Origin of the sequence: Massilia genomosp. 1 (assembly GCF_011682185.1) — a bacterium.
GTDB lineage: Bacteria > Pseudomonadota > Gammaproteobacteria > Burkholderiales > Burkholderiaceae_D > Telluria_A > Telluria_A rubra.
In genome coordinates, this window is record NZ_WHJF01000032.1 from 1 (window position 1) to 54,443 (window position 54,443).

Annotated in this window: 63 protein-coding genes (1 of these 63 running past the window's edge); 23 read left to right on the forward strand and 40 right to left on the reverse strand. The window is 63.4% G+C overall.

Features of this window, described 5'->3' with window-relative positions; translation table 11 throughout:
- The first annotated feature begins 129 nt into the window (after positions 1-129).
- Positions 130-408, forward strand: a complete 279-nt coding sequence (locus F1735_RS14170; RefSeq protein WP_167237537.1) for a DUF6624 domain-containing protein — start codon at positions 130-132, stop codon at positions 406-408.
- Positions 409-428: 20 nt separating this feature from the next.
- Here F1735_RS14170 and F1735_RS14175 read toward each other — a convergent pair whose 3' ends face one another.
- Positions 429-1,538: an ankyrin repeat domain-containing protein gene (locus tag F1735_RS14175; RefSeq protein ID WP_167237538.1), complete on the reverse strand. Its 1,110-nt coding sequence runs from the start codon at positions 1,536-1,538 to the stop codon at positions 429-431.
- A gap of 138 nt (positions 1,539-1,676) precedes the next feature.
- Here F1735_RS14175 and F1735_RS38235 point away from each other — a divergent pair, with 138 nt between their 5' ends.
- Positions 1,677-1,907: an isocitrate lyase/phosphoenolpyruvate mutase family protein gene (locus F1735_RS38235; RefSeq protein WP_167237539.1), complete on the forward strand. Its 231-nt coding sequence runs from the start codon at positions 1,677-1,679 to the stop codon at positions 1,905-1,907.
- Positions 1,861-2,094, forward strand: a complete 234-nt coding sequence (locus F1735_RS14185) for a hypothetical protein (protein WP_167237540.1) — start codon at positions 1,861-1,863, stop codon at positions 2,092-2,094. Before F1735_RS38235 ends, F1735_RS14185 begins: the two co-directional genes overlap by 47 nt.
- Before the next feature lie 27 nt (positions 2,095-2,121).
- Here F1735_RS14185 and F1735_RS14190 read toward each other — a convergent pair whose 3' ends face one another.
- Positions 2,122-2,328: a hypothetical protein gene (locus F1735_RS14190; protein ID WP_167237541.1), complete on the reverse strand. Its 207-nt coding sequence runs from the start codon at positions 2,326-2,328 to the stop codon at positions 2,122-2,124.
- Positions 2,325-2,756 carry an NAD(P)H-binding protein gene (locus F1735_RS14195; RefSeq protein ID WP_167237542.1) on the reverse strand — a complete coding sequence of 144 codons (432 nt, stop codon included), beginning with the start codon at positions 2,754-2,756 and terminating at the stop codon, positions 2,325-2,327. The genes F1735_RS14190 and F1735_RS14195 overlap by 4 nt, the downstream gene beginning before the upstream one ends.
- Before the next feature lie 161 nt (positions 2,757-2,917).
- Here F1735_RS14195 and F1735_RS14200 point away from each other — a divergent pair, with 161 nt between their 5' ends.
- Positions 2,918-3,637, forward strand: a complete 720-nt coding sequence (locus tag F1735_RS14200) for a LysR substrate-binding domain-containing protein (protein ID WP_167237543.1) — start codon at positions 2,918-2,920, stop codon at positions 3,635-3,637.
- Between the two features lie 36 nt (positions 3,638-3,673).
- Here the strand turns inward: F1735_RS14200 and F1735_RS14205 are convergent, their stop codons facing one another.
- The 4 genes from F1735_RS14205 to F1735_RS14220 all read right to left on the reverse strand — a co-directional run bounded on the left by F1735_RS14205 (position 3,674) and on the right by F1735_RS14220 (position 7,909).
- Positions 3,674-4,069, reverse strand: coding sequence for a DOPA 4,5-dioxygenase family protein (locus F1735_RS14205; protein WP_167237544.1), 396 nt, complete (start codon positions 4,067-4,069; stop codon positions 3,674-3,676).
- A gap of 91 nt (positions 4,070-4,160) precedes the next feature.
- Positions 4,161-6,278, reverse strand: a complete 2,118-nt coding sequence (pnp, locus tag F1735_RS14210; protein WP_167237545.1) for a polyribonucleotide nucleotidyltransferase — start codon at positions 6,276-6,278, stop codon at positions 4,161-4,163.
- A 165-nt stretch (positions 6,279-6,443) separates the two neighbouring features.
- Positions 6,444-6,713 carry a 30S ribosomal protein S15 gene (rpsO, locus tag F1735_RS14215; RefSeq protein WP_054263682.1) on the reverse strand — a complete coding sequence of 90 codons (270 nt, stop codon included), beginning with the start codon at positions 6,711-6,713 and terminating at the stop codon, positions 6,444-6,446.
- Between the two features lie 206 nt (positions 6,714-6,919).
- On the reverse strand, positions 6,920-7,909 hold the full coding sequence (locus F1735_RS14220; protein ID WP_167237546.1) for a hypothetical protein: 990 nt from the start codon (positions 7,907-7,909) through the stop codon (positions 6,920-6,922).
- A gap of 158 nt (positions 7,910-8,067) precedes the next feature.
- Here F1735_RS14220 and F1735_RS14225 point away from each other — a divergent pair, with 158 nt between their 5' ends.
- Positions 8,068-8,553, forward strand: a complete 486-nt coding sequence (locus F1735_RS14225; RefSeq protein WP_167237547.1) for an outer membrane protein assembly factor BamE — start codon at positions 8,068-8,070, stop codon at positions 8,551-8,553.
- A gap of 16 nt (positions 8,554-8,569) precedes the next feature.
- On the opposite strand, the gene F1735_RS14230 is transcribed toward F1735_RS14225, so the two are convergent.
- The 4 genes from F1735_RS14230 to F1735_RS14245 form a co-directional block, all read right to left on the reverse strand.
- The gene (locus tag F1735_RS14230; RefSeq protein WP_167237548.1) at positions 8,570-8,932 is read right to left on the reverse strand and encodes a hypothetical protein; all 363 of its coding nucleotides are present in this window, start codon (positions 8,930-8,932) and stop codon (positions 8,570-8,572) included.
- Positions 8,929-9,078 carry a hypothetical protein gene (locus F1735_RS35690; protein WP_222852990.1) on the reverse strand — a complete coding sequence of 50 codons (150 nt, stop codon included), beginning with the start codon at positions 9,076-9,078 and terminating at the stop codon, positions 8,929-8,931. Before F1735_RS35690 ends, F1735_RS14230 begins: the two co-directional genes overlap by 4 nt.
- Before the next feature lie 208 nt (positions 9,079-9,286).
- Positions 9,287-9,910: a hypothetical protein gene (locus F1735_RS14240; RefSeq protein ID WP_187364243.1), complete on the reverse strand. Its 624-nt coding sequence runs from the start codon at positions 9,908-9,910 to the stop codon at positions 9,287-9,289.
- Positions 9,911-9,976: 66 nt separating this feature from the next.
- Entirely contained in the window at positions 9,977-10,765 is a 789-nt protein-coding gene (locus tag F1735_RS14245; RefSeq protein ID WP_167237550.1) for a substrate-binding periplasmic protein, read from the reverse strand.
- 205 nt (positions 10,766-10,970) lie between these two features.
- On the opposite strand from F1735_RS14245, the gene F1735_RS35510 reads away from it, so the two are divergent.
- Positions 10,971-11,684 (forward strand): hypothetical protein, encoded by a 714-nt coding sequence (locus F1735_RS35510; protein WP_187364244.1) that lies wholly within the window; start codon positions 10,971-10,973, stop codon positions 11,682-11,684.
- 79 nt (positions 11,685-11,763) lie between these two features.
- Here the strand turns inward: F1735_RS35510 and F1735_RS14255 are convergent, their stop codons facing one another.
- From F1735_RS14255 to F1735_RS14280, 6 genes are all read right to left on the reverse strand, one after another.
- Positions 11,764-13,308, reverse strand: coding sequence for a 2-isopropylmalate synthase (locus tag F1735_RS14255; RefSeq protein WP_167237551.1), 1,545 nt, complete (start codon positions 13,306-13,308; stop codon positions 11,764-11,766).
- A 60-nt stretch (positions 13,309-13,368) separates the two neighbouring features.
- Positions 13,369-14,235 carry a CDP-diacylglycerol--serine O-phosphatidyltransferase gene (pssA, locus tag F1735_RS14260; RefSeq protein WP_167237552.1) on the reverse strand — a complete coding sequence of 289 codons (867 nt, stop codon included), beginning with the start codon at positions 14,233-14,235 and terminating at the stop codon, positions 13,369-13,371.
- 171 nt (positions 14,236-14,406) lie between these two features.
- Positions 14,407-15,156: an SIMPL domain-containing protein gene (locus F1735_RS14265; protein ID WP_187364245.1), complete on the reverse strand. Its 750-nt coding sequence runs from the start codon at positions 15,154-15,156 to the stop codon at positions 14,407-14,409.
- 303 nt (positions 15,157-15,459) lie between these two features.
- Positions 15,460-16,476 (reverse strand): ketol-acid reductoisomerase, encoded by a 1,017-nt coding sequence (gene ilvC / locus F1735_RS14270; RefSeq protein ID WP_167237553.1) that lies wholly within the window; start codon positions 16,474-16,476, stop codon positions 15,460-15,462.
- A 64-nt stretch (positions 16,477-16,540) separates the two neighbouring features.
- Positions 16,541-17,032, reverse strand: a complete 492-nt coding sequence (ilvN, locus tag F1735_RS14275) for an acetolactate synthase small subunit (protein WP_054263691.1) — start codon at positions 17,030-17,032, stop codon at positions 16,541-16,543.
- On the reverse strand, positions 17,032-18,759 hold the full coding sequence (locus tag F1735_RS14280; RefSeq protein ID WP_167237554.1) for an acetolactate synthase 3 catalytic subunit: 1,728 nt from the start codon (positions 18,757-18,759) through the stop codon (positions 17,032-17,034). Before F1735_RS14280 ends, ilvN begins: the two co-directional genes overlap by 1 nt.
- Before the next feature lie 499 nt (positions 18,760-19,258).
- Here F1735_RS14280 and F1735_RS14285 point away from each other — a divergent pair, with 499 nt between their 5' ends.
- The 6 genes from F1735_RS14285 to F1735_RS14310 all read left to right on the forward strand — a co-directional run bounded on the left by F1735_RS14285 (position 19,259) and on the right by F1735_RS14310 (position 24,597).
- A complete protein-coding gene (locus F1735_RS14285; RefSeq protein WP_167237555.1) occupies positions 19,259-19,828 on the forward strand; it encodes an RNA polymerase sigma factor in 570 nt (189 codons plus the stop codon).
- A complete protein-coding gene (locus tag F1735_RS14290) occupies positions 19,825-20,217 on the forward strand; it encodes a DUF3619 family protein (protein WP_167237556.1) in 393 nt (130 codons plus the stop codon). Before F1735_RS14285 ends, F1735_RS14290 begins: the two co-directional genes overlap by 4 nt.
- 2 nt (positions 20,218-20,219) lie before the next feature.
- Entirely contained in the window at positions 20,220-21,008 is a 789-nt protein-coding gene (locus F1735_RS14295; RefSeq protein WP_229505770.1) for a DUF3106 domain-containing protein, read from the forward strand.
- A complete protein-coding gene (locus tag F1735_RS14300) occupies positions 20,998-21,537 on the forward strand; it encodes an RDD family protein (protein WP_167237557.1) in 540 nt (179 codons plus the stop codon). The genes F1735_RS14295 and F1735_RS14300 overlap by 11 nt, the downstream gene beginning before the upstream one ends.
- 13 nt (positions 21,538-21,550) lie before the next feature.
- The gene (locus F1735_RS14305; protein WP_167237558.1) at positions 21,551-21,847 is read left to right on the forward strand and encodes a hypothetical protein; all 297 of its coding nucleotides are present in this window, start codon (positions 21,551-21,553) and stop codon (positions 21,845-21,847) included.
- Between the two features lie 155 nt (positions 21,848-22,002).
- Positions 22,003-24,597 (forward strand): MXAN_6230/SCO0854 family RING domain-containing protein, encoded by a 2,595-nt coding sequence (locus tag F1735_RS14310; RefSeq protein ID WP_167237559.1) that lies wholly within the window; start codon positions 22,003-22,005, stop codon positions 24,595-24,597.
- A 9-nt stretch (positions 24,598-24,606) separates the two neighbouring features.
- Here F1735_RS14310 and F1735_RS14315 read toward each other — a convergent pair whose 3' ends face one another.
- The 13 genes from F1735_RS14315 to F1735_RS14375 form a co-directional block, all read right to left on the reverse strand.
- A complete protein-coding gene (locus F1735_RS14315; RefSeq protein ID WP_167237560.1) occupies positions 24,607-25,341 on the reverse strand; it encodes an rRNA pseudouridine synthase in 735 nt (244 codons plus the stop codon).
- Positions 25,338-26,375, reverse strand: coding sequence for a low-specificity L-threonine aldolase (gene ltaE / locus F1735_RS14320; RefSeq protein ID WP_167237561.1), 1,038 nt, complete (start codon positions 26,373-26,375; stop codon positions 25,338-25,340). Before ltaE ends, F1735_RS14315 begins: the two co-directional genes overlap by 4 nt.
- A complete protein-coding gene (locus F1735_RS14325; protein ID WP_167237562.1) occupies positions 26,372-27,274 on the reverse strand; it encodes a class I SAM-dependent methyltransferase in 903 nt (300 codons plus the stop codon). Before F1735_RS14325 ends, ltaE begins: the two co-directional genes overlap by 4 nt.
- Positions 27,261-27,455 carry a Fe-S cluster assembly protein IscX gene (iscX, locus tag F1735_RS14330; RefSeq protein ID WP_167226103.1) on the reverse strand — a complete coding sequence of 65 codons (195 nt, stop codon included), beginning with the start codon at positions 27,453-27,455 and terminating at the stop codon, positions 27,261-27,263. The genes F1735_RS14325 and iscX overlap by 14 nt, the downstream gene beginning before the upstream one ends.
- 13 nt (positions 27,456-27,468) lie before the next feature.
- Positions 27,469-27,810 (reverse strand): ISC system 2Fe-2S type ferredoxin, encoded by a 342-nt coding sequence (fdx, locus tag F1735_RS14335; RefSeq protein WP_167237563.1) that lies wholly within the window; start codon positions 27,808-27,810, stop codon positions 27,469-27,471.
- 55 nt (positions 27,811-27,865) lie between these two features.
- Complete coding sequence (hscA, locus tag F1735_RS14340) at positions 27,866-29,755, reverse strand: Fe-S protein assembly chaperone HscA (protein ID WP_167237564.1); 1,890 nt, start codon at positions 29,753-29,755, stop codon at positions 27,866-27,868.
- 158 nt (positions 29,756-29,913) lie between these two features.
- Entirely contained in the window at positions 29,914-30,429 is a 516-nt protein-coding gene (hscB, locus tag F1735_RS14345) for a Fe-S protein assembly co-chaperone HscB (protein ID WP_167237565.1), read from the reverse strand.
- A 22-nt stretch (positions 30,430-30,451) separates the two neighbouring features.
- Complete coding sequence (gene iscA, locus F1735_RS14350) at positions 30,452-30,775, reverse strand: iron-sulfur cluster assembly protein IscA (protein ID WP_167237566.1); 324 nt, start codon at positions 30,773-30,775, stop codon at positions 30,452-30,454.
- Between the two features lie 24 nt (positions 30,776-30,799).
- Positions 30,800-31,189: a Fe-S cluster assembly scaffold IscU gene (gene iscU / locus F1735_RS14355; protein ID WP_099876445.1), complete on the reverse strand. Its 390-nt coding sequence runs from the start codon at positions 31,187-31,189 to the stop codon at positions 30,800-30,802.
- 28 nt (positions 31,190-31,217) lie between these two features.
- The gene (locus tag F1735_RS14360; RefSeq protein ID WP_166886401.1) at positions 31,218-32,474 is read right to left on the reverse strand and encodes an IscS subfamily cysteine desulfurase; all 1,257 of its coding nucleotides are present in this window, start codon (positions 32,472-32,474) and stop codon (positions 31,218-31,220) included.
- 19 nt (positions 32,475-32,493) lie between these two features.
- Complete coding sequence (gene iscR / locus F1735_RS14365) at positions 32,494-32,976, reverse strand: Fe-S cluster assembly transcriptional regulator IscR (RefSeq protein ID WP_166876672.1); 483 nt, start codon at positions 32,974-32,976, stop codon at positions 32,494-32,496.
- 185 nt (positions 32,977-33,161) lie between these two features.
- Entirely contained in the window at positions 33,162-33,791 is a 630-nt protein-coding gene (locus F1735_RS14370) for a hypothetical protein (protein WP_167237567.1), read from the reverse strand.
- Between the two features lie 43 nt (positions 33,792-33,834).
- Positions 33,835-34,617, reverse strand: coding sequence for a uracil-DNA glycosylase family protein (locus tag F1735_RS14375; protein WP_167237568.1), 783 nt, complete (start codon positions 34,615-34,617; stop codon positions 33,835-33,837).
- 164 nt (positions 34,618-34,781) lie between these two features.
- Between F1735_RS14375 and F1735_RS14380 the strand changes: the two genes are divergently transcribed.
- Both F1735_RS14380 and F1735_RS14385 read left to right on the forward strand, forming a co-directional pair.
- Complete coding sequence (locus F1735_RS14380) at positions 34,782-35,210, forward strand: CBS domain-containing protein (RefSeq protein ID WP_167237569.1); 429 nt, start codon at positions 34,782-34,784, stop codon at positions 35,208-35,210.
- Between the two features lie 384 nt (positions 35,211-35,594).
- Positions 35,595-35,807, forward strand: a complete 213-nt coding sequence (locus F1735_RS14385; protein ID WP_167237570.1) for a DUF2970 domain-containing protein — start codon at positions 35,595-35,597, stop codon at positions 35,805-35,807.
- Positions 35,808-35,814: 7 nt separating this feature from the next.
- On the opposite strand, the gene maiA is transcribed toward F1735_RS14385, so the two are convergent.
- The 3 genes from maiA to F1735_RS14400 are packed head-to-tail and all read right to left on the reverse strand — an operon-like array spanning position 35,815 to position 38,032.
- On the reverse strand, positions 35,815-36,459 hold the full coding sequence (gene maiA, locus F1735_RS14390; RefSeq protein WP_167237571.1) for a maleylacetoacetate isomerase: 645 nt from the start codon (positions 36,457-36,459) through the stop codon (positions 35,815-35,817).
- On the reverse strand, positions 36,456-37,481 hold the full coding sequence (locus F1735_RS14395) for a fumarylacetoacetate hydrolase family protein (RefSeq protein WP_167237572.1): 1,026 nt from the start codon (positions 37,479-37,481) through the stop codon (positions 36,456-36,458). Before F1735_RS14395 ends, maiA begins: the two co-directional genes overlap by 4 nt.
- Positions 37,482-37,489: 8 nt before the next feature.
- Positions 37,490-38,032, reverse strand: coding sequence for a VOC family protein (locus tag F1735_RS14400; RefSeq protein WP_167237573.1), 543 nt, complete (start codon positions 38,030-38,032; stop codon positions 37,490-37,492).
- A gap of 87 nt (positions 38,033-38,119) precedes the next feature.
- Between F1735_RS14400 and F1735_RS14405 the strand changes: the two genes are divergently transcribed.
- The 4 genes from F1735_RS14405 (at position 38,120) to F1735_RS14420 (ending at position 40,650) form a co-directional block, all read left to right on the forward strand.
- The gene (locus F1735_RS14405) at positions 38,120-39,052 is read left to right on the forward strand and encodes a LysR family transcriptional regulator (RefSeq protein ID WP_167237574.1); all 933 of its coding nucleotides are present in this window, start codon (positions 38,120-38,122) and stop codon (positions 39,050-39,052) included.
- A 117-nt stretch (positions 39,053-39,169) separates the two neighbouring features.
- Positions 39,170-39,736, forward strand: a complete 567-nt coding sequence (locus tag F1735_RS14410; RefSeq protein WP_167237575.1) for a gamma-glutamylcyclotransferase — start codon at positions 39,170-39,172, stop codon at positions 39,734-39,736.
- A gap of 202 nt (positions 39,737-39,938) precedes the next feature.
- Positions 39,939-40,241, forward strand: coding sequence for a class I SAM-dependent methyltransferase (locus F1735_RS14415; RefSeq protein WP_167237576.1), 303 nt, complete (start codon positions 39,939-39,941; stop codon positions 40,239-40,241).
- Position 40,242: 1 nt separating this feature from the next.
- Positions 40,243-40,650, forward strand: a complete 408-nt coding sequence (locus F1735_RS14420) for a PaaI family thioesterase (protein WP_167237577.1) — start codon at positions 40,243-40,245, stop codon at positions 40,648-40,650.
- Positions 40,651-40,730: 80 nt separating this feature from the next.
- On the opposite strand, the gene F1735_RS14425 is transcribed toward F1735_RS14420, so the two are convergent.
- From F1735_RS14425 to F1735_RS14440, 4 genes are all read right to left on the reverse strand, one after another.
- Positions 40,731-40,985, reverse strand: coding sequence for a hypothetical protein (locus F1735_RS14425; RefSeq protein ID WP_167237578.1), 255 nt, complete (start codon positions 40,983-40,985; stop codon positions 40,731-40,733).
- A gap of 35 nt (positions 40,986-41,020) precedes the next feature.
- A complete protein-coding gene (locus tag F1735_RS14430) occupies positions 41,021-42,151 on the reverse strand; it encodes a PA0069 family radical SAM protein (protein WP_167237579.1) in 1,131 nt (376 codons plus the stop codon).
- A 105-nt stretch (positions 42,152-42,256) separates the two neighbouring features.
- The gene (locus tag F1735_RS14435; protein WP_373888524.1) at positions 42,257-43,039 is read right to left on the reverse strand and encodes a tRNA-uridine aminocarboxypropyltransferase; all 783 of its coding nucleotides are present in this window, start codon (positions 43,037-43,039) and stop codon (positions 42,257-42,259) included.
- Positions 43,036-44,616 carry a methyl-accepting chemotaxis protein gene (locus tag F1735_RS14440; protein WP_167237580.1) on the reverse strand — a complete coding sequence of 527 codons (1,581 nt, stop codon included), beginning with the start codon at positions 44,614-44,616 and terminating at the stop codon, positions 43,036-43,038. The genes F1735_RS14435 and F1735_RS14440 overlap by 4 nt, the downstream gene beginning before the upstream one ends.
- A 369-nt stretch (positions 44,617-44,985) precedes the next feature.
- Between F1735_RS14440 and F1735_RS14445 the strand changes: the two genes are divergently transcribed.
- Both F1735_RS14445 and F1735_RS14450 read left to right on the forward strand, forming a co-directional pair.
- A complete protein-coding gene (locus F1735_RS14445) occupies positions 44,986-46,155 on the forward strand; it encodes a dienelactone hydrolase family protein (RefSeq protein ID WP_167237581.1) in 1,170 nt (389 codons plus the stop codon).
- 96 nt (positions 46,156-46,251) lie between these two features.
- On the forward strand, positions 46,252-47,586 hold the full coding sequence (locus tag F1735_RS14450) for an esterase/lipase family protein (RefSeq protein WP_167237582.1): 1,335 nt from the start codon (positions 46,252-46,254) through the stop codon (positions 47,584-47,586).
- Here the strand turns inward: F1735_RS14450 and F1735_RS14455 are convergent.
- Positions 47,581-48,507 (reverse strand): pyridoxal-phosphate dependent enzyme, encoded by a 927-nt coding sequence (locus tag F1735_RS14455; RefSeq protein WP_167237583.1) that lies wholly within the window; start codon positions 48,505-48,507, stop codon positions 47,581-47,583. The two genes, F1735_RS14450 and F1735_RS14455, sit on opposite strands and share 6 nt — an antisense overlap.
- Positions 48,508-48,543: 36 nt before the next feature.
- Entirely contained in the window at positions 48,544-50,085 is a 1,542-nt protein-coding gene (locus F1735_RS14460) for a cryptochrome/photolyase family protein (RefSeq protein ID WP_167237584.1), read from the reverse strand.
- A 171-nt stretch (positions 50,086-50,256) separates the two neighbouring features.
- Here F1735_RS14460 and F1735_RS36510 point away from each other — a divergent pair, with 171 nt between their 5' ends.
- Genes F1735_RS36510 through F1735_RS14470 form a run of 3 tightly spaced genes read left to right on the forward strand, consistent with a single transcriptional unit; the run spans position 50,257 to position 52,973 of the window.
- A complete protein-coding gene (locus F1735_RS36510; RefSeq protein WP_229505771.1) occupies positions 50,257-50,601 on the forward strand; it encodes a hypothetical protein in 345 nt (114 codons plus the stop codon).
- On the forward strand, positions 50,556-52,505 hold the full coding sequence (locus F1735_RS14465) for an ATP-binding protein (RefSeq protein ID WP_373888525.1): 1,950 nt from the start codon (positions 50,556-50,558) through the stop codon (positions 52,503-52,505). Before F1735_RS36510 ends, F1735_RS14465 begins: the two co-directional genes overlap by 46 nt.
- Positions 52,506-52,517: 12 nt before the next feature.
- Positions 52,518-52,973 carry a response regulator gene (locus F1735_RS14470; protein ID WP_167237585.1) on the forward strand — a complete coding sequence of 152 codons (456 nt, stop codon included), beginning with the start codon at positions 52,518-52,520 and terminating at the stop codon, positions 52,971-52,973.
- Between the two features lie 37 nt (positions 52,974-53,010).
- Here the strand turns inward: F1735_RS14470 and F1735_RS14475 are convergent, their stop codons facing one another.
- A protein-coding gene (locus F1735_RS14475; RefSeq protein ID WP_167237586.1) for a response regulator crosses the window boundary here: on the reverse strand, positions 53,011-54,443 show its 3' portion. It continues 187 nt past the right edge of the window; 1,433 of the gene's 1,620 nt are visible here — the last part of the coding sequence; its start codon lies beyond the right edge, outside the window — the gene reads right to left on this strand; its stop codon occupies positions 53,011-53,013.

The window sequence follows — 54,443 nt, forward strand, 5'->3', positions numbered from 1 at the left end:
CCCCGCTCCCGGAAACGATGTCAAAAGTACAGCACAAGAACGAACCCTAAAAACCCCACTACAACGCTCAAGATCACGACATACTTTGTTCAAAAACACACCCGACAAGTAGTCTGACACAGGGGGCTGGTGCAGCATGCTTCGCCGGCCTTGCTCAAGCAAACGCTGCCGGCGATGAAGAAGGCGGCGCGGGATGGTGAACTGCCGTGGTCGACGGTGGCGCTGAGCATCGACCGCGACCTGCTCAACGACTATAAGAAGCAGCTCTACGGCAGCCAGTTATTCATGAATGAAGCGGGCAAGCCGGAACTGAGCCCGGTCGAGGATGAAAGCCGGCTCGACGAGCGCCGCGCCAGTATCGGCCTGGAACCCATCGCCGCTTATCTGCGCCGGTTCGAGGCGCCATAGCGTGTTGCCGGCGCGGCGGGTCAGGCCGTCTCTGGATGCAGCGTCAAGCGCGCCCATCCCGCCGCGCGGTTCTTCTCCAATGAAGGTGGCGTAAAACCGCGCTTGGTGCGCCCGATGGGCGCCAGCGTCCACAGCCCGACTTTTTCGTCCTCCGCGATCTCCTTTTCATGCTCCCGGTCCGATCCCCATTGGTGGTCGCACACTTGAAATCCTGCAATATCCTTGGGCCAGGCCAGTGCGCGATACAAAGGATCGTCCGCCATCACCAGCAAGCCTTCTTCCACCTGCATGCCCTGCGCCACCCGATCCGCCAGGCACAGCAACAGGGCGGACGGGAACTGATTCGCGGCCGATTTGCCGAGCATGTTCCACGCTGGCGGAAGAACAATGAACAGTTCGATCATCGGCGCGTGGACATTGAACAGGCCGATGGTAAACAACATCTTGCTCTTGTTTTTGTTTACCAGCGCCACGCGCTGCACCACGTCCGCGCCAGGCACAATCGCGCTCAAGGCAAGCGGCAAGACGCGGCCGAAGCGGCTATCGATGAATGCGAGGATGGGGCCGCCGTACTCCTTCGACCAGTCGGTCTTTTCCAGCAGCGAAGGCGCGTTCCTTGCGCGCAGCAGGTCTTCGATCTGCGCATGCCCCCAGACCAGCGCCAGATCGAGCGGCGTGCGGTGCAAGCGGGTGTGCAGCCGGGTCAGGTCGGCGCCGGCGTCGACCAGCAGCCTGGCGATGTCGGCATGGCCGGGGATGATCGCATGCATCAAGGGACTCAAAATGCTGCCGGGATCGCCATCCGGCGCGGCGCCGTTGGCGAGCAGCCACGTCACGGTAGCGAGATGGCCGTGGTAAGCGGCCTCGTCCAATGCGGTGTCGGAGCGCCCGCGGCGTTGATTGACATCGATCCCCCGTTGCACGAGCAATTGGCAGACCTGCGTCTGGCCGCAGCGCGCCGCGTAAGCCAGCAGGGTGGCCTTCCCCACAATGTCATAGTCGAGTTCCACGATATGGGGCTGGGCATCCAGGGCAGACCGGAGGCCTTCGATATCGCCGCTCTCGACCAACGCGCATACCCGATCGACGAGGGCGATCGATGCCGTCCAAGACGGGTTTTGCTTTTTCATATTCACCATGCTCCAGACGCAGTCGCGCGACAACGCGGTTCACAAATACCGGTATAGTAACCTGAACTGCACGGCAATCTTTCCGGCGCGCACGCCCGACTTACTGTCCACCAAGGAGAAATCCGGGCGATCCGGGCAGTGGCCGGCGCGCGCGGCGTCAACCTGTTCATCAATGCGCGCACCGATGTTTATCTGCTCGGCGAAGCTGGCGGCTTCGGTGCAGCGGTGCGGGTCGAGGAAACCATCAGGCGCGCCGCGCTGTACGAGGCAGCCGGCGCCAGCGGCCTGTTCGTGCCCGGCATGGCCGCCGAGGATGGCGGCCGTGGTCAAGGCGACCCGCCTGCCGCTGAACCTGATCGCGCTCGATAGCTTGCCGGCACCGGCGCGCCTGGCGCAACTGGGCCTGCGCCGCCTGAGCGCCGGCGCCGCCATTTCCAAGGCGATGTTCGGCTGCATCGATACCCTGGCCCGCCAATTTCTCGACAGCGGCAAGGTCGACGCGGCGGCGTATCCGCAGATCGACTACGCGGCGCTGAACCGGCTGATGGGCAGCTAAGCACGCGCAACCGTCCATCCGGCAGCGCTAGCCTATGCGCGGCGCCAGGCAGGCAGCCAGCGCCGCATCAAGCCCGACCGTGCCGCGCACGGTCTCGCCCGAGCCGTCGAACGCAATATGGCCGCTGTTAAAACCATCGAACATGTCGCAAAAGGCGTCCACCGTCAGCGCTGGAAATCCCTTCTCGGCAAACATGCCGGCCCAGTGCGCGCGCGGGACGCCGACCGCCGTCACTGTCCGCTCAAGCAGCCGGCCCAGCACGGCCGCCGCATCTGCCGGCGATACATCGCACGGGCCATGCAGTTCGACCAGCCGGTGCGTCGCTGCGCACCGACCGAGGACAGCGCCACCATGCGCGGCAGTCCGGCGGCGTTTGCCGCTGCGATCAAATTGGCATGGGTGCGGCGCGCTTGCGCAAACATGTCGCTCGCCAGATAGTGCGGCGGCCCCATCACGTAAGCGCCGTGCGCGCCACCGAAAGCGCGCACCATCGCCTGCTGGTCGTCGAGGTCGGCAATGCAGATGTGCGCCCCCTTCTTGCGCCAGACGTCGGCCTGGGCATCGTCACGGCGGACGATCATGCGCACGGCATGGCCGGCCGCGAGCAGGGTTTCTGATACGACGGAGCCGGTCTGGCCCATGGCGCCTACGATTGCAAACATGTGTTTTTCCTGGAATTGATGAACTGGCGCCAGTGTAGAACCCAGCATGCATTTGCGGAATGCATGGGATAGAATGTCCGGCATGCATGAACTGGATGAACTCACCGATGCCGCGCGCTTCGACCTGAACCTGCTGCCCTTCCTGCGCGCGGTGCTTGAGTGTGCCAGCATCACCCGCGCTGTTCGAGCTGGCGCATTTCGAGCCGTCCAGCGCGACCCATGTAATCCGCATGGCGGCCACCGATTACGGCATGCTGGTCATCCTGACCGATCTGCTGCCGCGCATCGGCACGCTCGCGCCGCACACCGGCCTGCGCATCGATCCCTGGGGCGCGCAGACGCTGGCCCAGCTCGAGCGCGGCGAGCTCGACTGCGCGCTGTATGCCGATGACGAGCTGCCCGACGATTTTCACTACCGTACGCTGTTCAGCGACGGCTACGGGCTGGTTTGCCGGCGCGGCCATCCGGTTCTCGCACAGGTGGCGCTGCCGGCGCTCGAACTGCTGCGCCAGGCCGCCACCTATCCCCATTTTGCGGTGCGCTATCCGGGCAAAAACGCTTACGTCACCGACAATGTCTACCAAGGTCTGCGCCTGCCGCAACCGCACCTGGCCGCCGAGCTGCCCTACTTCCATGCCGGCAGTGCCGCCATCGAGGCCAGCGACCTCCTGGCCGTGGTGCCGCTGCGCGCGGCCCGGGCATGGTCGACCAACCAGCAACTCGTCGTGACGCCCCTGGCATTGCCGGCCTTGCAATTCGACTACCGTCTGATCTGGCACGCGCGCGCGCACCGCGATCCGGCGTTCGTATGGTTGCGCGCACATTTCGTACAGCATGAGCAACGGCGGCCGCGCGGGCAGGACGGCGGTGGCGCCGCGTAGCGCACCTGGGTCTGCCAGGGCTGGCTGGACGCGGTCCTAGAACGCCGACTTGCCAAAGCGCGCCACGCCCTGGTTCATACCGGGCGGGTCGAGCGTTTCCAGCTTGAGCGGCAGCGGCTCGCCGATCCAGTGCGCCAGGGTGGTGTGATCGGCCACGTCGTCGTCGGTCAGCGGATGCACCAGAGCGCGCAAACCGGACGCTTCGAGCAGCGCAATGACCGCCGGCAGCATTGCTACGCTGTAGTGAATCTCGTACTCCGGCAGCGGATGCGGGCCGACCGCATGCTCGCCCAGTTCGCCGACAAAAAACAGTTCCGGCATCGCGCCGCTGTCTTTCGCATCGAGCAAGCGCTGGCGCAAGGCCAGTGCCTGCGCGCGTGTCGCGGCGTCGTAGTAAATGTGGGCGTGGTATGGGGCGTTCAGTTCGTCCATGAAAATCATCCTTTCCAAATTGTGGCAGTCCGAAAAAAACCGCCAGGGCTTGCGCGCTGGCGGTTTTTGAACAGGCGTTATGCGATAACGATTACTGAGGAGCCGCTTCCGCGCCTTCGGCAGCTTTCATCGACAGCTTGAGACGGCCGCGGTCGTCGGTTTCCAGCACCTTGACGCGCACTTGCTGGCCTTCTTTCAGGTAGTCGGCAACCGCGTTCACACGCTCGTTGGCGATCTGCGAGATGTGCAGCAGGCCATCCTTGCCTGGCATGACCTGGACGATCGCGCCGAAGTCGAGCAATTTGAGCACGACGCCGTCGTAGGTCTTGCCCACTTCGACCGAGGCGGTCAGTTCTTCGATGCGGCGCTTGGCTTCCTGGCCGGCGGCGGCGTCGACCGACGCGATGGTGACGATACCGTCATCGCTGATGTCGATCTGGGTGCCGGTTTCTTCGGTCAGCGCGCGAATGACGGCGCCGCCCTTGCCGATGACGTCACGGATTTTCTCAGGATTGATCTTGATGGTGATCAGGCGCGGTGCGAAATCCGACAGTTCGGTTTTCACGTGCGGCATGGCCTTCTGCATTTCGCCGAGGATGTGATCGCGGCCTTCTTTGGCTTGCGCCAGAGCCACTTGCATGATTTCCTTGGTGATGCCCATGATCTTGATGTCCATCTGCAGCGCGGTAATGCCATTGGCGGTACCGGCTACCTTGAAGTCCATGTCGCCCAGGTGATCTTCGTCGCCCAGGATGTCGGACAACACGGCGAACTTGCCGCCTTCCTTGATCAGGCCCATGGCGATACCGGCCACGTGCGCTTTCATCGGCACGCCCGCATCCATCAGCGCCAGGCAGCCGCCGCAGACGGACGCCATCGACGAGGAACCGTTCGATTCGGTGATTTCGGACACCAGGCGCACCGAGTAGCTGAAGTCTTCAGGGTTGGGCAAGGCGGCGATCAGCGCGCGCTTGGCCAGGCGGCCGTGGCCGATTTCGCGACGTTTCGGGGTGCCGACACGGCCGGTTTCGCCGGTGGCGAACGGAGGCATGTTGTAGTGCATCATGAAGTCGTCGGTGTACTCGCCCATCAGCGCGTCGATCTTCTGGCTGTCGCGCGCGGTGCCGAGGGTGGCCACGACCAGCGCTTGCGTTTCGCCGCGGGTGAACAGGGCCGAACCGTGGGTGCGTGGCAGGATGCTGGTGCGGATCGCGATCGGACGCACGGTGCGGGTGTCGCGGCCATCGATGCGTGGCTCGCCGTTGAGGATCTGCGAACGCACGACTTTGGCTTCGATGTCGAACAGCACGTTGCCGACGTCGACATTGTCCGGCTGGGCGATGCCGGTGGCGGCAGCGTCGGCGGCCAGGGCGGCGTAGACTTCCTGGAACGATGCTTTCAGCTTGGCGGTACGGGCAACCTTGTCCTTGATCTGGTAGGTTTCGTTGATGTTCGTTTCAGCCAGTTCTTTCACGCGGGCGATCAGCGCTTCGTTCTTGGCTGGAGCGGTCCACTCAACTTCCGGCTTGCCGCCGTCGCGCACCAGGTCGTGGATCGCATCGATCACGACTTTCATCTGGTCGTGGCCGTAGACCACGGCGCCGAGCATGATTTCTTCGGACAGTTGCTTGGCTTCCGATTCGACCATCAGCACGGCCGTTTCGGTACCGGCGACAACCAGGTCCATCTCGGACGTTTTCAGCTCGGTGGTGGTCGGGTTCAGGATGAACTGGCCATTGGCGTAGCCGACGCGCGCGGCGCCGATCGGGCCGCTGAACGGGATGCCCGACACGCACAGGGCGGCGGAAGCGCCGATCATGGCGGCGATGTCGGGATCGATCTCAGGATTGACCGACAGCACGTGGATGATGATCTGGACTTCGTTCAGGTAGCCTTCTGGGAACAGCGGGCGGATCGGACGGTCGATCAGGCGGCTGGTCAGGGTTTCTTTTTCGGAAGGACGGCCTTCGCGCTTGAAGAAACCGCCTGGGATTTTACCGGCAGCATACGTTTTCTCGACGTAGTCGACCGTCAGCGGGAAGAAATCCTGGCCTGGCTTGGCGTCTTTGCGCGCAACCACGGTAGCCAGGACAACGGTGTCTTCGATCGACACCATGACGGCGCCGGAGGCTTGACGGGCGATTTCGCCGGTTTCCAGCGTCACTTGATGTTGGCCGTACTGGAAGGTTTTCGTAACTTTATTAAACATGGGTAATCCCTTTCTATTTGCCGACAGATTTTCAGGCGCTGTCGTCCACCTCACCACAGGCAACATTGCTTGTTGCCTTTACTACTTTTTCGGGATTAAAAATGCAAAAATGCCCGCGACAGCAAGCTGTGCAGGCATTTCTTGATCAACTTGAATCGGCAAAAATTACTTGCGCAGACCGAGTTTAGCGATCAGATCGCGATAACGGGTAGCGTCTTTGCTTTTCAGGTAGGACAGCAGGCTCTTACGACGATTGACCATCATGATCAGACCACGGCGCGAGTGGTGATCTTTCGCGTGGGCTTTGAAGTGGCCGTTCAGTTCGTTGATGCGTGCGGTCAGCAGAGCGACCTGAACTTCAGGGGAGCCGGTGTCGTTTTGCGCACGGGCGTTGTCCGCGATGATCGCGGCTTTATTGATATTTTCTACGGTCATGATAATACCTTTCACATGCGGTGCACGAGTCGCAACCCGACACACCGTGAACTTCGATTGATGAACCGGCCAAAACGGCCAGACCCGCAAGTATATGCGAAAAGCGCCCGGGCTGCCAGAAAAGCTTGCGCCGCAACGGTGTCCGAGGGGATTTGCGCTTCCCAACGGTGGCGATTGCGCAAAAACCGCTCAAAACCGCCCTGCTTTCACGGCGACGCGCCGGCGCAGGACGCGTACATGGCCACAATCGCTTGCTCGTCGTACCCCTCCACCACCATCCGGGCGCGTACCGCCGTGACCAGGCTGTCGGCCTCGAATGGCACTTCTTCGGGCAACTTGCCCAGCGCGGTGGCCATCATTGGATGCTCAAGCACCGGATTGTCAAGGCCGAGCGATTGGCGCAGCTTGAACAACAGCAGGATGTCAATCGGCGTGCGCTTCAAGCCGCCAAAATCGAAAAATATCTGCCTGGGGCTCTGCGGCTGGGAGCGGAACGTATGAATATCGCAAGCGCCGAGGCACAGCGGCGCCAGCAAGGCCGGGTCCGGCGCGCGCCAGGTGTCGAACAAGGCGCTGAGGATGGGTTCGGATACGGCATCGCCGCTGCCCTGCGGCGCCGCTTCCCCAAGGAAGTCTGCCAACAAGCGAAACATGAAATGGCAAACCGGGAAACGATCCGCATTTCCGACATACCCGCGCCGATGCGCAGACAGTTGCATGCGCGCGAGCGTGAACGCCTGCTCCTTGCAGCCGAGCACCAGCCCCAATGCCGTCAACAGGACGCTTTCGGGGCTCAGGGCTTGCAAGGTTCTGCCTGCGTGACGGCGTTCAAACTTCGCATGGTTGGCCATATCGATCATTTGCTTCGTGTAACTGGCGGCAAATGCATGAACACCGGTGCTTGACGCCCAGCGTTTTTGTTTGATGCTGCTGATCTCGAACCAGCCCAGTGTCACCATGGTACACGTGCTCAATGTCGAGCTGAGAAAAGAGGACTCCCACGCTTGCCGCGGCGGATCGGTTGGCTCGGGCGGAAACAGGGGCTGGACGATGGTCGTGCCACGGGAAGCGAAATGCATCAGCTCGCTGCGATAGGCCGACGCATCATTGCGCCGCATCTCCTCGATAAACCGCCAGTGCATTTTCCACGATTTTGCCCACTTCGGGTCGATACCCGGACCTTCAACTGTCGCCATCATGCATTCCTCAACACGCGTTTAAGTGTTACGTCCAGTCATTTTGCCTGATCGGCGGCAGCGCGGCCAGGACCGCAAGTCGTGAAGATTTCATCCGGCTGGTGCATGATGGGGGCTTGAGCGATTCCAAGGTGGTTTTTATGCAAACACGAGCAAAAATGGCAATCCTGAGCGTGGTGCTGAGCCTGGCCGGCTGCGCGGCGATGATGCGTACCCCGCCAGTGCCGGGCGACACGCTCGAGGTGGTGCGCGCCAAGTTCGGCGAGCCGACCGCGATCCACGCCCTGCCCTCGGGCCAGGTGCTGGAATATGCGACCGGGCCGTTCGGCCAGTTCACCTGGATGGCGCGCATGGGGCCGGACGGCAGGCTGGCCGCGTTCGAACAGGTGCTGGGCGACCTCGGCTTCGGGCGCATCAAGATCGACAAGGCGACCAGGGCCGAGGTGCTGGCGACCGTCGGCCGCCCGGCCGAGCGCTCCTACCTTTCGCTGTCGGACCTGGAAGTGTGGTCTTACCGCTACAAGGAGAGCGGCGTGTGGAACTCGATGATGCACGTCCACTTCGACCGCAACGGCATCGTGCGCAAGATGATCAGCGGGCCGGACCCCATGTACGAGGAAAAGCGCGGATTCTTCAGGGATTGACGCGCCAGCTTCCGGATCAGGCTGGAGGGTCGGTCATGAGCGCCACGATGGCCGCTTCGTCGAAGCCCTCGCTGACCATGCGTGCCCGCACCCGCGTTATCAACTCATCGGGAGCGAAGGCAACTTCTTGCGGCAAGGCGCCGAGCGCCGTACTCATCAAGGGATGGTCGATCACGGGATTGTCCAGGCCCAGCATCTGGCGCAGCTTGAACATCAGCAGGATTTCGATGGGAACGCGCTGCATCTCGCTGAATTCATAGAGGAACTCCCCGCGCCCATAGGGCAGCGAACGCAAGGTGTGGATATCGCACACCGCGATGCACAGGTCGACCAGGCTGGCCGGGTCGGGCGTGCGCCAGGCATCGAACAAGGCGTTCACAAGGTATCCCCGTGCAGGGCAAAATTGTCGAGATCATCGCCATACAGGGATGCGGCATCGTCAAGCCGGTCGAGGTGAAACTGTCGGTTGGTTTGCCATATGGCGACCCACTCGGGGTGGATGCCCGGCCGTTCGAACGTCAACATACATTCCTTCCTGCGTAAAAGAGGCCGCCTGTCCCGGCAGCTTGCGTGCGCAACCTGACCATCAAGCCAGCTCCCGGCCGGATTCCGGCAAGGATGGGGGCCTGGTCACCCGCACCGGCGCTACTGTCCGACATGTGGGGATGCGCTGGCATTGTCCGCAAGATGATCAGGGGACCGGACCCGATGCACGCGGAACAGCGCGGCGTTGTCAGGGATTGAGGGGCGGCGCGCTCAGGGTCTCGTCGGAGCGCGTGACGGGAAACTCGAAGCTGCGCATCATCCCGGCCCGGTCCTCGACCGACAGCACCACTGTCTTGTGGCCTTCGAGCAGTTCGATTTTCGGCGTTGCTTCCTTGTACCAGGCGACCCAGTTGGTCGTGCTCTCGAACGTTTCCGGCCAATTCATCCCCAGCAAACTGGTTTCGAACAGGCGCGCGCCCGACTTGTTGAACACAACGACGTGATAGGGATTGTGAATCTGCAGCTTGGACAGGCCGACGATGTACTTCGATGCCGGATCGATCCACAAATAGGTCAGCGCGGGCACCGGGCGGCGGAACAGTTCCGCGCCGGACTTGCTGTCCAGCACACGCAAGCTGGAATACGTATTCGTGGCAAGGAAAGGATTCTGGTCCGTTGTCACCATCTGCAAGCGCGCAGCGCGCGTCGGGCTGCTCCAGTCGTGGTGATGCTCGACCCGCAGGGCCGCAGATGCGGCGCTCAGGTCGATCACCTTCTGGTAGGCGACGGAGTCGGCGCGGGCCGCCGGAGCAGCGAGTACGATGGAACAACAGGCGATGGCGATAAATTGCCTGCGATAGCGAGAGGTCATCAACGGTCATCCGGTAAGGTTAAGTTGCGCCGCGACTATACCATTACCCCCTCATGGCCACGCCGGCTATTCCCCGGCGCGCTTGCCGGCCTGTTTGCCCGGCGCGCGTGGAGGCGGCGCGCGCCAGCGACTGTCGCTCTTGAGCAGCACGACCGCCTCTTGCAAAAAGCGATACAGGGCCGGATGGCCGAGCGGCACCAGCATGCTGCGCTCATACGATGCCGTGCGCGGCCGGCTGGCCACATGCAGCAGGGCCGGGTCGATGAGGTGCTCGTGTTCGAGCGCATCGAGGGTGGAACGGTCGACCACGGTAAAGTCCAGGCGCCGGTGCGCGCCGATCATTTGCAGCGCATTCTTGATCTGCGGCACATCGATGCGGGTGATGTCGCCGGCGGCGATGAGCGGCTCCAGGTCGGGAAAGCGGTGACCGCCCGGCGCACCGAAGCGCTTGCCGCGCAGCGAATCCGGCCCGTCGTATTCCAGCGGCGCCGCGCGTGGCGACACCACCAGCGATTCATCGTCCATCAGCGGGCCGGTCCAGAAATAGCGGGTGCGCTCCGGGTCACCGAAAAAGCGCGGATGCACCCAGGCAACGACCATCGTCAGCTTTCCTTCCTGCAACAGCACGTCGAGCCGGCGGCGCGGGATATACACCGATTCGAAACGGTAGCGCCCGCCGGACATCTCGCTCAGCCGGCGCGCCAAACGCGCGTTGAGCCCGGCGGAAGGCTGGCCCGGCACAAACCAGGGCACGTAGTCGTAATAGGTGGCCAGTTGCACGGTCTCGGCCGCTTGCGCGAGGCGCAGCGCCGGCACCGCCACCAGCATCGATAGCAGAAAAATTCTCAACCGCATGAGCACGCCATCGACTTATCCACCCGTTAGCCACTCCCATGCCGTGTTGAAGGAACAGAACATCCGCCCTATTTAACCACGCCCAGGCGGCAGGCGGCGCGCCTGGCGGCACCATGCGTACCGCCAGACGCCTCTTTCACCAAACCATCAAAAGTGGCCAGGCCAATTTCTTTACGCGGATGAAACTAAAGATATACTCGACCCCATGGTCCCCGCCTTCACGCCCCCTTCCACCCGCCGCCGTTACGCCGCCATCGCACTGACATTGCTTGCGCACGCCTTGCTGGTGTTGGGCTGGCAATATGCACGCCGCATCCCGACCCTCGATACCGATACGGGCCGGAGCATTCAATGGGTCACGATCACAGCGCCCAGGGCGCCAATGCCGACCGTCCCGCCGCCGGCCCCCAGGAAAGCCGCGAGCGCGATTGCGCATGCGCCGGCGGCGCGCGCTGTCGCCGCCACGCCAGCGCCAGTACCGCCCGAGCGAGTGGCCGAAACGCCGTCCGAGCTTGTCGTGCCGGACGCGCCAGCCGCGCCGGCGCCGAGTGCGGCCGAGATCATGCGGCAAGCCCGGCGCAGCATCGGCCAGATCGACCGGGACTTGCGCAAGGCCCATCCGGGGCAAGCGATCAGCGCGCCGGTCAGCAATGGCGCGACGCGCCTGGCGCAGGGCTTGCAGGCGGCCGCCGACGCCGCCCCCAACCGCTGGTACGAGGCGCCCAAGGTCACCGAGATCATCGACCCCGGCCCGTACGCGCGGCGGCGCTACCGCGTGGTGGGAGCCAAGGGCACCTACTGCATCACGGTCGAATCGAACCACGCGCCGGACGGTCTGGATATCGGCAGCAAAGGCATCCAGCACAAAAAGACCAACTGCGAAGAAAGCGAGCAGGCCACCACCAAGCAGGCATGGTGAAAGCGCGCGTCAGCCCAACTGCGCCAGCAAGGCCTTTTGCGCAGCGCCGGCCAACAAGAGCGAGGAGAGTCGCATGCGGCTACTCTTGCGCATTGACCCGCTCGATCTTCGAATGCAGCTTGTTCAGCCCGGACAGATAGGCCTTGGCCGAAGCGACGATGATGTCCGGGTCCGAGCCGACGCCGTTGACGATCCGCCCCGAGCGCGACAGGCGCATCGTGACCTCGCCCTGCGACTGGGTGCCGTTGCTGATCGCGTTGATCGAAAACAGCACCAGTTCGGCGCCGCTGGCCGCTTCTTTTTCGATGGCGTTGACGGTGGCGTCGACCGGGCCGTCGCCCTCGCCTTCGCAGGCGAACTCCTTGCCGCCGATTGCAAACACCACTTTGGCGCGCGGGATTTCGCCGGTTTCGGAGCGCTGCGAGAGCGACACGAAGCGGTAGTGTTCATCTTGCTGCGCGTGTTCTTCATCCGACACCAGGGCCATGATGTCTTCATCGAAAATCTCGGACTTGCGGTCGGCCAGTTCCTTGAAGCGGGCAAACGCGGCGTTCACTTCCGCCTCCGATTCGAGCACGATGCCCAGTTCGCGCAGGCGCTCCTTGAAGGCGTTGCGGCCAGACAGTTTGCCCAGCACGATCTTGTTGGCGGCCCAGCCCACGTCTTCGGCGCGCATGATCTCGTAGGTTTCGCGCGCCTTCAGAATGCCGTCCTGGTGGATGCCGGAAGCGTGCGCAAAGGCGTTCGCGCCGACCACCGCCTTGTTCGGCTGCACCGCAAAGCCGGTAATCTGCGAGACCATTTTGGAGGCGGCCACGATCTGGGTCGTGTCGATGCCCAGTTCCAGCCCAAAGTGGTCGCTGCGGGTGCGCAGCGCCATGACCACTTCTTCCAGCGCCGTATTGCCGGCGCGTTCGCCCAGGCCGTTGATGGTGCATTCGATCTGGCGCGCGCCGCCGATCATCACGCCGGCCAGCGAGTTGGCCACCGCCAGCCCAAGGTCGTTGTGGCAGTGGACCGACCAGATGGCCTTGTCGGAGTTGGGAATGCGCTCGCGCAGGCGACGGATGGTGGCGCCGAATACCTCGGGCACGGCGTAGCCGACGGTGTCGGGGAAATTGATGGTGGTGGCGCCTTCGGCGATCACCGCTTCGAGCACGCGGCACAAAAAGTCTTCGTCGGAGCGGCTGCCGTCTTCGGGCGAAAATTCAATGTCGTCGGTGTACTGGCGCGCGCAGCGAATCGCGATCCTGGCCTGTTCGAGCACCTGTTCCGGCTCCATGCGCAGCTTCATCCGCATGTGCAGGGGCGACGTGGCGATGAAGGTGTGGATGCGTTTGCGTTCGGCCGGCGCCAGCGCTTCGGCGGCGCGCGCGATGTCGCGGTCGTTGGCGCGCGAGAGCGAGCAGATGGTCGACTCGCGCACCGCACTGGCGATGGCGCGGATGGCCTCGAAGTCGCCCGGCGAGGCGGCGGCGAAGCCGGCTTCGATGACGTCGACGCGCATGCGTTCCAACTGGCGCGCGATGCGGACCTTTTCATCCTTGGTCATCGATGCGCCGGGCGATTGCTCGCCGTCGCGCAGGGTGGTGTCAAAAATGATCAGGCGATTCGAATTCGTCATGGCGGCTCCATTGGGCAAGGTAAAAAGGCGAGCTTGCGCCGGCCGCCATCGGATCGATGGTCAGCGGCGTTCGCTCTGGTCGACAGGTTCGTCGTCGGTCTGCACGATGCTCACCGGCTTGCCCTTGGCAAGGCGCCATGCGTACACCGCATAACCGGACAAACCATAGAGTACAAACAGCGGCATCAGCACTTTGGGCGGGTCGATCGAGACCAGCGCCAGCGCCAGCGCGATCAGGAACACGACGATGAAGGGCACCGACTTGCGGAAGTTGACGTCCTTGAAGCTGTAAAACGGCACATTGGTGACCATGGTCAGGCCGGCGAACAGCGCGATGCCCCATGAGATCCACGGCAGCTGGACGCCGGAAAACCCGAGGTCGGTCATCATCAGTACGAAGCCGGCCACCATGGCGGCGGCGGCCGGGCTGGGCAAGCCCTGGAAGAAGCGCTTGTCGACCACTTCGATATTGGTGTTGAAGCGCGCCAGGCGCAAGGCGGCGCCGGCGCAGTAGACAAAGGCGGCCAGCCAGCCGAATTTGCCGAGGCCGCGCAGCGACCATTCGTAGATCACCAGCGCCGGCGCGGCGCCAAACGAGACCATGTCGGCCAGGCTGTCGTACTGGGCGCCGAATTCGGATTGGGTATTGGTCAGGCGGGCGATGCGCCCGTCGAGGCCATCGAGGATCATGGCGATGAAAATGGCCCAGCCGGCGTGTTCGAAGCGCTGGTTCATGGCCATGACGATGGCGTAAAAGCCGCAGAACAGCGCGGCCGTGGTAAAGGCATTCGGTAGCAGGTAGATTCCCCGGCGCCGCATCGGGTTGCCCTCGGCATCGACCCGGCGGCCGATCTTGCTGAAGCGGGACAGTTTGCCACCCTTCGCTTTCGGGACTGAAGGCTTTCGGCGGCGTGGGAAGGTCGGCATAGGTTTCCGTTTCAAGTAATGGGATCGCTGCATCTAAGTAAGTGCGCATAAATTCTTGTAATTTCTGCACACTTACTTGGCCGCGCCCGAAGGTGGGGGCGGCCGCCGTGGATTCGGCTGGTTTCCCACTTATTATAGTGGGAGCACCGTCAACTTAGCGATCAGATACTTTTACTTGAATTTCACCTTTCCTACAAGACGCATCTGCAAGGTGGTTTCGCCTGGTTCGAAGCTCGGCTCGGCCACTTCGGCGCTTTCAGCCTTGGCGGAGCGCAACATCATCGGGGCGCTGTCTTGCTGTCCGGCATAGTTGCCCGAACCTTCGAAGTCGACCGTTTCCACGACCGCCGCAGCCAGGGTGCGGCCCATCGCTTTGGCGAGCGAGGCGACGCGTTCGTTCAGGTTCCTGTAGGTGGCGGCGATGCGCTCGTCGTCGAGCTTGCGGGTGGTGTCGGGCGAGAGGCCGAAATTGAGGCCGTTCAGGGCCAGGACCTTTTGCACGGCGGCCGTCATTTTCGGCAGGTTGGCCAGGTTGGTGGTTTTCACTTCCAGATACTGGCCGACCCTCCAGCCGGTCGGCACGAGCGGGCGCGGCTGCGGCTGGCCGTCAGGACGGGGGACCACTTCGGGGTAGATCGGGTAAGTGTAGTAGCCGACCGTTTTGAGGATCGCTTTCGGATCTTCGCGGCGCACGATGTCGGTGCCCTGCTTCATCTTCTGGTTGACGCGCGAGGCGGCGGCGGCCTTGTCCTTGTCCTGCTCTTCGATAAAGAAGGTGGCGACGACCTGGTCGTTCGGATGCGTGACTTCACCGTAGGCGGGAACGACCACCAGCGCGCCAGCGGTCGAGAGCGTGTTCTGGGCGAATGCCGGCAAGGCAAACGCCACGGCGGCGATGAGTGCAATTTTTTTGAGGGACATGATTTTCTCCAGGTGAATGGCAAGCATGCGAGGTAGCGCTACCTCATCAGCTTGGTTAACCCGGACGATAACCGGAATTGGACGAACCACGTACCGTTGTAATCAAAATTTGCAAATTTGGGAAGGTTGCTTACATCTCGTCAACCCGTCGTTCCCGCGCAGGCGGGAATCCATAGCACTTTCGCTAAGCCAATGTACTATGGATTCCCGCCTGCGCGGGAAGTCTTTTTTGCCAGTGGCAGGAAAGACGGTTTGGAGGGTAACGGCAAACAGCGACTACCACAGCCACCGTTACTCCAACAATTAGTTCTTCGACTGATCGACCAGCTTGTTCTTGGCGATCCACGGCATCATCGCGCGCAGTTTTGCGCCGACTTCTTCGATCGGGTGCTCGGCCGTCAAACGACGGCGCGAAATCAGGGTCGGGGCGCCGGCCTTGTTTTCCAGGATGAAGCTTTTTGCGTATTCACCCGTCTGAATATCTTTCAGGCACTGACGCATCGCATCCTTGGTGGCCGAGGTCACCACTTTCGGACCCGTCACGTACTCGCCGTACTCGGCGTTGTTCGAGATCGAGTAGTTCATGTTGGCAATGCCGCCTTCATAGATCAGGTCGACAATCAGTTTCAGCTCGTGCAGGCACTCGAAGTACGCCATTTCCGGCGCGTAGCCCGCTTCGGTCAGGGTTTCGAAACCGGCCTTGATCAGCTCGACCGCGCCGCCGCACAGAACCGCTTGCTCACCGAACAGATCGGTCTCGGTTTCTTCGCGGAAGTTGGTTTCGATGATGCCGGCACGGCCGCCGCCGTTGGCCATGGCGTACGACAGGGCGATATCGCGCGCCGAGCCGGACTTGTCCTGGTAGACAGCGATCAGGTGCGGCACGCCGCCACCGGCTGCGTAAGTGCCGCGCACGGTGTGGCCCGGGGCCTTTGGCGCGATCATGATCACGTCGAGGTCGGCGCGTGGCACGACCTGGCCGTAATGCACATTGAAGCCGTGCGCGAAGGCCAGCACCGCGCCCTGCTTGGCGTGCGGCGCCACGTTCTCGGTGTAGACCTGGGCGATGTTTTCATCAGGCAGCAAGATCATGATGATGTCGGCCGCTTTGATCGCGTCGTTGACTTCGGCAACTTTCAGGCCGGCTTGCTCGACCTTGGTCCAGGAAGCGCCGCCCTTGCGCAGGCCGACGGTGACGTTGACGCCCGAGTCGTTCAGGTTCTGTGCGTGCGCGTGGCCCTGCGAGCCGTAGCCGATGATGGCAACGTTCTTGCCTTTAACGAGGGAGAGGTCGCAATCTTTGTCGTAAAAAACGTTCATGATGATTTTCCTATAATTTTTGGTGTGGGACGTGTCCGTCCTGAATCAGGACCGTGGGCACGGATTAAACTTTGAGGATGCGTTCGCCGCGGCCGATACCCGATCCACCGGTACGCACCGTTTCGAGGATGGAGGCGCGGTCGATCGAATCGATAAACGCGTCGAGCTTGCCTTTGTTGCCGGTCAGCTCAATCGTGTAGGTCTTTTCCGTGACGTCGATGATGCGGCCGCGGAAGATGTCCGCAGTGCGCTTCATCTCTTCGCGCTCCTTGCCGACCGCGCGCACCTTGATCAGCATGAGCTCGCGTTCGATGTGCGCACCTTCGGTCAGGTCGACCACCTTGACCACCTCGATCAGGCGGTTCAGGTGCTTGGTGATCTGTTCGATCACATCGTCCGAGCCGCTGGTGACGATGGTCATGCGCGACAGGGTGGCGTCTTCGGTCGGGGCGACGGTCAGGGTTTCAATGTTGTAGCCGCGGGCGGAAAACAGCCCGACCACGCGCGACAATGCACCGGCTTCGTTTTCGAGCAGGACGGAAATGATATGGCGCATTACAGGTCCTCCGAGCCGAGCAGCATTTCGGACAAGCCCTTGCCGGCCTTGACCATCGGCCAGACGTTTTCGGACTGGTCAGTGATGAAGTTCATGAACACGAGGCGGTCTTTCATGCCAAAAGCTTCTTTCAGCGCGCCATCGACATCGCCCGGCTTGTCGATCTTCATGCCGACGTGGCCGAACGATTCGGCCAGCATCGAGAAGTCCGGCAGCGAATCCATGTAGGACTCGGAATAGCGCGAACCGTAATCGATCTGTTGCCACTGGCGCACCATGCCGAGGAAGCGGTTGTTGAGCAAAATGATTTTCGGCGTCAGGTGATATTGCTTGCAGGTAGCCAGTTCCTGGATGCACATCTGGATCGAGCCTTCGCCGGTGATGCAGGCGACTGTCGCATCCGGATTGGCCATCTGCACGCCCATCGCGTACGGCAAGCCCACACCCATCGTGCCCAGGCCGCCGGAATTGATCCAGCGACGCGGCTTGTCGAACGGGTAGTACTGGGCCGCCCACATCTGGTGCTGGCCGACGTCGGAGGTAATGAAGGCGTCGCCCTTGGTGATTTCCCACACCTTTTGCACCACCGACTGCGGCTTGATGACCAGGTCGGAATCGGCGTATTTCAGGCACTCGCGCCCGCGCCATTCGCCGATCTGCTTCCACCAGTCCTTGAGCGGCGCGGCGTTGACCTTGGCGTCGGCGGCGTCGAGCTGCGCCAGGAATTCGATCAGCACGTCCTTGACGTTGCCGACGATGGGAATATCGACCTTGACGCGCTTGGAAATCGACGATGGATCGATGTCCACGTGAATGATCTTGCGCGGGTTGGAGGCGAAGTGTTTCGGGTTGCCGATCACGCGGTCGTCGAAGCGCGCGCCGATGGCGATCAGCACGTCGCAGTGCTGCATCGCCATGTTCGCCTCATACGTGCCATGCATGCCGGGCATGCCGAGGAACTTGTCGCTCGAGGCGCGGTAGGCGCCCAGGCCCATCAGGGTGTTGGTGACCGGAAAACCAAGCTTGTCGACCAGCTTGTTCAGCTCGGGCGAGGCATTGGCCAGGATCACGCCGCCGCCGGTATAGATCATCGGGCGTTCGGCCTGCAGCAGCAGTTGCACCGCCTTGCGGATTTGGCCCGAATGGCCCTTGTCGATCGGCTTGTACGAGCGCATTTCGATATCCTTCGGATAGTCGTAGGCACACTTGTGCATGCTGATGTCTTTGGGGATATCGACCAGGACCGGACCGGGACGGCCGGTGCGCGCAATGAAGAACGCTTTCTTGATCGTGGCGGCCAGGTCTTTCACATCCTTGACGAGGAAGTTGTGCTTGACGCAGGGACGCGTGATGCCGACGGTGTCGCATTCCTGGAATGCATCCTGGCCGATCGCGGTGCTGGGCACCTGGCCGGAAATGACGACCATCGGAATCGAATCCATGTATGCCGTGGCCAGGCCGGTGACGGCATTCGTGACACCCGGACCGGAAGTGACCAGGGCCACGCCGACGGTGTTCGAGCTGCGCGAATAGGCGTCTGCCGCATGCACGGCGGCCTGTTCGTGGCGTACCAGGACGTGCTGGAATTTGTCTTGCTTGAAGATGGCGTCGTAGATATACAGTACGGCGCCGCCTGGATAACCGAAAACGTGTTTAACGCCTTCTTCCGCCAGACAACGTACGAGTATTTCGGACCCCGTGATGGTGGCCGATGCTTCGTTGTTCATGATACATTCCTTTCAAGACCCATTGGGAGGTGATCGGATGCTCTTTCCTAACGAAATTCGCGTGGCGCGACAGTGCTCAGGCTTCCCTTCTTTCTGCGGTCACGGCGATCTTTCACGTACCCATAGATACGTTACGAACCGGCGCTAAACGCAACTCGTTTGGCGTGAGTTTCTGTAGCGATTACTGCGAACCTCTCGCGCTTGTGGCGCGGGTTAGAGCAAACTGCCTACATATGAAAGCGCGTCACGTCGAGGCTGGCCTTGTGTGGCGTTTTCGACTTGACCATACAGCTTCGGGGTTGCAAAGCGTCATATACCTTACTGCGTTGCACCATTGCGGTCAAGTGAAATCGGTCCGGCGTTGCCGCTTTCGCATCGCCTGGCAGGGCTGCAATGGTAAATACCATGCAAACACGTCCATTCTTTGCTAGCATGCGTCAGTTTTCTCCAATGCCACAGGCTAAGTCCCTGCGGCGCGTCCCTTCCCACCCTTGTTCGCATGGCCACAGACAAAGAGTTATCCGATTTTCTTGAGAATGTCGAACGGCGCGCCTTCAAGCAAGCCGTGTACGCCGTGCGCAAGGATGAAGCTGCGCTCGATATCGTGCAGGACGCGATGATCAAGCTCGCCGAAAAATACGGCGACAAGCCGGCCGCCGAGCTGCCGATGCTGTTCCAGCGCATTTTGCAAAACACCATACTCGATTACTTCCGCCGCGAAAAGGTGCGCAATACCTGGGTCAGCCTCTTCTCGGGCATGGGCCGGCGCGAGGGAGAAGACGAAGAATTTGATATACTTGAATCGCTGGAGGCGGAACAAGGTTCGGCCTCGGCGGAGTCGAGCGCGGACCAGGTCGAGCGCCAGCAGACCTTGAGCCTGATCGACGCCGAAGTACAAAAACTGCCGGCGCGTCAACGGGAAGCCTTCCTCATGCGTTACTGGCAGGACATGGACGTGGCTGAAACAGCCGAAGCGATGGGATGTTCCGAGGGAAGTGTCAAAACGCACTGCTCGCGAGCGACTCATACCCTCGCCGAATCGCTGAAAGCCAAGGGAATAAAATTATGAACACCGACGATCTGAACTTTGCGTACAAGGTACGCCACGCCCTGAACGACCATCTCGACGCGCTGCCCGCTGCGACGACGGACCGGCTGGCGGCCGCGCGCAAGGCCGCCATGGCCCGCAAGAAGCCGCACGCCCCGGTCAAGCTTGCGCAAACCCAGCTGGCCGGCAATATCGGCGCCCTGTTTTCGTTTTCCTCGCTCGGCCGCATGAGCGTGGCCATTCCGCTGATGGCGCTGGTCGCTGGCCTGGCCGGCATTTATCAGTACGAAGAACAGCAGCGCCTCGAAGAAATCGCCGAGCTCGACGCGGCTGTGCTGTCCGACGAGTTGCCGCTGACGGCCTACCTGGACCAGGGCTTCAACGCCTACCTCGCCCAGCGCGCCCAATAAGGATGACGCGCGCGACTTCGTCCCGGCCCTTGCTGGCGCTGGCGCTTGCATTGTTGACAACAAGCGGCATCGCCGCAGCCCAGCTCGGCGCACCGGCGCCCGCTGGCGCGCCCTTGCAGGCGCCTACCGCCGTGCCTACCGCTGTGCCGGGGCAGCCGGCAAAGCCGGTCGTGGCGCCCATTTCCAGGCCGGCGCCGGCGATTGCCGCCAAGCCCGCAGCAGTTCCGGGCAAGCCCATGTGGAAAGACCTGTCGCCGCCCCAGCAAGTCGCGCTCGACCCGCTCAAGGGCGAGTGGGACCGCATGGAGTCGGTGCGCAAGCAAAAATGGCTTGATATCGCCAACCGTTATGCATCCATGAAGCCCGATGAGCAAGTGCGCATGCAGGAACGCATGCGCGCCTGGACCCGGCTCACGCCCGACGAACGGCGCGTGGCCCGCGAAAACTATACGCTGAGCAAAAAGATCGACAAGAGCCAGAAATCGGCCGAATGGGAGAAATACCAGCAGTTGCCCGAAGAAGAAAAGAAAAAGCTGGCGCTTGACGCCGCCGCCGCCAAAAAGCAGGTCACCAACTTGCCGCCGGCGACGCAACTCAAGCCGCTTGCGCCAAGCAAGCCGCCACCGGCTGGCTGTCCGCCTGGCACCATCCGCAACGCCCCGGCGGCCGTGCCGCGCTGCATCGCGAGCCCGTCGGCGGGGACGCCGCTGGCTGTGCCGGCCGTCACCGCCCCACCTACCACAGCGCCGACCGCCCCTGCGCCGGCCAATCCCGTTTCCAATGCAAAATAGCAAGACCCCGGTTGCCACGCCCACCCTGAAACGTCGTCTGATCTGCATGGTGTACGAGCTGTTCCTGCTGACCGCCGTGGTCATGCTCGGCCTGCTCATTTTCCTGCTGATCACACAGAAAATGAGCCAGGGCGTGATCGAGCATGGCCGCACGGTCGTGCTGTTCCTCGTGCCGGGCGCGTACTTCATTTATTCCTGGACCGGCAGCGGCCATACCCTGGCCATGAAAACCTGGCGCATCAAGCTGGTCAAGGTCGGCCATGCGACCGTGCCGCTCAAGGCCGCCGTGGTGCGCTACCTGCTGGGCTGGGGCTGGGTGCTGCCGGCCCTGGTGATCTGCTGGCGCTTTCACCTGACCGGCAAGAGCCAGGTGGCGAGCGCGCTGGCGATCAATATCGTGGCGTGGGGCATGACCGTGTTTCTGGACAAGGACCGCCAGTTCCTGCACGACCGGCTGGCGGGCACCCGCCTCATTTCGCTGCCCAAGCCGGTCAAGGCCGACAAGGCAGCCAAGCCGGCCCAGGCTTGATCGCGGGGGCGACATGAGCGAGGCCTTGTGTCCCCTGTGCGGCCGCCCCCTCGGCACACGCAATGTCGACCGCCATCACCTGATCCCCAAGACCTACAAGGGGCGCGAGCAGTTCGATATCCACAAGATCTGCCACCAGAAAATCCATTCGACTTTCACCGAGCATGAATTGTTCAAGTCTTTCCATACCTGGGAGGCCTTGCGCCAGCATGAGGATATCGGGGCGTTTATCGCCTGGGTTGCAAAAAAGGACCCGGCGTATTTCTCGCGCAATGTGCGCTCGAATAGCAAAAAGACGCGTCGAGCATAATCCGCTTGGATCTTCATTATCAATCGCTTAATATCGTGCTTGAGAAGGCTTAGGTTGGGCTTCCTTCTATCATAAGACCAGTCTGATCGATTTCCTTCTCACCTTAAAACGGATCATGGTTCGCGCCTGACTCCGTTTTTTTCATTTGGACCAGCATGCTTCCCGATTTTTCCGAAACCCACGCGATTTTCTTGCGGCGCCGCTCGACACTGTTTATCCCCGCCGGCACCGGGCAGCTGCCCGAAACCTTCCTGCAAGCCTTCGACCTCAACCTGGCCGAACTCGGCTACGTGGCCTCGCAGCGCCTGCGCGCGCGCCTGGGTACGCTCGATGCACAGGCGCTGACCGGCGTCCAGGCATGGATGTGGGATATCCTTGCCACGCAAGTGGGCGGGCACCGTCAGCACACGCCCCTGTTCCGGCACTTTCCCGATGACGTACCAAGCGACACCGGCGCGCTGTGGATACGCAAGGTCCTGACCCATTTCATGCAGGCCGAGGGACAGCCCTGCCTGCAATGCGGCCAGCGCAACACGACGCATGTGCTCAAGCCATGCCAGCACGTGGTGTGCGATGCCTGTTTCGACGGAAGCAATTACAGCGCCTGCCCCGTCTGCGAGCACCATGTCGACCGGACCTCGCCTTTCTTCACGCCTGACCAGGCGCTGCCGCTGCCGGCCGAGCGTGTACGCCTGAAACTGCTCCGCCTCGGTGATGACCTTGACGCTGGAGTGCGGGCGCTGGTGCTGTCGATGTGCGAACGCAAGCAGGTAATGTCGCCGCTCGATACGGGCGACTTTACAACGCTGGTGAGCGACTACGGACTGGACGTGCTGGCGTCGATTCCCGGACGGATTCCAGTGCGGGAAAATATCGCCCTGCTGTTCGGCACCTTGCTGCAGCGCTGCGAGCCTGGTGCGGTGATGGCGGCTGCGGCAGCCCATATCAACACCGCCACCGACGTGATCCGCCTGATTGCCGCTTACTCCGGGGCCGATCCCGCCTTGCAAAAGCAGATCAGATACAAGCAGGTCCCAACGTCGCAAGTGAGAGGCATCAAGCGCTTTGCCGCCTACTATGGACCGGGGGGATTCGGACATGAGCAGTCAACGTGCATGCTCGAGGTACACGTCAAGCGCTTCAAGGTGGCCAGACTGAGCCGCCTTCTGCGCCGCGAGCTGCTCGGTTTGCTGGACCGTTTGCCAGTTCACTCGCTGGTCGAAGACATGCTGCGTCATCAGTCTTACTGGGTATGGGTTGGCCAGTTCCTCCATCCCGATGAATATCGGAAGCGCTATCCGCAGGTGGCATTCGCCTTCAGCGTGATCCGAAAAAAGGGGGTGGATGGCACGCCCGCGCCAGCGTTTGAAACCTACTACACGAAACTGGAAAAAGCGGTCATGCGCAAGGATGCCAGCGCCATGATCGCGCTGCTGCGGCAGCGGCCGGGCGAACTGGCGCGGCGCTTCGACCACGCCTTGCGCGTGGCCGACGGCGACAGTGCTGCGAGCGCACAACTGCTGGCCGCCTTCGCGACCTGCGTGGCGCAGTTTTCAACGCCGGTCCTGCTCACCTTGTACGCCCTGCTGCCCACCCGCGCCCACGTCGGCAGCACCCGGATCTTTTGGCCGGCAAGCAACATCGTGACAAGCGTGGTCGCGCCCGACCATCGACCGGCCTTGCCAAAAGCAGTGATCGACCAGTCGCTGGCCCTGATCGAGCGCGCGCTGCTGGCGCGTTTCGCGGCCAAGCCGCATTTCGGCGACGTCCTGATCGATGCTGCCTTGGCCGACATCATGGCGCCGTTCAACGAGCGCACGGCAAGCCGCTCGGCTGTTCAGTTGCCGCGCGGGTCCACGCTGGCAGTCCCCCAAGGCAAGAAAGCGCGCCTGTTCCTGCACTGGTGCGAACCGCAGGACGGCGACGCTTATGCCAACTCCGACCTCGATCTGGGGGTCGGATTCTACGATGAAGATTGGAAGCTTGTCGGTGAATGCTCATACTGCGAGCTCACCTGGCGGGGACGCGATGGCGAAACCATCGCCATCAGTGCCGGCGATCTGCGCAACGCGCCCTTTCCCGATGGCGCGACCGAGTTCATCGACCTCGATTGCGAGCTGGCGCGCCGTCATGGCGTGCGCTATGCGGTCATGGAGATCAACAATTATTCCGGCTTGCCCTTCGAGGCCCTGGAACATGCGTTCGCCGGCCTGATGTTCCGCGACGATGTGCAGGGCGCGCACTTCGACCCGCGCACGGTGGCGTTGAGGTTCGCCCTGCAAGGCCAGAAAGGCGTATTCATGCCCATGGTGTTCGACCTGGAGCAGCACCGCTTGCATTGGCTGGATGTGTATTCGGGGGATGGCTTCGAATACAACGACGTGGAAACGTCGGACACGGCCGTCAAAACCGTCTGCCCCGCCATGATCGCTTACTTCGCCAGCGGCGTGCGCACGAATATGGCCGGGCTGGCCCTGCTGCATGCCGCTGCGCGTGCCCAGCGCGTCATCTTGCGGGGCGACGGCATGCAGGCGATGGTGCGCCGCGACGGCGAGGACAATGCCGGCTTCCTGGCGCGCCTGCGCGCGTGGAACGCGAACGAGGTGGACGTCGTCACGATCCTGCCGCAACAGCCGCTGTTTGCCGCCTTGCTCGACGCCGATATCGCGCTGCCTGAGAACAGCGTCGTGTACGCGCTCAGGCCCGGTGTGACGGCGCCGACCATCGCCGCCAGCGACCTGATTTCGTAGTGCCTGGGGTCAGAAGCGCTCGTAGTCGTGCAGGTAGCGCCACTGCCCGGACGGCAGGCTGGCCATCGGCACGCGGCCGATGCGCAGGCGCTTGATGCTCACGATGCTCAGGCCCACCAGGCGGCACATGTGCATCAGCTGGCCGGGCTTGACGTTCTTGAGCGCGAAGCGCAGGCGCGTTTCGTTCTGCCAGCTGACCTTCATCGGCGGGATTTCCTTGCCGTTGAAGGTGAGGCCGTGATTGAGCAGCGCCAGGCCGCCTTCGCGGATGTCGCCTTTGACTTCGACCACGAACTCCTGCTCGACGCGCGCACCTTCGTCGACAAGTTTGCGCGCCACGCGGAAGTCCTGGGTGAACACAACCAGGCCGCTGGCTTTGGTCTCCAGCGGCGACGTCAATGTCAGGTTGCCCAGGTGGCGCTTCAGGAAGCGCTGCTTGCCGTGTTCGGCCACCAGCAGGTTCTCTTGCGTGAGCAGGTTCAGGGCCGGTTCGGCGTCCGAGTCCGCCCCGGCGCTGTAGCCGGCCGGCTTGTGGAACAGGATGGTGACGGGGGTCAGCTCGACCAGGGTGGCGTCGGGATGGATGACGACGTCCTGCTCGTCGGCCACGCGCGCACCGGCTTCTTCGACGACCACGCCGTCAACGCTGATCCACCCTCCGGCGATGTACTTGTCGGCTTCCGCGCGCGAGCACGGCATCATTTCGGAAACGCGCTTGGCGAGGCGGATGGTGGAATCGTTCATGTAGCTCGGTGCCAGTCTTTGAAAAATGTGGTGAATACGGCGACGACTCTGTCGACATCGGCGGCCGTGATGTTCAGGTGCGTGACCAGCCGCGTATGCTGGCCGACGGTGACGCGGATATGCTCGCGCGCGAGCGTGGCGCGCAGGGCGTCGCAAGCCGCTGGCGGCACCTCGATATAGAAAATATTGGTCTGCGGCGTGGCCACCTTGAGCTGGGCGATCTGCGCCAGCGCGCGCGACAGCCTGGCCGCGTTGGCGTGGTCATCGGCCAGGCGCTGCACATTGTGCTCCAGCGCATACAGGCCAGCGGCTGCGATCATGCCGGCCTGGCGCATGCCGCCGCCGAGCATCTTGCGCCAGCGCTTGCCCTGTTCGATAAATGCTTTGTTTCCGAGCAGGACCGAACCGACCGGCGCCCCGAGGCCCTTCGACAGGCACACCGACACGCTGTCGAACCCGGCGCAGGCCGCGCGCAGGCTGATGCCCTGCTTGACGGCGGCGTTGCAGATGCGCGCGCCATCGAGGTGGGTGGCCAGGCCGCGCGCATGTGCGAGCGAGGTGGCCGCCGCCATGTAGCCGGCGCCGAGCACGCGCCCGCCGATGGTGTTTTCCAGCGCCAGCACGCGGGTGCGCGCAAAGTGCATGTCGTCGGGCTTGATGTAGGCCTCGATGTCGGCCAGCGCGATGCTGCCGTCCGGCTGGTTGGCAATCGGCTGCGGCTGGATGCTGCCCAGCACCGCTGCGCCGCCGCCTTCGTACTTGTAGGTGTGCGCTTCCTGCCCGACCAGGTATTCGTCGCCGCGCGCGCAGTGCAGCAGCAGCGCGATCAGGTTGCTCTGCGTGCCGGACGGCGCGTACAGGCCGGCCTCGAAGCCGAATAGTTCGGCGGCGGTGTCCTGCAAGCGATTGACGGTCGGGTCGTCGCCGTACACGTCGTCGCCCACGGGCGCTGCGTGCATGGCGTCGCGCATGTTGTCGCTCGGTTGGGTGACGGTGTCGCTGCGCAGGTCGATCCAGGGCGTGGCGTGGCTCATGTCGTCGATTCGGCTTCGGCTAAATGCTGCGTGTAGAAACGCTCGCCCATTTCTTCCAGGCCGAGCGTGGCGAGGACTTCCCGCAGGCGTTCGGTGGGACGCTTGCGCGGCAGGTTCTTGTAGCTGGCGATGATCAGCTCATTTTTCATCGAGTGCTCCCAGCCAACCAGCTCCGTCACGTTGACCTGGTAGCCGTGCGCTTCGAGCTGCAGGCAGCGCAGCACGTTGGTGACCTGGCTGCCGAATTCGCGCGTGTGCAGCGGGTGGCGCCAGATTTCGGTCAGGGCGCTCTTGCCCAGGTCCTTGCCCTTGTTTTTCTTGAGGACGGTGGCCACTTCGGCCTGGCAGCACGGCACCAGCACCATGAACTTGGCGCGCTTTTTCAAGGCGAAGTCGATCGCGTCGTCGGTGGCCGTGTTGCACGCGTGCAGTGCGGTGACGATGTCGATTTGCTCCGGCAGCTTGTCGGAGCGGGTCGATTCGGCCACCGACAGATTCAGGAACGACATGCCGGGAAAGCCGAGTTTTTGCGCCAGCGCGGTCGACTTTTGCACCAGCTCTTCGCGCGTCTCGATGCCGTAGATGCGCGAGCCGTCGTCCAGGCCTTTGAAAAACAGGTCGTACAGGATGAAGCCGAGGTAGGACTTGCCGGCGCCGTGGTCGACCAGCGAAATGGCGGCGTGATCTTCCTGAATTTCCTTGAGCAGCGGCTCGATGAACTGATACAGGTGGTACACCTGTTTGAGTTTGCGGCGGCTGTCCTGATTGAGTTTGCCGTCGCGCGTGAGGATGTGCAGCTCCTGCAACAGCGCGATCGACTGGCCCGGACGGATCTCGGGCGCCAGCGTTTCAGCCGGCTTTGCCTTCTCGGCCGCAGCCGTATTTTCAGCGCGCTTCATCGATCCACGCCCCTTGTATCGCTTCGAGTACCTTCTCGCCGCCGCGCGTGCGGTCGTCGTCGAAGCCGTCGAGTTCAAGCACCCAGTTGTGCAGGTCGACGAAACGCACCGCGGCCGGATCGACCTCGGGGAATTTGTCGCACAGCGCTTCGGCGATGGCCGTAATGTCGCTCCATTTCATGGCGCTCTCCCGATCAATGGTTCTTTTCAGCCGCGTGATTGATCGTGTACTTCGGAATCTCGACCACCAGGTCTTCGGTTCCCACGATCGCCTGGCACGACAGGCGCGAGACGCTCTCCAGGCCCCATGCGCGGTCGAGCAGGTCTTCTTCTTTTTCTTCGGGCTCGTTGAGCGAGGCATAGCCTTCGCGCACCAGCACGTGGCAGGTGGTGCAGGCGCAGACGCGGTCGCAGGCGTGCTCGATTTCGATATCGTTCTCGAGCATGATGTCGCACACCGACTTGCCGGCGGGCGCCTCGATGACGACGCCTTCAGGGCAGAAGACGGGATGGGGAAGGAATACGATTTGGGGCACGGTGATTGTCCTGGTAGTGTGTTCATGGGACCCGGCAGTGCCGGGTCCGGGGCGTTCAGACTTCGTCGAGCGTTTTGCCGGCCAGCGCGCTGCGCACGCTCTGGTCCATGCGGCGCGACGCGAATTCTTCGGTGCCGTGAGCCAGCGCGTCGACCGCGGCGTGCAGGGCAGCTTGCTTTGCCGCCGGCTCGCCGTCGTCGATGTTCGATGCGGCCAGCGCGGCGCGCACGCTGTCCATCAGCGTGTCGACCGAGCCGCGTTCGTCGGCGCAGAGCAGCGCGGCGTCGCCATCGAGGGCCGACTGCGTGGCCAACAGGATGCGCTCGGCCTCGACCTGTTCTTCGCGCAGCGCGCGCAGCACCATGTCGCCTTGCGCCGAGGTGTACGAATCCTGCAGCATGCGCGCCACTTCATCGTCGGCCAGGCCGTACGATGGCTTGACCGTGATCGACGCTTCCACGCCGGAACGCGTTTCGCGCGCCGACACCGACAGCAGGCCATCGGCATCGACCTGGTAGGTGATGCGGATGCGCGCGGCGCCGGCCACCATGGGGGGAATGCCGCGCAGCTCGAAGCGCGCCAGCGAACGGCAATCGGACACCAGTTCGCGCTCGCCCTGCAGCACATGCACCGCCAGCGCGGTCTGGCCATCCTTGAAGGTGGTGAATTCCTGCGCGCGGGCGCACGGAATGGTCGAATTGCGGGGGATGATCTTTTCGACCAGGCCGCCCATGGTTTCGATGCCGAGCGAGAGCGGAATCACGTCGAGCAGCAGCCAGTCGTCACCGGCGGCGCGGTTACCGGCCAGCAGGTTGGCCTGGATCGCGGCGCCCAGCGCCACCACTTTGTCGGGATCGATGTTCGCGTGCGGGATGGTCTTGAAAAATTCGGTCACCGCGCGCCGCACGTGCGGCATGCGGGTGGCGCCGCCAACCATCACCACGCCATCGACATCGTCGACCGATACGGAAGCGTCGCGCATGGCTTTTTTGATCGCGGTCATGGTCTTGTTGACCAGGTGCTTGGTGATGTCGGCAAAGACTTCAGCGCTGATTTTCACCTGCACGATCTCGCCGGAGTTGAGGATGGCGTCGATGGTGGTGCCGGCGTTGGTCGACAACAGTTCCTTGGCCTGGCGCGCCTTGACCATCAGGATGGCCGTGTCTTCGTCCGACAAGGGGGCCAGCCTGGCTTGCTCGCAGATCCAGCAGAACAGGCGGTGATCGAAATCGTCGCCGCCCAGGGCCGAATCGCCGCCCGTGGACAGCACTTCGAACACGCCCTTGGACAGCTTGAGGATCGAAATGTCGAAGGTGCCGCCGCCAAGGTCGTAGACGGCGAACACGCCTTCGGAGCCGTGGTCGAGCCCGTAGGCGATCGCCGCCGCGGTCGGTTCGCTCAAGAGGCGCAGCACGTTCAGGCCGGCCAGCTGGGCCGCGTCCTTGGTAGCCTGGCGCTGGGCGTCGTCGAAATAGGCGGGCACGGTGATGACCGCACCGACGAGTTCGTCGCCGAGCGAGTCTTCGGCGCGCTGGCGCAAGGTGGCCAGGATCTGGGCCGAGATTTCAACCGGGCTTTTGATGCCGGCCACGGTCTTGATCTGCACCATGCCGGGCGAATCCTGGAAATCGTAAGGCAGGTTTTCGGCGTAGGCGATGTCGGCCAGGCCGCGCCCCATGAAGCGCTTGACCGAGACGATGGTGTTCTTGGGGTCGGTGGTCTGGTGGGCCTGGGCCTTGTAGCCGATGTTGGCGTGGCCGTTCGGCAGGTAGCGCACGATGGACGGCAGCAGCGGTCGGCCTTCTTCGTCGCTCAACACTTCGGGACTGCCGCTGCGCACGGTGGCGACCAGCGAATTGGTGGTGCCCAGGTCGATGCCGATGGCCAGCCGATGCTGGTGCGGCGCGGTCGACATGCCGGGTTCTGAGATTTGCAAAAGTGCCATGTGATTACCGATTTCTTTTTATATGCCAAGGCCAGCGTCGTTCCCGCGCAGGCGGGAACCTAAGTCCGTCAATCAGCCTGCGGCTTCAGTACCAACTTGGGTTCCCGCCTGCGCGGGAACGACGCGGGCACGTATGGCGCAAGCGCTCAAAGGCGTGTCTATTGCTCAAGCGCGTCGAAGGCAAAGCTGAGTTCTTCAGCAAATTTTTCCAAAAACATCAGCGCCCTCACCCCCTGCGCCGCCTGTTCGTAATCGCCCGCGTCAAGCTGCTCGCCGATCTGGACCAGGCGCGCTTTGCGCTCCTGCTTGACCTGCCCGTCGAGTTCTTCCAGCGCGCCGAGGTCCTTGCCCGCGCGCGCGTCGCCGAGCGCCTCGCGCCATTCCATCTGCTGCATCAGGAACGCCATCGGCATGGCCGTGTTCGACTCCGTCTGCAGGTCGACGCCGTTCTGCTCGCACAGGTACTGGGCGCGCTTCTGCGGGTTTTTCAGGGTCTGGTAAGCCTCGTTGGCGCGCGTGGCCCATTGCATGGCGACCCGCTTTTCGGCGTCGGTGGCGTTGACGAAGCGGTCCGGGTGGACCTGGCCCTGGACGTCGCGGTAGGCGCAATCGAGGGCGCCCGTGTCGAGCGAGAAACGGGGCGGCAGGTTGAAGAGATCGAAGTGATTCTGCATGGGTGCGGCTACCTGACCGCGGTCAGATGCGGAAGCTTTCGCCGCAACCGCACTCGTCCTTGACGTGCGGATTGTTGAAGCGGAAGCCTTCGTTCAAGCCCTCGCGCGTGAAGTCGAGCTCGGTGCCGTCGATGTACGGCAGGCTTTTCGGGTCGACAAAGACCTTCACGCCATGCGACTCGAAGACATTGTCTTCGGCCGCCGCTTCATCGACATATTCGAGCTTGTAGGCCAGGCCCGAGCAACCCGTGGTGCGCACGCCAAAACGCAATCCAACACCCTTGCCGCGACGTTCAATAAAGCGGTTGATGTGCCTGGCTGCTTTTTCGGTCAGTGTGATTGCCATGTTTCCCTCCGCGTGTGACGGCGCTTAAGCGACAGCCGGATGCTTGGTCTTGTAGTCCAACACGGCCGCCTTGATCGCGTCTTCCGCCAGGATCGAGCAGTGAATCTTGACCGGCGGCAGTGCCAGTTCTTCGGCGATCTGGGTGTTCTTGATCGACAGCGCCTGGTCCAAGGTCTTGCCCTTGACCCATTCGGTCACCAGCGACGACGAGGCAATCGCCGAGCCGCAGCCGTAGGTCTTGAATTTGGCGTCTTCGATCAGGCCATCGGCGCCGACCTTGATCTGCAATTTCATCACGTCGCCGCAGGCTGGCGCGCCGACCATGCCGGTGCCGATCGTTTCGTCGCCCTTGTCGAAGGCGCCGACGTTACGTGGATTTTCGTAGTGGTCCAACACTTTGTCCGAGTATGCCATGGTAAAACTCCTTCAATATTCAATACGGTTAGTGGGCTGCCCATTGGATCGAACTGATGTCGATGCCTTCTTTGAACATGTCCCACAGCGGCGACAGTTCGCGCAGCTTGTGGACTTTCGACTTGAGCAGGTCCACTGCGAAGTCGATGTCGGCTTCGGTCGAAAAACGGCCGATGGTAAAGCGGATCGAGCTGTGCGCGAGCTCGTCGCTGCGGCCCAGCGCGCGCAGCACGTACGATGGTTCCAGGCTGGCCGAGGTGCAGGCCGAACCGGACGACACGGCGATATCCTTGATCGCCATGATCAGCGATTCGCCCTCGACGTAATTGAAGCTCACGTTCAGGTTGTGCGGCACGCGGTGTTCCATGTCGCCATTGATATAGACTTCTTCGATCTCTTGCAGGCCCTTGGCGAGGCGGTCGCGCAGGGCGGTCACGCGCGTCAGTTCGCTGTCCATCTCTTCTTTTGCGATGCGGAACGCTTCGCCCATGCCGACGATCTGGTGGGTCGCCAGGGTGCCCGAACGCAAGCCGCGCTCGTGACCGCCGCCGTGCATCTGCGCTTCGAGGCGCACGCGCGGCTTGCGCCGCACGTACAGGGCGCCGATGCCTTTCGGGCCGTAAGTCTTGTGCGCGGTAAAGGTCATCAGGTCGACCTTGCTGTTGGCCAGGTCGATCTGCACCTTGCCGGTCGCTTGCGCGGCGTCGCAGTGGAAAATGATGCCTTTCGAGCGGCACAGCGCGGCCAGTTCTTCGATCGGCTGGATCACGCCGATTTCGTTGTTGACCAGCATGACCGACACCAGGATCGTGTCCGGACGGATCGCCGCTTCGAGCTGGGCGACCGTGATCAGGCCATTGTCTTGCGGCTCGAGGTAGGTGGCGTCGAAACCGACGCGTTCGAGTTCGCGCACGGTGTCGAGCACGGCTTTATGCTCGGTCTTGACGGTGATGATGTGCTTGCCGCGGGTCTTGTAGAACTGGGCCGCGCCCTTGATCGCCAGGTTGTTGCTTTCGGTCGCGCCGGAAGTCCAGATGATCTCGCGCGGATCGGCGCCGACCAGCGCGGCGACGTGTACGCGCGCTTCCTCGACCGCCGCTTCCGCGGTCCAGCCGTACATGTGGCTGCGCGACGCCGGATTGCCGAACTGCTCGCGCAGGTAAGGAATCATCTTGTCCGCGACCCTCGGATCGATCGGCGTGGTTGCCGAATAGTCCATGTAGATCGGGAAATGCGGGGCAGTCACGAAAGTCTGCTCGAGGTTTTTGTCCAAAGGCGCGTTCATCAAATCACTCCAATATGCTTCAATTTTGTCCGACGGCGGCGTGCGGGCGGTGTACATGCACGACGTTTTGTTCAGAATTCTTTTGCTTTTGCTGGTCGACCAGGTCTTGCAGCGAGACCGAATCGAGATAGTCGACCATCTTTTCGTTGAGCGTGGCCCACAGCTCGTGGGTCATGCAGCGGGTGCCGGTGGCCGCATCGGCGCCGTGACAATTTTCTTTGCCGCCGCACTGGGTCGCGTCGAGCGGCTCATCGACGGCGATGATGATGTCGGCTACCGTCACTTTGTCGGCGCGGCGGGCCAGGCTGTAGCCGCCGCCGGGACCGCGGATCGACTCGACGATCTCGTGACGGCGCAGCTTGCCGAACAATTGCTCAAGATACGAGAGCGAAATGGCCTGGCGCTGGCTGATGCCCGACAGCGTGACGGGGCCCTTGCCCTGTCGCAGGGCAAGATCGATCATCGCAGTTACAGCAAAACGGCCTTTTGTGGTCAGACGCATCACAACCCCGGTCACAGTGGTAAAATATTGCCTCGTTTCAATCAACACAGGTCGATGCAGACTGCATGAAAGACCTGATTACTTGATCGAATTAGTCAAGTATACCAAAGATGGGACATCTTGTCTTGCAACGTCCATTTTTCCCGCCCGTTGTTGCGGGTGTGGAGCGCAGTGATCGCAGCAGCTTACTTGTTCGGTCCGCAGTTGGGAGTCTCGTTGATCACCATCGGCACCACTTTCGCCTTCCCCTCCGACATGTCAATCCGCCCCAGCGTCACCGAGCAGGAAACGCCATCCACATCGGTTAACAACTCATAATCATTGCCCGGCTCGGGAACGAAGGAGAAGGTCGGAGAACGGCGGCAGACGACGCCTTCGGAGCGCCTGTCGTACACATCACCAGCCTGGAAGGCGACTGGCTCGCCTGGCGCCAACGCATATTCCCTGTAGAACGCCTGACTCCACCACGATCCCGTGCGCGTCTTCATGCGTTCCAGTGTTGGCGTTTCCGGAATGCCGATCGAGACTGCGGTTTTACTGCGGAACATGCCGGTCTGCCTGCTCGTGTTGCTGGAAGCGGTCACGCTCTCGCCGTCCGCGCACGTGCGGTTGCGGTAGAAGCGCACGTCCACCTTGGCGTCGTCGATGATGCGGATGCGCGTATGCCCCCGTACTTTGCGGGCGGCCCGGCTCGCCGGGGCCGATTGCTCGGCCGGCGTCGCCTGCTCGCCCGGCGCCGCCGCATCCTGGGCGGCGCTGGCCAGGCCGCCGCTGCCCAAACTTAAGAAGCCAATCGCCAGCAAAAGCTTGTTCATCTCATGCATTCCTTAAAGGCAGGCTAGCAACAAGTCCTGCGGGTCAGTGACCAGCGGCGCGCAGCAACTGCATCGGCCCGAACAGCTCCTGCATGCCAGCGTGCTGGATGAATGACAAATTATACGGATGCTCGGAACTCAATTGCGGAAAAGTCTTAGTTTCCGGCAATTTTTGTAGTTGTTCCGCAATTTTCCCCCACAAAACCAGGGTTGGCTTGGGTTCGCGGCCCGCCAGCGCCGCCATGACGGTTTGCAGGAACGGCAGCCAGGCGCGCGCATCGATCAGCGGAGGCACGTGCGCGCGGAACACTAGTGAGGCGTTAAGCAGCAGAAAGCCCTGGCGGGTCAGATTGTGCTGCAATTCGGCCAGGGTCTGGATGCTGCCGCTATCGGCCGCCGCCGCTGCGGCCGCCACTGGCGCCAGCGCGGCGCCGCCGGTGTCGTCGGCGTTCAACTGGCCATCGGCCACCAGCAACAGTTTCATGAAATTGCGCAGCGAGGTCGCCTTGTTGACCGGCTTGGACAACCCGCTCTCGCACCACAGTTTTCCGACAGCGCCATCCATGAAGCAGACGCCGGTCGCGCTCTCGGCGCGCGGATACGGCCCCTCGCCCACCAGCACGTAGTACACCTGCTCGAGCGGCAGTGCAAAGGCGGCGAACAGGCGCTGTTCGGTCGGCAGGTAGGTATCGGCAGCCAGGGTCGGCAGGTACAGCGGCTCGGCGCGCATGACCGCTTCCAGTCCCTGGCGCAGGATCGGCTGCCAGGACAGGGCGGCACGCGAGACGGCGTCGAGGATGGCGGGAGGAATGGGTTGGACGGACATCGGAACCTGCCGGTAAAAAGGAGGATTGTAGCCGACAGCGCTCCCGGCGCCGTTCCGGAAGATGCAATTTCAACCACGCGGCCCATTTTTCGGAAAACGTGCATGATGCTGCCAACCCGATTGGGATGAATAGCAACTTAACAATTTTAGCTTTGGAGACCCAGATGCAAACCATTCAAGATGTCATGACCCGCGATGTTCAACAAGTTTCGCCGGAAGACAGCGTACACCGCGCTGCACAGATCATGAAAGAATTCAATATCGGCTCCGTGCCGGTCGTCGACGGCGGCAAGCTGGTCGGCATGATCACCGACCGCGACATCACCGTGCGCTCGACCGCCGCCGGCAAAGCGCCGGAAACGAGCCGCGTGGGCGATTCGATGAGCACCGAAGTGCGCACCTGCTACGCGACCCAGTCGGTCGACGAGGTGCTGACCCAGATGGGCGACGTGCAGATCCGCCGGGTACCGGTCGTGGACCAGCAATCGCACTCGCTGGTTGGCATTGTGTCGCTGGGCGACATGGCAACCAAGCAAACGAGCGGCATCGGCCAAGCCTTGCAAGAAATTTCGTCGCCAACCGACGCAAAATAAGCCAGGTTGACGCTTGCTGTGGGCGGGGCCGTGCGCCTCGCCCACAGCAACACCCGCGCCGACGCATACGAGTGCGCCTGGCTCGGCAAAGTACCCTTTGGCGCCAGCCACATGCCCTGCGACACCCCCCCCCTCCCCCGTATCACGCCGCACTGCGCCCCATTGCTTCGAGCGCGCCGACCCCTTGCTTGATCATACTTGTCCTCCCGGCATGGCGAGCGCAATCGGCCCGCCTGTGTATAGGACCGCGCCGGCGCCGGCTTGGTTCCCGGGTTTTGATATGGTCTTGCGCGCCGGTCTGCTCCTGTTGCGCGCACGGCGCAGCGGCTATGCTCGACGGAATCGGGGCGCTTGCCTCGCGCGCCGTATCGAAAGGGGAACAACATGCTTGACAAAAATCCTGTCCAGGCCACCGAACGGTCTTTTTTCGCGACCCTGGCGGCGATTGCCTGGTCCTTCGTCGGCCTGCGCCGCAAATCGGATTTCGACCGCGACGTGACTGCGCTCAATCCCGTGTATGTGATCCTGGCCGGCCTGGTCGGGGTGGCGCTGCTGATCGCCACCCTGGTCGGCGTGGTGGCCTTCGCCACCCTTTGATCACGCCTTACTCGGCGTCGGGCTGGCGCGCCGGATGCGCCTCGGCGAATGCCGGCAAGGCCGCGCACATGGCGTCGATGCGGACAATGGTGGGATACGGCGCCAGATCCACATGGAAACGGCGCGCGTTGAACACTTGCGGCACCAGGCAGCAGTCGGCCATGGTCGGCGCATCGCCGTGGCAAAACCGCCCGGTGTCGCGCGAATTGGCCAGATGGGCTTCAAGCGCGGCCATGCCCTCGCGCAACCAATGCACATACCACTCGGTCTTGGCTTCTTCCGACAAGCCGACCTGATGCACCAGATGGCGCAGCACGCGCAGATTGGTCAGCGGATGGGTGTCGCAGGCTACCATCAGCGCCAGCGAGCGCACGCGCGCCCGGCCCAGCGCGTCGCGCGGCAGCAGGGGCACTTGCGGATGCACCTCTTCCAGGTATTCCAGGATCGCAATCGACTGCGTCAGGGTGGCGCCCTTGTCCTGCAAGCTCGGCACCAGCCCGCTCGGATTGATGGCCAGATACTCGGGCGCCAGTTGCTCGCCGCCATTGCGCAGCAGATGCACGGGAATGGCCTCGTAAGCGACCCCTTTCAGGTTCAGCGCGATGCGCACCCGGTACGCCGCCGAACTGCGGAAATAGGTGTACAGCTTCATGGCTGGCGCTCCTGGTAGACGGTCACGGTCTGGTCGATGGCACCGAAGATGCTGGCCCCGGCGGCATCGAACATCTCGATACGCACGCTGTCGCCGAATTGGAGGAACGACGTTTTGGGTGCGCCATGCTCGATGGTTTCATACATGCGCACTTCAGCCAGGCAGCAGTAGCCGACCCCGCCGTTGTCGATGCTCGACCCATGCAGGTTGCCCTGCTTGTTCGATACCGTGCCCGAGCCGATGATGGTGCCGGCCGCCAGTTCGCGCGTTTTGGCCGCATGTGCCACCAGTTGCGCGAAGTTGAAGGTCATGTCGTCGCCCGCGTTCGGCTTGCCGAAGGGCTTGCCGTTGATCTGCACGTTCAGCGGCAGGCGTAACTTGCTGTCTTGCCAGGCCTCGCCCAGTTCGTCAGGCGTGACGCACACCGGCGAAAACGCGCTGGCCGCTTTCGACTGGAAAAAACCGAAGCCCTTGAGCAATTCGTTCGGAATCAGGTTGCGCAGCGACACGTCGTTGACCAGCATCACCAGGCGCACGGCCCCGGCGCTGCGCTCGACGCCCGCCCCCATCGGCACGTCGCCCGTGATGACGGCCACTTCCGCTTCGAGGTCGATGCCCCACTCTTCGGACAGCGCATAAATCGGGTCGCGCGGGCCGATGAAGGAATCCGAACCGCCCTGGTACATCAGCGGATCGGTGTAGAACGATGCCGGCACCTCGGCGTTGCGCGCTTTTCGAACCAGTTCGACGTGGTTGATATAGGCCGAACCGTCGGCCCACTGGTAGGCGCGCGGCAACGGCGAATGGCACAGGGCCTGGTCGAAAGGCTGGGCATCCCAGCTCGCGTTCTCGTTCAGGGAGACGTAGACGCCCTGCAAGCGTTCGACCACATCGTCCCAGTTGTCGAGCGCGAACTGCAAGGTAGCGGCGATCTTGGGAACCTTCTGGTAGCGCGACAGGTCGCGGCTGACGACGACCAGCGCGCCATCACGCCCGCCTGTTTTTAGTGTTGCAAGTTTCATGTGTGCCTTTAGTGGTGGTCCGCTGCGGGTTTTTCGTGCATCCAGGCAGCGTGTTTCGGCGCCTTGCGGGTCTGCGACCACTCGTTGAGCATGTCCCATTTGACGGCGTCGAGCTGTTGCAGCATCTCGGGCGTGGCCGTATTGACGGCCAGTTCCAGGCGGTGTCCGTTCGGATCGAAGAAATAGATCGACTTGAAGATGGTGTGGTTGGTCGGCCCGATGACGTCGATGCCGTCCGCTTCGAGGCGCGTCTTGGCAGCGAGCAACTCATCCATGGAGCCGACTTCCAGGGCCAGGTGCTGGACCCAGGCCGGGGTGTTCTCGTCGCGGCCCATCGGCGCCTGGCTCGGCAGCTCGAAAAAGGCCAGCACATTGCCCATGCCGGCATCGAGGAACACGTGCATGTACGGGTCGGGCGCGCCGGTCGACGGCACCTGGTCTTCGGCAATGGCCAGCACGAAGTCCATGTTGAGGTACTTCACGTACCACTCGACTGTCTCTTTGGCATCCTTGCAGCGGTAAGCTACGTGGTGAATCCTGGTGATTTTCATGCTCGCTCCCCTGTTGATTGTTCTATTAGAGTGCAAAACGAACTATCATTCAAACAATATTTTCAACGCGACTTATCAGATAAACCTATGAATCCCACCTTGCGCCAGATGCGCGCTCTTGTCGCGCTTGCCAAGACGGGCAGTTTCACCCTGGCGGCCGCGTATTTGCACGTGACCCAGGCGGCGCTGTCGGGCCTGATCAAGGAGCTGGAACTGACCCTCGGCGTGCGCGTGGTCGACCGCAGCACGCGCCGGGTCGCCCTGACCGAGGTCGGACGCGAGCTGACGCCCCTGTTTTCCAAGATGATCGACGACCTCGACGGCGCACTGCGCGATATCGCCAGCCAGACGCGGCTGAAAAAGGGGGTGGTGCGGATCGCGGCGCCGCAATTGATGTCGTGTACCCTGCTGCCGCAAGTCATCGCCGCTTATCGCAAGCTGTATCCGGAAATCCAGGTGCGCCTGGTCGATTGCGCGGTCGAGAACGTGACGGCGCGCGTGTTCAGCGGCGAGGTCGACTGCGGCATCGGGCCGGAGCGCGATCCGACCGCGCAGATCGAGGCGGCGGTGCTGTTCGAGATGCCCTTCGTGCTGGTGTTTCCGCAGCAGCATGCGCTGGAGCGGCGCGAACGGGTGACGTGGTCGGACCTGGCGGCACACCCCTTCATCTCGCTGCAAGGGCAGTTCACCGAGCGCCTGCTGAGCGACATGCATCATTCGCTGCGCGAGGTACCGCTCAATCCCGTCAACGAAGTCACCTTCATGACCACCGCGCTGGCGATGGTCAGCGCCGGCCTGGGCGTGACCGTGTGCCTGCCGTATGCGGAGCCGCTGGTGCGCCTGCACCAGTTGCACATGCGCCAGCTGCACGAGCCGGAACTGACGCGGCGTTTTTTTGTCTACACGCGTGACAAACGCTCGCTCTCGCCGGCGGCCGACAGTTTTATCGCCTTCCTGTTCAAGTTCGTCGAGTCGCACAACTGGAACATTCCGCTGGTGAATGCTCAGCCGGCGCCGTAGACAGTGGACGGATGGCCGCGAGCGAACCGGCAGTGACGCAGGCGGCGCTGACGCCGGTCGCTGCACCGATGACGCACCGCCCCTATAATTGATGCTCGCGTCCAACGGAACCTGCCCATGTCCTTTAACACCATCGCCATCAACCAGCGCATGGATCAATTCGACGGCCACCATCGCGTGTGGCTGTTCGGCTACGGCTCGCTGATCTTCAAGGCGGACTTTCCGTACATCGAGCGCCGCCCGGCCACCATTCGCAATTGGACCCGGCGCTTCTGGCAAGGTTCCCACGATCACCGCGGCACCGAAACAGCGCCAGGCCGCGTCGCCACCCTGGTGGCCCAGCCGGGGGCGGTCACCGCCGGCATGGCCTACCTGATCACGCCCGACGTGTTCACCCACCTGGACCACCGCGAAAAGAACGGCTACCGGCGCCTGGCGATCGAGATCGGCTTCGACGACGGCAGCAGCGAGCTGGGGCTGGTGTACATCGCGACCGAGGACAACGCGGCCTTCCTTGGTGAAGCCAGCGAGCGTGACATTGCCCGTCAAATCGCGCGCTCGCACGGCCCGAGCGGCGCCAACCGCGACTACCTGATCGACCTGGCGCACGCGCTGCGCGAACTGGGCATGGAAGACGCGCATGTGTTCGACATTGAGCGGCATTTGATCGGAATGAGCGACTAAGCGCGGGAAGCAGGCACGCAAGAAAAGCCCCCGGATGGCCAGCACTATCCGAACAAATCGAGCTGGGATGCACACAAAACATGATCACTTACTTGGCACATGGGATATTATTTGCCAATATTGCAAAAAAATTAAAACGAAACGTTTTGATGTGGGCAGTATCCAGATCAAAAAACGGGGGGGGCAAGTGTAGGGCGGATGCTTGTCGCGGCAAACGGAAATCCTGGCAGCTTCCGACCGCGTGCTTAGCCTGCTCAACGTTCGCAATGACAAGCTCGATTATGCCCGCATCTGTCGGGAATGGGTCCAGCGGATCGAGGCCGCCAAACCCGAGCTGATCGCGATGGTCGGGGCGGATAAGACGAATGAATATGTCCCATACCTGCGTATGCCGGCAGCGGCATTCGCGCGGCAACAGTTCGGCTTGTTGCGCTTGACATTCCGCTCGTACGCCAACGCATGCCCCCCCGATTTCCACGGTTCTTACCGTTTTCTAAGAGGTTGACATGCCCGACATTCACGAAATTGCACGCGAAATCTTTGAAGCCCAGCCGTTCAGCCAATTCCTGGCAGCCAAGCTCGTCAGCACCGGGCCGACTGAAGCGGAAATCCGCATCGACATCACTGACAATCTGAAACAGCAGCACGGTTTCGTGCATGGCGGGGTGGTCAGCTACCTCGCCGACAACGCCATTACCTTCGCTGGTGGCGTAGCGCTCGGCGGCAATGCCCTGACATCCGAGTACAAGATCAACTACGTCAGACCCGCCACGGGAACGCATCTGATCGCTCGCGCCCAGGCAAAGAGCGTCGGAAAGCGCCAGGCCGTTTGCTCGGCGGAGATCTATGCGGTGCAAGACGGGGTGGAGAAAATCTGCGCTATCGCACAAGGCACCGTGGTGCGCAGTGACTAGCTGGCACTTGCTCGTGGACGCGGGAACCTGATCCGATCCATGCGTTCGCACAGCTAGCCAGGGTCTTATTTGAGAGTACATTATGCCGGTGCGGCAGCCCTCGCCGGCACAACAATATGGACATTCCAATGAAGCACGAAACACAAGTGGCTCTCATCCACCAGCTGTTCGCCCTGCGAGAACGCGGCCGCCAACAGGACAATGCGATATTCTCTGCGACAGGCGATGATGGCGGCGCCGGGCGCATTGCGCCACGCGTGCGCCGTGTCGCCCTGCATGCGCCAGGTTGACGCACGCATGGCGCAATGCGGCCGCTGGCCTTTTACGCCCAGCACGCCTGTTGGCGTTGTTGTGCTGCTGATAGCGCAGCTCAGGAAAACAAATCCAGCTGGCCGGTGGCGTTGCCGCATTGTTTGGGCTTGGCCGGGGGAACGACGATCGGCTTCTTGAAGCGTGACGTGTCCAGCTCGCCAAACCGCCCGCTGGTCAGGTTCATGCCCAGCCGCTCCACCGCCTTGACGAAACGCTGGCGTATCAGATCGGCCCAGACGCCCTCCCCGTGCATGCGCTTGCTGAAGTCGCTGTCGTAGTCTTTGCCGCCGCGCATTTCGCGCACCCGGTTCATCACCCGCTGCGCCCGCTCGGGAAAGTGTGCCTGCAGCCATTCCTGGAACAGGGGATTGACCTCCAATGGCAGTCGCAGCACGACGTAGTGCGCGCTCACGGCCCCGGCGTCGCGCGCCGCTTCCAGCACGCGTTCGAGCTCGGGCTCGGTGACGAAGGGAATCACCGGCGCCACGCTGACCCGCACCGGGATGCCGGCGTCGGTCAGGCGCCGGATCGTGCGCAAACGCCGCGCCGGCGCCGCCGCGCGCGGCTCGAGCGTGCGCGAGATGGCAGGGTCGAGCGTGGTGAGCGTGACGGCCGCAATCGCCTGGTTCTTGGCCGCCATGGCCCCGATCAGGTCGATGTCGCGCTCGATCAGCGAGGACTTGCTGATCAGCGCGACCGGATGCTCGCAGTCGTGCAGCACTTCCAGCACGCGCCGGGTAATGCCCAGCCCACGCTCGCACGGCTGGTAGGCGTCGGTGTTGACGCCGACCGCGATCGGCTCCGGCACGTAGGACGGCCTGGCCAGCTCGCGCCGCAGCAGCTCGGGCGCGTTGACCTTGGCGAACAGGCGGCTTTCGAAGTCCAGCCCCGGCGACAGGCCAAGGTAGCTGTGGGTCGGCCGCGCAAAGCAGTAAATGCAGCCGTGCTCGCACCCGCGATAGGGATTGAGCGACACATTGAAGGGAATGTCGGGCGAGCTGTTGCGGCTCAGGATGGTCCTGGCGAATTCGTCGGTGACCTGGGTGCGGAACGGCGCCGGCGCGTCGTCCTCGTCGGCATGCACCCAGCCGTCGTCAAACCGCTCGCGCGCATTGACCTCGTAGCGGCCCTGCAGGTTGGTGACGGCGCCGCGCCCCTTTTGCGCCGCCAGCGGGCGCGGCGGGAGCATGACGCTTTCTTCAAAGTCCTTGTCGCGATCGGTCACCGGAGCACCCATTTAACTGTATAAACATACAGTATTCTACGCCGGTGATGCGGCTTTTTCAAGCAGCGTTCAAAGCCGGCCTTGATGTAGCACAAACGTGTCGATCAAGTCATCGAAAGCGCGGCTCAGCGGCAGGAACTTATCGTGGTCGCCGTCGATCTCACCCAAGGCATGACACGTCGCTTCCAGGGTCGAGAGCTGGTCAGGGGCGTGCGCCTTGCGGATGCGGTAACGCGAGGGCGGCATGTCGCTCAGCGGCAGGCGTGGCAAGGCATGCAGCAGGGGATTACGGTACAGCATCTTGCGGCTTTTGCGCCAGGTGCCGTCGAGCACGACAAGCAGCAGTTTGCCAGGCGCGCCTAGCAGCCCCGACGGCAGTGGCGGCGGCGTCGGCATGCCCAGCGAGCGGTCGTCCGGCGTGTCGGGATAGAGCAACACAGCCTGCCGGCCTTCCACGTCCAGCAGCGCGGACAGTTGCGCCGGGTCGAATACCTCGCCGGCGACCAGCGTGCTGCCGGCCACGCTCAGGTGCAGCAGGCGCGCACTGCCCTTGGCGTTGCGCACTTCCAGCGGGTGCTGCAGGATCAGCAAGCGCACCTCGCTGGCGACCGGACGAATCCAGCGGCAGATGCACGCCGCCGCCGGTCGCGTACACAGGGCGCACATGCTACGCCGAACCGGCGCGGCTTGCCCGTGCGCGGGAGCGGCTTGTTCCGCCTGAAGCACGGGCGTGGCCTGCGCCTGTGCTGGCGCGGCCACGGCGTGCCCCGGCTGAAGCACACTTGCGCCCTGCCCCTGCCCCTGTCCAGGCGCCGGGTCGGCGCCGCCGCGTCGCTGCGGACCGGCGTTCACCGGCCCGCCAGCGCCAGCGCGCGCCGTCCGCCCGTCGGCTGGCCGAGCTTGAACACGCCGACCACCTGCGACAGTTGCGCCGCCTGGTCCTGCATCGCCGCCGCCGCCGCCGCGGCCTGCTCGACCAGCGCCGCGTTCTGCTGGGTCACCTGGTCCATCTGGGTCACCGCCAAATTGACCTGTTCGATGCCGTCGCGCTGCTCGTCGCTGGCGCTGGTGATGTCGTTCATGATGCGCGTCACGCGGTTGATGCTCGTCACCACTTCTTCCATCGTCTTGCCGGCCTGGTCCACCAAACGCGTGCCGTTGTCGACCTTGCTGACCGAGTCGCCGATCAGTTGCTTGATCTCTTTCGCGGCCGCCGCCGAACGTTGCGCCAGGATGCGCACTTCGGAGGCCACCACCGCAAACCCGCGCCCCTGCTCGCCGGCCCGCGCCGCTTCCACCGCCGCATTGAGCGCAAGAATATTGGTCTGGAAAGCAATCCCGTCGATCACGCCGATAATCTCGACAATCTTGGTCGACGATGCATTGATCGAACTCATCGTCGCCACCACGTCCGACACCACCGTGCCGCCACGGATCGCCACCGCGGCCGCGCTGATGGCCAACTGGTTCGCTTCGCGCGCGTTGTCGGCGTTGAGCTTGACGGTGGAGGTCAGCTGGTCCATGGCCGAGGCTGTTTCTTGCAGTGAACTGGCCTGGTCTTCGGTGCGCGAGGACAGATCCAGGTTGCCGCTGGCAATCTCGCGCGAGGCCGTGCCAATGGCGTCGGTGCCGCTGCGTACCTCGCCGACGATATCGACCAGGCTATCGTTCATGCGCTTGAGCGATTGCATCAGTTGCCCGGTTTCGTCGCGGCTGTCGATCGCGATGCGGCTGGTCAGGTCGCCCGAGGCCACCGTTTCGGCGACCCGCACGGCAGCCCGGATCGGCCGCGTGATGGTACCCGTGATCCATATCGCGCAGGCAATCCCGATCAGCATGGCAATCGCGCCCAGGCTGATGAGCAAGGTGCGCCCGCTCGCGTACTGGACGGCGATCGCGGCGGCGGTGCTGTCGAGCACAGCGCGCTGCTCGCCGGACAGGCTGGCCAGCGCCGCCAGGTAGGTTTCGCGTTTTTGCGCCATGTCGGTGTCGAACGTGGCGGCCGCGCCAGCCATGTCGCCGGCCGCTTTGAGCTGGAACACACTGGCCCGCGCCGCCGTGTAGGCCTTGCGCGACTCCAGCACTTGCTCCAATAGCGCCCTGGCGCGCGCGAGCTTGATGCTCTCGCCCAGCATGGTCTGGATTTCGGTGGCGCGCGCGGACGAGCGCTTCATCTGCTCTTCCACTTTTTTCTGGTCGGCCGGATCGCTCACCTTCCAGGCCGTGGTGGTGCGCGCGGCGTTCACTTCAATCACCTTGGCCCACTCGTCGATCAGGCGCTCGTTGCGCACGGTGTCGTTCAGCATGGTGTCGGTCATCACACTGGCCTGCTGCATGCGCCCTACCCCGATGCCGGTCAGGGCTACCAGGAACAACAGAACGATGGCGAAACCGAGGGTCAGGCGGATTCCGATACTGAGATTTTTCATGAGGGCGAAGGGCGCGGGGCCTGGATTTGACGGCGTGCCAATGCTAACACCGGCGATCTGCTATTGCGAGAACAATTTTTCCCATAGGAAATGTTTCTCTGGCCGCTACCCTGCGTGCGCCAGCCCGCAGCGTCGCTAGATTGCCACATTCCCTTGCGACAAAGCCCCCGTTTGCACGATCGACATGAGCAAGCAGGCAAGGAAGCGTGCATCCAGTGACTTTTTTTCACGCCTCCTGCTCCGAGTTGACATTCCGGTATTGCTCCAGAAAAACTCCCTGCATAGAATCGAATCATTCCATTCGGCAATTCCATTCATCGGGAGCCCATCATCGCTACCGTTTTTCCGCCAGTCCGGCGCGCATGCCGGATGCTGCTCGCCGCACTGGTGAGCGGCCTGAGCCTGCTCCCCTCGATAGCGGTCGAGCAAGAATTGCCGGTCGACTTTCGCCTCAATGAAACCGTGATCGCCATTCCCGCCGGTCCCGGCAAGCAGTCGGTGCTGCAGACCACGCTGTTCCGGCCGAACGGCGCCGGCCCGTTTCCGCTGCTGATCATCAATCATGGCAAGGAATCGGGCGAGCCGCGCAAGCAGCCGCGCGAGCGCTTCATTTTCATGGCCACCGCGTTCGTCAAGCGCGGCTACGCGGTGCTGGTGCCGATGCGGCGCGGGTTTGCCGACTCCACCGGCGCTTACGCCGACCACGGCTGCAACATGACGGCCAACGGCTACGCCCAGGCCAGCGACGTGCAGGACACCATCGAATTCGCGCGCCGGCAGCGCTGGGCCGATCCCGAGCGCATCGTGGTGGCCGGCCAATCGTATGGCGGCCTGGCCACGATCGCCCTCGGCACGCGCGCCGTTCCCGGCGTGCGCGGCCTGATCAACTTCGCCGGCGGCCTGCGCGACGATGGCGAGCGCTGCGACTGGCGCGCGCAACTGGTGCAAGCGTTTGCCAACTACGGCGCGGCCAACAAGATTCCCAGCCTGTGGATCTACGGCGTGAACGATTCGCTGTTCGGACCGGACCTGGTGGCGCGCATGCACGCCGCTTTCGAGCGCGCCGGCGGCAGCGCGCGCCTGGTCGAGTTTGGCGCCTTCAAGCGCGACGCGCACGGCATGCTTGCCAGCCGCGACGGCGCCCGCATCTGGTGGCGCGACACCGCGCGTTTTCTTGAACAGATCGGCATGCCGACCCGCGAAACCGTGGCCGTGGCCGACGCCCCCAGCGTGCCGCGCACCGACTTCGCCCGCGTCGACGACATCGAGGCCGTGCCCTACCTGAGCGAGAACGGGCGCGCCGCTTACCGCGAGTACCTGCACAAGCTCACCCCGCGCGCGTTTGCCGTCTCGCCCAGCGGCGCCTGGTGCTGGGCCGAGGAAGGCGAAGACCCGCATGCGCGCGCACTGGCCGCCTGCGCGCGCAGCAGCGGCCAGCCATGCCAGTTGTATTCGGTCGACGATTACGTGGTGTGGCAAGACCAGCTGGCCGCCAGCGCCAGCGCCGCCACTGGCGGCGCGGGGACCGGCAGCCTCTGATTTAACGTCTTGGCAACACAGCAAAAAAGCGAGCGCGGGCGCGCATAAAATGCCTATACAATGTGCCGACACGTTTTCTCGCCAGGAGAAATTCTTATGTTGCCACGCACCCTACGCGCCGTCCTCGCCCCCGCCCTGTTCCTGTCCTGCGCCTTCCAAGCGGCCTCAGCCGCAAACAACTATCCGATCGTACTGGTCCACGGCTTTCTCGGTTTCGGCCCGGAGCAGTACACGCGCACCGGTTTCAAATACTGGGGCGGCTTCGACGACATTGTCGGCCACATGCGCAGCCACCAAGGCCAGCACCAGGTCTGGGCCGCCTCGGTCGGCGCGATCAGTTCCAACTGGGACCGCGCGGCCGAACTGTACTATCAGATCAAAGGGGGCTGCGTCGATTACGGCACCACCCACACGGGCAGCGCGGCCAGGTTCGGCGCGCTGCGCCAGCCCGCCGGCAAATGCTGGGCCGCCGATCCGGCGAATAATCCCAACGGCTATCCGGCCGCGCTGTATCCGGCCTGGGACGCGCGCCACCCGGTCCACCTGATCGGCCACAGCCAGGGTGGGCAAACCATCCGCGCCCTGATCGAACTGCTGGAGAACGGCTCGCCGAACGGCGACGAAGGCGGCGCCGACCTGTACCAGGGCGGCAAGCGCGGCTGGGTCGTCAGCGCCACCACCATATCCTCGCCCAACGATGGCACCAGCCTGCGCGACGCCATGGGCGACACCGGCGCGGCGCTCACCCAACTGGGCGCCGGCATCGCCACCATCGCCAACGGCGGCGATGTCACGCAACCGGCGGCCGACCTCGGGCTGGAACAGTTCGGCCTGCGCAGCGGCGCGACCGAGCCCTCGGCGGCCTACCGCCAGCGCGTGCTGGCCGCGCCCTTCTGGGACCAGGACAATTTCGACTCGGCCCAGGCCGAAATGACGCCCGACGGCGCGTACACCTTCAATGCCTGGGCCAAGACCTCGCCCTCGGTGTATTACTTCTCGATGAGCAACCAGGCGACCGAAGCCGGCAGCCCGTGCTGCAACAACACCGACCGCCTGCTGTTCCCGCTCCAGAACCCGGCCTTCCAGTATCCGCGCGCCGACATGGCCTCGCTCACGCGCCCGTATGCCGGCGAGTGGGTGCTTCCCTCGGCCGGGCGGCGCGGCATGGGCTCGTACACGATGGCCGGCGGCGGCCGGGTGCCGGTCGACGCCAGCTGGTTCGCCAACGATGGCGTGGTCAACACGGTCAGCATGCGCGCCCCGTCCGGGCACCCGGTGCGCGACCATAAAGGCACGCCGGTGCGCGGCAGCTGGAATTTCCTGAAAAACTACCAAGGCTACGACCACTTCGACATGGTCGGCTGGCCCAAGTCGGGGCCGCGCGTGTATCCGATCTACGATGCGGTGGCGGCCATCCTGTACGGACTATGAGGCGGCCAGGGTGCCTTCCCACGCCTGCAACTGCGCCACGGTGGCGGTCACGCCGCCGCACACGATCACCAGCAGGTTCTTGAAAGCGGCCAGTTCGGGGCGGCCGGCGTAGACCACCGCCAGCGAGGCGCCGCAGGCCGGTTCCACCACCAGCCGGTGGTCGTCCATGAAGCGGATGCAGGCCGCCACCGCCGCCTGGTCGGTCACCACCATGCTGCTCATCGGATGCACGTGGGTCCAGTCGAACGCCGCCTGCGACACCTGGCGCGCGCCGAGCGAGGTGGCGATGCTGGCGATGCGCGGCAGTTCGATGCGCCGGTCGGCCTCGATCGACTGCGCCAGCGAATCGGCGCCGTCGGTCTCGACGGCGAACACCGGCACCTTGTCCCAGCCATTGCGGCGCAGGCCTTCGATCACGCCGCACATCAGGCCGCCCCCGCCGACCGACAGCACCACCGCGTCGGGAATCACGCCGGCATGCGCCACTTCATCGATCATGGTGGCGTGCCCGGTCCACAACAGCGGATCGTCGAAGGCGTGGATGAAGGCGTCGTGCTCGCCCACCATCGACAGCGCCAGCGCGTTCGCTTCGGAAAACGAAGCGCCGTGTACGATCAGCTCGGCCTGTTCGCGCCGCATCAGTTCGCGCGCGCGCTCGCTGGTCGTTTCCGGCGCCACCACCACCACCGGCACGCCCAGCTGGCGCCCGGCGTAGGCGGCGGCCAGGCCCGCATTGCCGCCCGACGAAGAGATGAAGCGTTTCGCCCCGCGCCGCGCGTACTCTTCGCAGGCGTGGCCGATGCCGCGCAGCTTGAACGAGCCGTTCGGCTGCAGCGCTTCCATCTTCAGCCAGACCGTCTGGCCGTTCTTGCCGCCCATGGCCGACGAGGCCACCAGCGGTGTATCGATATGTAGAGTCATGGTTGATTCAAGCTTCCGTGAAGTTGTAAACCGGCGTTAGAGTTGTTCCAGCCGCGCCCGCACCGATGCCGCCTGTTCGCCACAGGCCGCGCGCGCCGCGTCATCCATCTTGAACAGGTTGCGGTACACCATGCCCAGGCGCTGGTTGCCCGACAAGCGCTTGGCATTGCGCTCAAAAAAATCCCAATACAGCGCATTGAACGGACAGGCCGTCTCGCCCAGGCGCGCCTTTTTATCGTAGTGGCAGCCCTTGCAGTAGTCGCTCATGCGGTCGATGTACGCGGCGCTCGAGACATACGGCTTGGTCGCCAGCAGGCCGCCATCGGCGAACTGGCTCATGCCGATCGTGTTCGGCATTTCCACCCACTCGACCGCGTCGACATACACGCCAAGGTACCACTCGTGCAGCGCGTGCGGATCGAGTCCGGCCAGCAGGGAGAAATTCCCGATGATCATCAGGCGCTGGATGTGATGGGCGTGCGCATCGTCGAGCGACTGGCCGATGGCGTGGCGCAGGCAGCGCATGTTCGTCTTGCCATCCCAGAACCACGACGGCAGCGGCGTGTCGTGGCCGAACACATTGTGCCGCTCGTAGCCCGGCATGTTGGCCCAGTACACGCCGCGCACGTACTCGCGCCAGCCGAGGATCTGGCGGATGAAGCCTTCCACCGCGTGCAGCGGCGCGTGGCCGGCGCGCCAGGCGTCTTCGGCTTCGGCGATCACTTCGCGCGGGTGCAGCATCTTGGTGTTGAGGGCGAACGAGAGCATCGAATGAAACAGGCGCGTGGCGCTCGTGTGCATCGCATCCTGATAGTCGCCGAAGTGCGGCAGGCCATATTGGATAAAGGCGTCCAGGTGGGTCAGCGCTTCGGCGCGGTCCTGCGGCCAGACGATGCGCGCGCAATCGGGGCGCCCGAAGCTGGCCACGCCGGCGGCCTCGATGCTGGCCCACAGCGCAGAATGATCGTGCTGCGCGCGCGCATCGAACGGCTCGGGCGGCGTGCCGCGCCACGGCTTGCGGTTGTCGTGATCGAAGTTCCACTGGCCGCCGGCCGGCTTGCCGCCCGCGTCGACCAGCACCCCATGCACGAGCCGCATCTGGCGGTAGAAATACTCCATCAGCGACTGCGCGCGCTTGGCGAAGATGCGGCCGGCCTCGTCGCGCGCGGTCAAAAAATGCTCGCTGCCGACCATCGTGCCGGGTACCTTCAGCCGCGCCGCGTAGGCGGCCAGTTGCGCGTCGAGCCGGTATTCGTCCGGCTCCTGGTATTCAAAGCCGCTGGCGCCGTAGCGGGCCAGCAGCGCGTCGATGTTGGCCGGGATCGATTGCAGGTTGTCAGTGTCGTCGATGCGCAGGTAGTGTACGCGGTGGCCGGCTTGCCCGAGCTGGTGCGCCATGGCGCGCATGCCGGCAAAGATGGCGATGATCTTCTGCGCGTGGTGCCGCACGTAGTCGGTCTCCTGGCGCACTTCCATGAACACGTAGAGTACGTCGGCGCGCACCTCGGCGAACCAGCTGTGCAGGGGGTTGAGCTGGTCGCCCAGGATCAGGCGCAGCGTCGTCGTCGATGGCGGCATGGGTGGCAAGTGGCGCTCAAGCGGGTCCGGTTAGAGGAACGGAGTTTATCATGCGCCAGCCAGCGCCGCGCGGGGCGGCGGCGGCGCTGGCGTGCGAGGCAATGAACAGTGATTAAAGTAAAATATTGCTTTTGAAATGCGGCGCCCCGACCCGTGCCCAGGAAGCTTTTTATGAGCCAGGCAATCCCCCACAGTCCCGATCTCGACTTGTCCAGCTGCGACCAGGAACCGATCCGCTTCCCCGGCAGCATCCAGCCGCATGGCTTTTTGCTGGCGCTGTCGCCGACCTTGCAAGTGCTCCAGGCCAGCGACAACCTCGACCAGATGATCGGGGTCGATTGCGAACGCGCCATCGGCCAGGCCCTGGAAGCGGTGATCGGCGAGCAGGCCGCCTGCAGCTTGGGCCCGAGATCGACGCCGCCGACATCGGCCAGCGCCCGCTCTACCTGTGTACCCTCGGCATCGGGCCGGTGCGCCACTTCGACGTGCTGGCGCATTACTACGATGCGCTGCTGATCCTCGAATTCGAATCGGTCGAGCGCGCCTCGGCCGCCGATTTTCGCCACCTGCACCGCCAGGTCGGCGAGTTCCTGCTGAAGGTGGGCGACAGCGCCGACACGCAGGCCATGAGCGCGCTGGCGGCCCAGGAAATCGGCCGCGTCACCGGCTTCGGCCGGGTCATGGTGTACCAGTTCGACCAGGATGGCCACGGCCACGTGCTGGCCGAATGCCGCGCCGACGATTATCCGTCCTACCTGGGGCAGCGTTTCCCGGCGTCCGACATTCCGCGCCAGGCGCGCGAGCTGTACATGCTCAACCGCATCCGCCTGATCCAGGACGCCAACTACACGCCGGCGCGCCTGGTGCCGGCCTTGAACCCGATGACCGGCGCCGCCAACGACCTCTCGTTCGCGGCCCTGCGCAGCGTCTCGCCGATCCACCTGCAATACATGCGCAACATGGGCACGCTGGCGTCGATGTCGGTGTCGCTCATGGTCAAGGGCAAGCTGTGGGGACTGATTTCGTGCCACCATGCGACGCCCTGCCCGGTCGCTTTCGACAAGCGCACCGCCTGCGAACAACTGGGCCAGATCCTGGCCATGTGCATCGAGTCGCGCGCCGACGCCAAGGAGCTGCAATTCCGGCTGGACGTGCGGCGCGTCATGCTGTCGATGCTGGCCGGCCTGACCCAGGGCTCGGACTTCATCGACAACCTCGCCAGCGTGTTCCCGGCCCTGCTGCAGTTCGCGCGCGCCGGCGGCGCCGCCATCGTGTTCGAGGAGCGCCTGCTGACCTACGGCGACACGCCCGATGAAGACGCGATCCGCGAGCTGGTCGGCTGGCTCGATGCGAACAACCACGACGACGTGTTCCATACCGACTGCCTGGCGGCGCAGTATCCGGCCGCGGCGGCCCTGGCCGGCAATTGCTCGGGCCTGCTGGCCATGCCGGTCTCGCGCATCCACAAGCACTACCTGCTGTGGTTCCGGCCCGAGGTGGTGCGCACCGTGGAATGGGCCGGCAACCCGCACCAGAAAGACGCGCAAGGCGCGGCGCCGGTGACGCAACTGTCTCCGCGCACCAGCTTCGCCACCTGGCGCGAAACCATCACCGGCACCAGCGCGCCCTGGCACGGCGGCGAGATCGAACTGGCGCTCGAGTTCCGCACCGCGCTGCTGGGGATCGCGCTCGAACGCGCCGAGCAGATGGCCGAACTGGCCGAGGAACTGGGCCGCGCCAACAAGGAGCTCGAAGCGTTTTCGTATTCGGTCTCGCACGACCTGCGCGCGCCGCTGCGCCACATCGTCGGCTTTTCCGACCTGCTGCTGGAGCCGGCCGCCAGCGAGAACCTGGAAAAGCGCCAGCGCTTCCTGCGCAACATCAAGGATTCGGCGCGCCTGGCCGGCAAGCTGGTCGACGACCTGCTCAGTTTTTCGCAGATGGGCCGCGCCGCGCTGCGCCCGACCCTGGTCCAGATGGGCGAGCTGGTGCGCTCATGCATCGACAAGCTGGCGCTCGACATCGGCCAGCGCCGGATCGACTGGGATATCGGCGCGCTGCCGGCGATGCGCGCCGACCCCACCTTCTTGCAGCTGGCGCTGTTCAACCTGCTGTCGAACGCGGTCAAGTTCACCAGCCAGAAAGAGCATGCCATCATCACCATCCGCGCCAGCGATGAAGGCGCCGAGTGGGTCATGTCGATCGCCGACAACGGCGCCGGTTTTCACATGGAGTACGTACACAAGCTGTTCGGCGTGTTCCAGCGCCTGCACCGGATGGAAGACTTCCAGGGCACCGGCATTGGCCTGGCCAATGTGCGCCGCATCATCGAACGCCACGGCGGGCGGGTGTGGGCCAGCGGCGTGCCGGGCGAAGGCGCCACGTTTTATTTCAGCATTCCCAAAGAACTCCATATTTAAGGTACGCAAGACATGTTAAAGCCCATCCTTCTGGTCGAAGATAATCCGCACGACCTGGAACTGACGCTGATCGCGCTGGAAAAGAGCCAACTGGCCAATGAAGTCATCATCGCGCGCGACGGCGCCGAGGCGCTCGATTACCTGATGTGCCGGGGCGAGCATGCGGCGCGCCAGGTCGGCAATCCGGCCGTGGTGCTGCTCGACCTGAAACTGCCGAAAGTCGACGGCCTGGAAGTGCTCAGGGAGATCCGCAGCACCGCGCACCTGAAAAGCATTCCGGTGGTGATGCTCACCTCGTCGAAGGAAGAACAGGACCTGCTGCGCAGTTATGAACTGGGCGTCAATGCGTACGTGGTCAAGCCGGTCGACTTCGAGGAGTTCGTGCGGGCGATTGCCGACCTGGGGATTTTCTGGGCGGTGTTGAATGAACCGCCGCCGGGCTCGCACCGCTACGTCAAGCCGCACTGAGCGCGGCTTGAGGTAGCGGCCGGGCGTTCGCGCACGCTCAGTGCGACGCCACCCCGGCCGGCTTGGGCCGTCGCAGCAGATGCCGGATGCGCGCGCTGAGCACGTCGGCGTTATACGGTTTTTGCAGCAGGTTGACCTTGGCGTCAAGCTTGCCCTCATGCGCCAGCACCCCCTCGGCATATCCCGAGGTGAACAGCAACTGGGCCGATGGCAGCCGGGTGCGCACCACTTCGCTCAACTCCAGGCTGCTCAACTTGCCCGGCATGATCACATCCGAAAACACCAGGTCGATCTTGGCCCCCGAGTCGATCAGTTCCACGGCGTGCGCCGCGTCGTGCGCCTCGAACACCTGGTAACCTAGCGCCGAGAGCAATTCGACGGTGCTGGTACGCACGTCTTCTTCATCTTCGACCACGAGAATCGTTTCCAGGCCGCCGAACAAGGGCGCCTGCACATATTCCTCGGCGTCCTCCGGCTCGCTGGTGCTGCGTTGCAGGAAAATCTTGACGCTGGTGCCGGCGCCCGGTTCGCTTTTGAGCTGGATTTCACCGCCCGACTGCTTCACGAAGCCATACGCCATCGACAAGCCCAGCCCGGTTCCCTGCCCGGTCGGCTTGGTCGTGAAAAACGGTTCGAAAGCGCGCCGCAACACCGCTTCCGGCATGCCGCAGCCGGTATCGGCCACTTCCACCATCACATAGTCGCCCGAGGCCAGTTCCGACAGCAGCCCCGAACCGAGCGGCACATTGGCCGCGCGGATGGTCAAGGTGCCGCCATCGGCCATGGCGTCGCGCGCGTTGATGGCCAGGTTCAGGATCACGTTGTTCAACTGGCTCGGATCGACCGTGGTGCTCCACAACCGCTCTTCGATGTCGGTATTGATGACGGCGCGCGGGCCGAGCACGCGCCGCATCATTTCATCCATGTCGCGCAGCACCGTGCCGGGATTGACCACCACCGCCTGCAGCGGCTGGCGCCGCGCGAAGGCCAGCAGGTGGGCCGACAGCCTGGCGCCGCGCTCCACGCCGGCGAGCGCGATATCGATCCGGGTGCGCGCGCTCTCGCTCACGCCGCCGAGCAGCTTGAGCAACTGCAAATTGCCGCCGATGATCTGCAACACATTATTGAAGTCGTGCGCGACGCCGCCGGTCAACTGGCCGATCGCTTCCATTTTTTGCGCCTGGTGCAGGGCCGACTGGCTCGCGGCCAGTTCTTCCTGGCTGCGCCGCAGCGACACGAACGCTTCGTCGCGCTGCTTGCGGGCGATGTAGGCGGCGCTGTGGTAGCGCACGCGCGCGGCCAGTTCGCGCCCGTCCGGCCACTTGACCATGTAGTCGTTGGCGCCGGTGGCGAAGGCCCTGGCCTTGATCTCGGCGTCTTCTTCGGAGGACAGCAAGATCACCGGCAGATGCTCGGTATCGCGGTGCCGGCGCAGCAGGCGGATCACGTCGAAACCATCGGCCCCCGGCA

Coding starts and splice junctions, on each gene's coding strand:
- F1735_RS14360 (WP_166886401.1), bottom strand. CDS start 32,474: ATGAACGCGCCTTTGGACAAAAACCTCGAGCAGACTTTCGTGACTGCC.
- F1735_RS14325 (WP_167237562.1), bottom strand. CDS start 27,274: ATGAAGCGCGCTGAAAATACGGCTGCGGCCGAGAAGGCAAAGCCGGCT.
- F1735_RS14175 (WP_167237538.1), bottom strand. CDS start 1,538: ATGAAAAAGCAAAACCCGTCTTGGACGGCATCGATCGCCCTCGTCGAT.
- ilvC (WP_167237553.1), bottom strand. CDS start 16,476: ATGAACGTTTTTTACGACAAAGATTGCGACCTCTCCCTCGTTAAAGGC.
- F1735_RS14290 (WP_167237556.1), top strand. CDS start 19,825: ATGAACACCGACGATCTGAACTTTGCGTACAAGGTACGCCACGCCCTG.
- F1735_RS14310 (WP_167237559.1), top strand. CDS start 22,003: ATGCTTCCCGATTTTTCCGAAACCCACGCGATTTTCTTGCGGCGCCGC.
- F1735_RS14430 (WP_167237579.1), bottom strand. CDS start 42,151: ATGCTCCCGCCGCGCCCGCTGGCGGCGCAAAAGGGGCGCGGCGCCGTC.
- F1735_RS14420 (WP_167237577.1), top strand. CDS start 40,243: ATGCCCGACATTCACGAAATTGCACGCGAAATCTTTGAAGCCCAGCCG.
- hscA (WP_167237564.1), bottom strand. CDS start 29,755: ATGGCACTTTTGCAAATCTCAGAACCCGGCATGTCGACCGCGCCGCAC.
- hscB (WP_167237565.1), bottom strand. CDS start 30,429: ATGCAGAATCACTTCGATCTCTTCAACCTGCCGCCCCGTTTCTCGCTC.
- iscU (WP_099876445.1), bottom strand. CDS start 31,189: ATGGCATACTCGGACAAAGTGTTGGACCACTACGAAAATCCACGTAAC.
- F1735_RS36510 (WP_229505771.1), top strand. CDS start 50,257: ATGAGCCAGGCAATCCCCCACAGTCCCGATCTCGACTTGTCCAGCTGC.
- F1735_RS14380 (WP_167237569.1), top strand. CDS start 34,782: ATGCAAACCATTCAAGATGTCATGACCCGCGATGTTCAACAAGTTTCG.
- pssA (WP_167237552.1), bottom strand. CDS start 14,235: ATGCCGACCTTCCCACGCCGCCGAAAGCCTTCAGTCCCGAAAGCGAAG.
- ilvN (WP_054263691.1), bottom strand. CDS start 17,032: ATGCGCCATATCATTTCCGTCCTGCTCGAAAACGAAGCCGGTGCATTG.
- F1735_RS14395 (WP_167237572.1), bottom strand. CDS start 37,481: ATGAAACTTGCAACACTAAAAACAGGCGGGCGTGATGGCGCGCTGGTC.
- F1735_RS14205 (WP_167237544.1), bottom strand. CDS start 4,069: ATGGACGAACTGAACGCCCCATACCACGCCCACATTTACTACGACGCC.
- F1735_RS14315 (WP_167237560.1), bottom strand. CDS start 25,341: ATGAACGATTCCACCATCCGCCTCGCCAAGCGCGTTTCCGAAATGATG.
- iscA (WP_167237566.1), bottom strand. CDS start 30,775: ATGGCAATCACACTGACCGAAAAAGCAGCCAGGCACATCAACCGCTTT.
- F1735_RS14220 (WP_167237546.1), bottom strand. CDS start 7,909: ATGGCGACAGTTGAAGGTCCGGGTATCGACCCGAAGTGGGCAAAATCG.
- F1735_RS14255 (WP_167237551.1), bottom strand. CDS start 13,308: ATGACGAATTCGAATCGCCTGATCATTTTTGACACCACCCTGCGCGAC.
- F1735_RS14470 (WP_167237585.1), top strand. CDS start 52,518: ATGTTAAAGCCCATCCTTCTGGTCGAAGATAATCCGCACGACCTGGAA.
- F1735_RS35690 (WP_222852990.1), bottom strand. CDS start 9,078: ATGTTGACGTTCGAACGGCCGGGCATCCACCCCGAGTGGGTCGCCATA.
- F1735_RS14440 (WP_167237580.1), bottom strand. CDS start 44,616: ATGAAAAATCTCAGTATCGGAATCCGCCTGACCCTCGGTTTCGCCATC.
- F1735_RS14400 (WP_167237573.1), bottom strand. CDS start 38,032: ATGAAAATCACCAGGATTCACCACGTAGCTTACCGCTGCAAGGATGCC.
- F1735_RS14225 (WP_167237547.1), top strand. CDS start 8,068: ATGGCAATCCTGAGCGTGGTGCTGAGCCTGGCCGGCTGCGCGGCGATG.
- F1735_RS35510 (WP_187364244.1), top strand. CDS start 10,971: ATGGTCCCCGCCTTCACGCCCCCTTCCACCCGCCGCCGTTACGCCGCC.
- F1735_RS14405 (WP_167237574.1), top strand. CDS start 38,120: ATGAATCCCACCTTGCGCCAGATGCGCGCTCTTGTCGCGCTTGCCAAG.
- F1735_RS14460 (WP_167237584.1), bottom strand. CDS start 50,085: ATGCCGCCATCGACGACGACGCTGCGCCTGATCCTGGGCGACCAGCTC.
- F1735_RS14285 (WP_167237555.1), top strand. CDS start 19,259: ATGGCCACAGACAAAGAGTTATCCGATTTTCTTGAGAATGTCGAACGG.
- maiA (WP_167237571.1), bottom strand. CDS start 36,459: ATGAAGCTGTACACCTATTTCCGCAGTTCGGCGGCGTACCGGGTGCGC.
- iscR (WP_166876672.1), bottom strand. CDS start 32,976: ATGCGTCTGACCACAAAAGGCCGTTTTGCTGTAACTGCGATGATCGAT.
- F1735_RS14410 (WP_167237575.1), top strand. CDS start 39,170: ATGTCCTTTAACACCATCGCCATCAACCAGCGCATGGATCAATTCGAC.
- F1735_RS14445 (WP_167237581.1), top strand. CDS start 44,986: ATGCTGCTCGCCGCACTGGTGAGCGGCCTGAGCCTGCTCCCCTCGATA.
- F1735_RS14375 (WP_167237568.1), bottom strand. CDS start 34,617: ATGTCCGTCCAACCCATTCCTCCCGCCATCCTCGACGCCGTCTCGCGT.
- F1735_RS14240 (WP_187364243.1), bottom strand. CDS start 9,910: ATGACCTCTCGCTATCGCAGGCAATTTATCGCCATCGCCTGTTGTTCC.
- F1735_RS14370 (WP_167237567.1), bottom strand. CDS start 33,791: ATGAACAAGCTTTTGCTGGCGATTGGCTTCTTAAGTTTGGGCAGCGGC.
- F1735_RS14385 (WP_167237570.1), top strand. CDS start 35,595: ATGCTTGACAAAAATCCTGTCCAGGCCACCGAACGGTCTTTTTTCGCG.
- ltaE (WP_167237561.1), bottom strand. CDS start 26,375: ATGAGCCACGCCACGCCCTGGATCGACCTGCGCAGCGACACCGTCACC.
- pnp (WP_167237545.1), bottom strand. CDS start 6,278: ATGTTTAATAAAGTTACGAAAACCTTCCAGTACGGCCAACATCAAGTG.
- F1735_RS14280 (WP_167237554.1), bottom strand. CDS start 18,759: ATGAACAACGAAGCATCGGCCACCATCACGGGGTCCGAAATACTCGTA.
- F1735_RS14265 (WP_187364245.1), bottom strand. CDS start 15,156: ATGTCCCTCAAAAAAATTGCACTCATCGCCGCCGTGGCGTTTGCCTTG.
- F1735_RS14295 (WP_229505770.1), top strand. CDS start 20,220: ATGACGCGCGCGACTTCGTCCCGGCCCTTGCTGGCGCTGGCGCTTGCA.
- rpsO (WP_054263682.1), bottom strand. CDS start 6,713: ATGACCGTAGAAAATATCAATAAAGCCGCGATCATCGCGGACAACGCC.
- F1735_RS14450 (WP_167237582.1), top strand. CDS start 46,252: ATGTTGCCACGCACCCTACGCGCCGTCCTCGCCCCCGCCCTGTTCCTG.
- F1735_RS14300 (WP_167237557.1), top strand. CDS start 20,998: ATGCAAAATAGCAAGACCCCGGTTGCCACGCCCACCCTGAAACGTCGT.
- F1735_RS14455 (WP_167237583.1), bottom strand. CDS start 48,507: ATGACTCTACATATCGATACACCGCTGGTGGCCTCGTCGGCCATGGGC.
- iscX (WP_167226103.1), bottom strand. CDS start 27,455: ATGAAATGGAGCGACATTACGGCCATCGCCGAAGCGCTGTGCGACAAA.
- F1735_RS14195 (WP_167237542.1), bottom strand. CDS start 2,756: ATGTTTGCAATCGTAGGCGCCATGGGCCAGACCGGCTCCGTCGTATCA.
- F1735_RS14305 (WP_167237558.1), top strand. CDS start 21,551: ATGAGCGAGGCCTTGTGTCCCCTGTGCGGCCGCCCCCTCGGCACACGC.
- F1735_RS14245 (WP_167237550.1), bottom strand. CDS start 10,765: ATGCGGTTGAGAATTTTTCTGCTATCGATGCTGGTGGCGGTGCCGGCG.